Raw genomic sequence first — 57,671 nt, 5'->3', positions numbered from 1 at the left:
CTGATATCAAATATATCCGCATATGATTTCCAGAGCTGAACGCTGAAGCTCTGCTGATACGCTCCTACGCTCATTTCTATCTCCTGAGGGCCCTCCATCGTCAGAACACCGGATATGTGGCCGCCTGCAACTCCTTCGTTCCCTGTTCCCACCACTATGACCGCCTTTCCGTAATTGGATATATCATCAAGAAAGGTCTCAAGAAGGCTGGTGCCGTCATGGGAACCATATGTATTGCCAAAGCTTAAATTGATCGCGATGGGCATCTGCATATCCACGGCTTCTCTTACCACAAAATTAACCGCCCGCATCAGCTCTGTGGTTCTTGGAAATCCAGCCGCCTGGGGGATGCCAAGTTTTACCACAAGCAACGGACTTTGAAAAGCGACTCCACGGTACTGGCCTCTGTTCTCCCTGCCATTGCCGGCGGCTATCGATGCCACCGCCGTTCCATGTCCGCTTATATCCACAGAAGGGACCAAAGCTCTTGCTTCTGCCCGGCTTCCCGTTGCCAGGGCCGCATTGATTTCCTCTCTGGTAAATACCCGGTCCAGAGTCTGATCCCAAAGTTTGACGATTCTTGTGGTTCCGTCGTCATTTCGGAAGTCTGCGTGGTAATAGTCAATTCCCGAATCAATAATCGCCACAAGCACTCCGCGTCCATCTAAACTATTGGTCCCCTGTTGGACCAAATTGACGCAAGAGGCCGCTTTTGCCTGATTTATGGCAAAAAACAGCCTCTTTGGTTTTTCTACGTATTCAATCTGCGGCAGCTGGCTTAAGGTATCTATGAGAGACTCAGGAACTCTCAAGATCGCATATTCATTCACCATAGGTTCCACATGGATTCCCACTGCTTCCAGTCCGCTTATGTCTCCGGAATATTTTACAATCACATCCCAGGATTGTTCTTCCGGATTATACCCCACATTTAGATTTCCTGATTTTGCACGTTCTTCAGGAGTCGCGCTGAGAGCAAGGTTCAGCAGATTTTCCAGTTTCTGATCTTGCATATGACATTCCTGTGCTTTTTCTACATCCTACGCAGCAGACGTCAGTCTCATGACTTTCCTTGATTCGCTTCCTGAACTTCTGCACCATTATAAAAGAATTTCAGAATGTCCTCGTAGCCTTTTCCTTCCTTTGCCATGGCCTGAGCACCATTCTGGCTCATTCCAACTCCATGGCCAAAGCCCCCGCCGTATATATGAAAGGTAGTAATATTTTTATCATCCACGCCTTGATTATCGATTGCAATGTAAGCACTTGGAAGGGATTCAAAGTTTTTCATGACCGTTCCGTCTTTTCTTGTAAGAACCATATATTTATTAGCCATCTTGGCTCTTACCTGACCCTCGCCGCTGATCGTCATGACACCATCAGAGCCTTCCACTCTTAATTTCTTTACAATTCCTCCCACACCTCTTTCTGTGACAGTGATATTCAGGATGGAACCGACCTCCGTAATCTCCTCTTCCAGCTGCCGGTTGGTAACTGTAGTTTCCCAACGGTACATCGGAAACGAAGAATCATAAGATGGATAATCCTTATTCTTTATAAATTCTTCAAAATCTGAATTGGTAGATAAATTCAATACCCCTTTGTTATCCTGTAGCAGGCTGCCATCCAGATAAGGGTACTTAGAAGGATCTCCCCCCCACACGCTTCCGTCCGTCGTATGACCGCAGGAGGTGGAAAAATAAAATGCTTCAATCGGTGCGCCTCCGTAAAACAAAAGCTTTCCGTAGGTTTCCCGTACGGCCTCCTGGGTCTTTGAAGCGGTAGGCAGATTGTTATAAACCTGGAACCGGGTGCTGTCATCGACGTGAGCGCCGTATTTGCTGTAGGTATTGCTCTGTATCTGACGATAGGCATAGGTCCTTGCACAGACGGCCTGAGCCTTTAATGCTTCTTTTTCATAGCTGTCCGGCATCTCGCTCGGCACTACCTTTGTTAAATATTCTTCCAGATAGAGTTCATTGATAAGAAGAAGCCCTTCATTATCCTTCCGTATCTCTATGCTGCCGTCATAGGAAGGAGTCCCATAGGATCTGGATATGGAATTAACGGAAATGGAATCTCCTTTCTCCAAAGGTGATACAACAATCCGTCCATCCTTTAACCGCTCATCGGAAGGGTCGATCACAACCTCTGCTTTTGCAGGCACTTGAACCGTCTCATCGCCATAAGACAGGGTAAGTCCGCTTTCTGCTGAAAGGGTGACGGAAGGATGAAAAATCGACTGAAAATTGGTATTCATCAGCAAAACCCTGATGCTTTTCGCATCAAATTCCCTTACCAGCAATGCCGCACAAAGTTTTCCATGAGCCACGACAAAGTCCTGGATATCGTATCCTACAAGAATATCGGATATGGACCGTTCCTCAAACTGCCCATACAGCCGGTATACTTTAAAATCTTTATCCAGCTTCAGGCTTCCGTAGCCTTCTATTTCAATCGAATCATCCCTGACCGAAAGTACCTTTCCGGATATCTTTTTTTTCTTCATGGTAACCTTCTGCAGCTTTCCTTTTTTTAATGTCAGGTCCGCCAGATTATTGGCAAATTCTTCGGTCTGTCCCATAGAGGCTTCCAAAGGAAAGCTGCGCTGCACGGAACCTAAATTCACAAAAAAAGTATCTTTATCTCCGGTGGTAAGCCAGACGTTCTTATAAGTGACGGAATCGGTTACTGCTTCTCTCATGGCAATGATCTCATTGCCTTTGACAAGGATCTTAAGTTCCCAGTCTATGTATGAATCAAGACTTATTCCTTCAAACTGGTATTCGCCTTCATTTGTATAGGCTGTCCAGGGAGAAGCCGTCTTAATATTGGTAGGTGTGCCATAAAGAAGAACATCAAGTTCCTTGATTTTCCCCTCACCATCCAGAGTCTTTCTAAGCTCTGCATATAAATTCCACCACTCATCTGCCGAAATCTGTTTGTTCTGTTTTTTCTTTCCCACATGAAAGCTTTTTCCTGCTCCCGGAACAAGCGCCTCTGCTAAACGTTCCCCATCTTTATAGGTCAGAAATCCTTCTGCTGTCTCTTTTTTTGCGGGCACTTCCCCGGGGTCCAAATAACCTTCTGCGTATAGATAGCTCATGTACTTCACATACCAGTTATTCTTCTCTGCTTCCGGAAAATATTCCTGCTTTTGTTCTGCCAGCGCTTTCTCACAGCTTTCACGGTCGGTCAGAAGAAGAGCTGCCGACTTATAAGCCAGCCCTCTTGATATCCCTTCCGGTTCCGGTTCATTAACCAGGATGATCACAATGAGAAACAAAACCAAAAGAGGAATTCCCACAACAAATCCAATAAATGTCTTTTTACTCATGCGCTCCTCTTAATTTCTTTTTATTTTCCTCTACTCTACCATACTTTTGAGTAAAGTTAAAGCAGCGATTGCTCGCTGCTTTTTTCTTTAGTAACCCCAAAATGCCGGTTCTTACTTATTGACGCCTAGCGTTGCTAGGTGGGCAACCTCACTCAGACTTCTGCCTTCCACTGCTACGGAGGCCTGACATCCATCTGAAAATATTGGAATCCCAAATGTCATAATGTAGGTTCAAAAAAGGTAAGAGTGTCGCACATTCCAGGAATTACTTCCCGATTGCTTCTATGGGACTTAGTATACACCACTTTGATCTTATTTTCAAGTTCCTTTTCCTGTCAGTTTTCATTTAATATTTACTGCCAAGCAGTCTTCCATGATCTACATACAGTTCCAGATGCTTTAAAAGAGAATCACAGGAATCCTCCTGGATCATTAATTCCACTCCTTCCACCTTTGCCAGAGAAAGTACGGAAAGCAGTGATTTTGCATTCACAGTGCTGTCGCCGCAAACCAGCTGTATCCTCTCTTTAAACTTACTGGCAATCGTGACAAATTCAAGGATAGATTCAACCCCCCAAAAACCGATCTCCACCTTCCTCATCTTAAGTATCCTCCTGAACTATGCTTAAACATTTAAAGCTCGTATACCTGATATTCTTTTTCAAAAATATATCCAAGTTTTTCTGCAAGTCCTGCTGATGGAATATTATCTGCATCCCAGCTTGGATTTATTCCCTGTTCCAGACAGGAAAGAATAAAACTTGCGCTGCAGGCTAATGCAAGTCCTCTGCGCCAGTACTCTTTCCTTGTTGCCACTTTGACCTGAATCATGCCGTCGCTGATTCCGTAAGCGGAACAGCCGGAAACTAAAGCATTGCCATCTAATATGACATAGCCCAGTCCATTCTCCAAAAAATCTTCTGCCGAATCAAAATTGGAACAAAACTCACGGCTCCATTCTTCCTTAAGCGCCAGATGATATAATCTCTTATCCATCTTCTTTATCCTGAGCCCAGGCGATGAGAGTTTTAAAAATCCTCTCAGTACCGTCTCGGAAAAACGGTTTTTGTCCTTTTTCATGGCATATCGGGACAGAACTCTGAATTCACCTGCAAAAGTTTCCTCCAGCCATTCCGCCCAACGCACATCGGAAGGAGTGATAAATCCATGGCTGCACTGCAAAAGCAGCTGTTTTTTCAGTTCCATGGCAGTTTCACCTTTCGGACATATGCCGAACAAGTATGCAAAATTACCCAGTTGAATCAAACAAAACGATGGATTCCCTAATTCCGGTACCCAAACCCGGCCCATTCGGCCTTCTGCCGCACCGCGAGGAAGCACACCGTCCGCCTCGCCGCACATATGTCTGATGATCTGTCTTTTTTCTTTACCCAGTTCTATCATAAGATCCTCCTTCCTGAAACCAAAAGGACTGTCCCTTGTTAGAGACCCAGTATAGCACACTATAAAAGATTCTGCAAATCAAAAATCGTTTCTGCAATCCAATCTGCTCCGGCCTCCTCTAATTCCTGCCTGCTGCCATAGCCGTAAAGCACTCCCACAGAATCAATTCCAACTTCCTTTGCACCCAGAATATCGTGCTTCCGGTCTCCGATCATGACAATCTTTGAAAGGTCCGCCAGCTGGCACTCTTTTAAAACATACCGAATGACATCTGCCTTTTTGTCCCTTGTTCCCTCTAAGTCGCCGCCGCCTGCAAAGACAAAGTAAGAGTCCAGTTCAAAATGCTCTAATATTTTCCTTACAAATACCTCCGGCTTTGAAGATGCCACATAAAGCTTCTTTCCTCTTTGAACCAGGGATTTTAAAAGCTGTTGTACTCCATCATATACTTTATTATCCAGCATCCCTTTTTCCCGGAAATATTCCCGGTAAGAGGCGACTCCCTTTATGGCCTCTTCTTCCGTAAATCCGTAAAACTCCATAAAACTGTCTTTTAACGGCGGTCCAATAAAGCGGCATAACGTTTCCCTGTCCTCTGCCTGAATTCCAAATGCATTCAGTGCATACTGAACAGACTTGGTAATCCCTTCTTTTGGATCTGTCAGCGTTCCATCTAAGTCAAACAGCAAATGCTCTTTTTCCATGATTCCTCCTTCATTCAACAATTCGTGTCGATTTCCTGTCCAGGGAAATTTTTCCCATTATCTCATTCGCATTCTGCAAAGTCAATGTTTTCTATTGCAAAATAAGCCGAAATTAAGTATATTTAGTATATGTTTTGAATTTTATACACAAGTAGAAAGAAGGTTAATTATGATTCACATTTCGCAGGATGGCACCGGGGACTTTAAAAGCATTACGGAAGCACTGAATTCCCTGCCAAAAGACAATACTTCCGAACAGGTTCTCTTTATCCATAAAGGCTTTTACGAGGAACAGATTACCGTAACCGTTCCGTATGTGACCTTTATCGGCGAGGAGGCAGAGAGTACCATTCTTTCCTACGGACTCTACGCCAGAATGCTTATGGACGACGGTATGAAACGCGGAACCTTCCGCACCTATTCCAGTTTGATCGATACTCATGATTTTACTGCAAAAAATATTACCTTTGAAAACAGTGCAGGGCCGGGAACTTTAGTAGGACAGGCTCTGGCTCTTTATGCAGACGGAGACCGGCTGGTTTTTGAAAACTGCCGCCTTTTAGGAAACCAGGACACTTTGTTTACCGGCCCCCTTCCTCCAAAAGAAGTGGAAGTCAACGGATTCATCGGCCCCAAGCAGCATGCGCCCCGTATTAACGGACGCCAGTACTATAAGAACTGCTACATTGAGGGAGACATTGATTTTATCTTTGGAAGCGCTACTGCCTATTTTGAAGACTGCACCTTTTTCTCCAAATACACCGGCAAGGAAATCAGCAGCTATGTAACTGCAGCCAGCACACCACAAGGCCAGGAATATGGTTATGTCATGTCCGGCTGCCGCTTTGAAAGCAACTGCCCGGCTGAGAACGCTTACCTTGGCCGTCCCTGGAGAGAGTATGCAAAAACAGTACTTATCAACTGCTATATGGATGATCACATCTGCAAAGAGGGCTGGCACGACTGGAACAAGGAAGCTGCGCATGAACATGCCTTTTATGCGGAATACGGCAGCTACGGACCCGGAGCCACTATGGACATGCGGCCGGACTGGATCGTTCGTCTGAAGGAAGAGGATTTATATAAATACACCAGAGAAGCCGTTCTTTCCGGCTCAGATCACTGGAGACCATAAGAAGGAAGTCCGAAAACGGGACCCGTCCATATGATTGGACCGGATCCCGTTTTCATTAATTTTCTTTGATTTTAATAATAACCTTTTTAATTGGTGCCGGTTCACCGGCAGCTGCCTTTGGTTTATGACCATCCCAAGGATTGAATATCATATATTCTCCAGCCTTTACAACCACCTTCAAGCCTGGATTTTCATTGTCGTAAAATACAACATCTTTTTCTTCGTTATATGGTACACTTACATTCAGCTCGTCGATCGGTGCATATGACATGGTCTCAGTACCTTTTATCATATACTGGATATCAGAATAATCACGGTGTGTTTCAAACTTTGCTTCTTCCCAAGGAACTGTTGTATATTCTTGCACATTGGCAAAAACATTCTTGCCGTCAATCTCATACTTACCTGGCGCCAGGTTCTCTAAGTCGGTGTTTTTCAGAAAATCAATCGCTTTCGCGTATCTTCCATCCACCCCAAGGTTTCTGTAAAAATCAAGGTTCTTTGCTGAGTCAAAAATCATAATCGTACTCTCCTTTTGTGTATAGTATCATTCGACAGCAGTCCGAAAAGGGAACCGCAGTTAAGTATAGTATACACCCAAAGCAGAATATTTCACAATGCTTTTTTATGTTATTATTTAAAAAATTCGTGGTTTTCATGCCGGAATAAATAAGTCAGCCGTGAATCAAACCAACGGACCGCTCCGCTCTTTGATCCTCTGCGGTTCATAAAATATAATGCTCCTTCCGAATAATCTTCTCCAGCAAGCGCACGGTTGACACATTGTGTGGTATCATCCGTTACTTTTACCGTATTGATCCTTCCGTTTGATACTGGGGAAAACTGGGAGGGCGAATAAACCACACCTCTTACCGTATTCGGGAATTTACCGCTCTTTACCCGGTTTAAAATTACATTTGCTACAAGAATCTTGCCCTTATCATCACAAACTCCTGCTTCTGCCTGAACGATCCGCAACAGGACCTGATAATCATCCTGTGATACACTCATTGCATTGGCCGCCTTCTCTTCTTCGGCCTTCCTGGCTGCTTCTTCTGCTGCTTTTTTCTCTTCTTCTGCTTTTTTAGCTGCTTCTTCCGCTTGCCGCTTCGCCTCTTCTTCCATGGCGATCTGAGTATTAATGAGCTTTATACGGGCCTGGGATTCTTCTTCCAGTTCCTGCTTCTGAATAACCTCTTTAACCAGTAGATTACCGGCTAACTGCTGTGCCTGTATCTTAGCGTCGGTAAGCGCAAGTTGTACTTTTGCCTGTGCAACTGTTTCCTCTTCTTCAACGTTTCCCTCATCAGCAGCATCACTTAATGCCGGCGTTTCTGCAAACGCTGTCAGCGCATTCTTTCCGCTGCTTCCAAATCCTGTTGAGGTAAACGCAACAACAGTAATGACAGCCGCTCCCGTCATAAAAACTGCGGATGAACGGTACATCTTCTTTGTGACCTTAATGGCCATCCCTCTGAAGAATTGACTAATCTGCTGAAGGATAGAGCGTAGTGTAAGCATACATACTCCTCTTCTATTATCTCACTTGCCTTGGCTGTGAACGTATTCCACAACCGTTTCCGGGTGACAGCCGTAATTATAGAAGAAGCATGTTAAAAAAGTCAATGGGGATTTAACATTTTTGTGATATTTTAACTTTTGAATTTTATCTCTTTTTTATTTTTTATTACAATTGTACTACTTTAACCTTGTTTATCCTTTACTTTTTGTATATTTCAATAATTAACCTTTTACAATAATGTTACATTTCTGTTAATTATTTATTTTTCCAGAGGAAGCCAGTCCACTCATTTTTGATTTTATGTAAACTAATCTTGCGTCAATCCTACAACTTTACCCTTTATAAAGTCCACCAGACTCTGAGGAGCCAGAGTGATCTGCTGGCCTCTCAATCCCCCGCTGACCGCGATTTGAGGGTATTTGAGGGCTGATTCATCGATAAATGTTGGATATAGTTTTTTCATGCCGACCGGGGAACAGCCCCCTCGAATATAACCGGTAATGCCCTGTAAGTCTTTCATAGGAATCATCTCCACCTTCTTATCTCCGGCTGCTTTCGCCACTTTTTTCAAATCCAGTTCTCCATCCACCGGAATGCAGCATACCAAATATCCCGTTCTTTCCCCTTTTAACACCAAAGTTTTGAAAACACTTCCATGATCCACGCCCATCTGATCAGCTGCATGGCTGCCGGATAAATCATGCTCGTCCACTTCATACTCCATTGTTTCATAAAGAATGCCCGCTTTATCGAGCATGCGCATTGCATTTGTCTTAACCATATAATTCCTCTCCCTGTATTTTTTTCTAATTATAATACTCCTTTGGCGTAATTTCAATGATTCAAAGGAAAGGGTCCGTTATTATCAGATACAATATCTGACAATTACGGACCCTTTTTCCATAAAATTTACAGCTATTTCTTCTTATTAATATAGGGGAACAGCCCACCTGCGGATATGATCTCCTGCATAAAAGGCGGAAATGCCTGACCTTCAAAGGATTCCCCGGTCGACTGATTGGTAATAATCCCACTGTCAAAATCTACCGTAACCTCGTCACCGGCTTTAATGGCTCTTGCAGCCTCCGGACACTCTATAATAGGAAGTCCGATGTTAATCGCATTGCGGTAAAAGATTCTTGCAAATGTCTCAGCAATCACACAACTGACTCCTGCACACTTGATCACCAAGGGAGCATGCTCCCTGGAAGACCCACAGCCAAAATTCTTATTTGCAACGATGATATCTCCTTTTTTTACCTTGGTAACAAAATCCTTGTCAATATCTTCCATACAGTGCTTTGCCAGTTCATCACCATCCGTAATATTCAAATATCTTGCCGGAATGATAACATCCGTATCTACATTATCCCCATATTTAAAAACAGATCCACGCGCTTTCATATTTGATACCTCCTATAATCCCAATTCTTCCGGTGCCGATATCCGCCCGGTAACTGCACTTGCGGCGGCTACTGCAGGACTTGCCAGATAAACCTCTGACTCTACATGGCCCATGCGCCCTACAAAGTTCCTGTTCGTCGTGGATATACACCGTTCCCCTTTTGCAAGGATTCCCATATATCCGCCCAGACACGGTCCGCAGGTAGGAGTGCTCACAATCGCCCCTGCTTCAATAAAGATTTCCAAAAGCCCTTCCCGCATGGACTGAAGATAGATTTCCTGTGTTGCAGGAATCACGATGCAGCGCACATTTTTAGCAACCTTACGCCCCTTTAACACGGCAGCTGCGATGCGCATATCATCAAGACGGCCGTTGGTACAGGAGCCAATTACTGCCTGATCCACCTTTATCTCGTCAAACATGCCAAAGGTTTTTGTATTCTCCGGAAGGTGAGGGAATGAAATCGTAGGCTCCAGCTTTGATAAATCAATGGTATACACAGTTTCATATTCTGCATCTTCATCGGCTTCAAAGACCTTAAAATCACGTTTGGAATGTTCCTTTATGTACTGGATTGCCAGATCATCCACCGGAAAGATTCCATTCTTACCGCCAGCCTCAATGGCCATATTGCAGATGGTAAAACGGTCATCCATCGTAAGATTTTTGATTCCGTCTCCGGAAAACTCCATGGATTTATAAAGCGCACCATCTACTCCGATCATCCCTATAATATGAAGTATTACGTCTTTTCCGCTGACCCATCGGGATGGTTTCCCAATCAGCTCGAATTTAATGGCAGAAGGCACTTTGAACCAGGCTTTTCCGGTTACCATTCCTGCCGCCATATCAGTACTGCCGACTCCTGTGGAAAATGCTCCCAGTGCACCATAGGTACAGGTATGAGAATCTGCTCCGATGACTGCATCTCCGGCAACTACCAATCCTTTTTCAGGGAGCAGAGCATGCTCGATCCCCATCTGTCCAACGTCAAAATAATTGGTAATTTCGTGGCTGCACGCAAAATCACGGCAGCATTTGCAATTCTCCGCAGATTTTATGTCTTTATTTGGTATAAAATGGTCCATAACAAGGGCAATCTTATCTTTATCAAAAACTGTTTCCTTGTTAAATTTCTCCATTCCCTTAATTGCAACCGGTGATGTAATATCATTTCCCAAAACCAGGTCCAAATCCGCCTCAATCAGCTGTCCTGCTTTTACCTCACTAAGCCCCGCATGAGCTGCCAGAATTTTCTGGGTCATCGTCATTCCCATAGTCCGCGTCCTCCTGTTATTTCCTTGAAATGAACCTCTGTCATTTTACTGCTTTACATTCTAACATACATATTGATATAATAGAAATACATAATATGAATATTTAATATAATAATTGGTTATGAAATGAGAGGATATTTAAACATGGAACAAAACTTATCTCAATATAAGATTTTCTTTGAAGTTGCAAAGGCAGGTAATATTTCCAAAGCGGCAAAAGAGCTGTTTATCAGCCAGCCAGCGATCAGCAAATCCATCAGCAAACTGGAAGGAAGTCTGGGAGTTTCTCTATTTACCAGGAATTCCAGAGGCGTACAGCTTACTGATGAAGGAAAACTTCTGTACGACCATACAAAAACGGCCTTTGAAGCATTGTTTCAGGGAGAACAGGAGTTAAAGCGCATTAAAGATTTTCACATCGGTCACTTGAGAATCGGTGTCAGCAATACTTTGTGCAAATATATTCTTCTCCCCTATTTAAAGGGATTCATTGAGAAGTATCCTCATATTAAGATTACGATAGAAAGCCAGTCCACGGCGCACACGGTCGCCATGCTGGAACAGCAGAAAATCGATCTGGGATTAATTGCTGAGCCCTCCAACCGCCGTCCCCTTTTATTTACACCAATAATGGAAATTCAGGATGTATTCGTCGCTACAAAATCTTATCTCAATAACCTGTATTTAAGAGAAGGCCGTGGGGCTGATCTTTTTGAGACCGGGAACATCCTGCTTTTGGACAAGAAAAATATGACCAGAAAATACATTGATGAATATTTAAGCGAAAATCAAATCGTACCCAAACAGCTTTTAGAAGTGACCACCATGGACCTGCTGATAGAATTTGCTAAAATCGGCATGGGAATCGGATGTGTGATCAAGGACTTTGTGCAGAAAGAGCTGGATCAGGAAGAACTTGTTTTAATTCCTTTGAAAACAGAGATTAAAAAGCGAACCGTAGGGTTTGCTTATAACCCAGGCGGAATATCTACGGCTATGGAGAACTTTTTTGATGCAGTGAAAGTCGGAATGAGCAGTAAATAAGCAAAAAACAGGCCCCGGAAAAGCAATGCCTGTTCCGGAGGCCTGTTTTTTATTTAATCTGCAGAAAGCAGCTTAGTTATCGATTAATTTACCGCCATCATTCCAGCTGTAAAGCTTACGAAGCTCTGCTCCCACCTGTTCTAACTTATGAGATGCTTCTTTGTTTCTCATGGCATGGAAATGAGTGCCGTTTACCTGATTTTCCAACAACCAGTTCTTTGCAAAGGTTCCGTCCTGAATATCAGTAAGTACCTGCTTCATGGCTTTCTTTGTTTCATCTGTGATGATCTTTGGTCCTGTGATATAATCACCGAATTCTGCGGTGTTGGAAATGGAGTATCTCATTCCTGCAAATCCGCTTTCAAAGATAAGATCAACGATCAGCTTCATCTCATGAATACATTCAAAGTATGCATTCTCAGGAGCATATCCGGCTTCAACCAGTGTTTCAAATCCGGCTTTCATAAGAGCACATACGCCGCCGCATAATACAGCCTGCTCGCCGAAAAGATCTGTTTCTGTTTCATCCTTAAAGGTAGTCTCCAAAACGCCTGCTCTTGCACCGCCCAGTGCCAATGCATAGGCAAGAGCCTTGTCCTTTGCCTTGCCGGAATAATCCTGATGAACAGCAATAAGGCATGGAGTTCCTCTTCCTACAAGATACTCACTGCGAACCGTATGTCCGGGAGCCTTTGGTGCAATCATGGTAACATCAACATTCTTTGGAACAACGATCTGACCAAAATGGATTGCAAAACCGTGAGCGAACATCAGCATGTCGCCATCCTTTAAATTAGGCTCGATGGATTCCTTGTAAAGAGCCGCCTGTTTCTCATCGTTGATGAGGATCATGATGATATCAGCTTTCTTTGCAGCTTCTGCTGCGGAATAAACGGTTAATCCCTGTGCCTCCGCCTTTGCCCAGGAACTGCTTCCCTCATAAAGTCCTACAATAACATCACATCCGGACTCCTTTAAATTAAGCGCATGCGCATGGCCCTGGCTGCCGTATCCAATCACTGCAATGGTCTTACCCTCCAGTAAGGATAAATTGCAGTCTTCCTGATAGTAAATCTTTGCCATCTTTTATTTCCTCCTCATAGATTGACTCGTAATATATTTTGTTAAAGGAACCATGCCGGCGACTCTCTGTCCGCCTTTGGCAATACCTCTAGCTAGCAAGTTAAATTATGGCAGATACCGAATGTCGCCGGACCCTCTGGATAAACCGGTCAAGCCAGTCCTGGCAAGTTCTAAAATCTCATAATCTTCAAGCAGGTTAATAAGCGCATCAAGCTTTGACTGGTCACCGGTCAGCATAACGGTCAAAGAATCCTTTCCCACATCAACTATGGTTGCTCTGAAAATATCAGCAATGGCACTTACCGCCTGACGCTCTCCGGAGTTTGCACGCACCTTGACCAAAATAAGTTCTCTGAATACGGAACAGCCCGGTTTCAGTTCTTTAATATCCCTTACATCTTCCAATTTTCTGAGCTGATTTTCAATCTGGTCTAAGATTTCCTGATCCCCGATGGACACCACTGTCATTCTCGAATATCTCTCATCTGCAGTCACACCCACCGTCAAGCTTTCTATATTATAGCCACGGCGGCTGAACAGACCGGCCACACGGCTCAAAACGCCGGAGGTGTTATCAACCAACAATGATAATACGATTCTTTCCATCCTTATCCCTGCCTTTTTGTATAGTGATTTTAATAATAGCAATCTAACTTCTATTTGTCAATTAAATAAAAGGAATGTGTATTATAATTTATAGTTATATCAGAGACAGGCCGGATATTCAATGATGCAATATTCATATCCATTGACAACGGTTGTGCCTCCGTATTGATCAATTCTCTTAAAAGAAGTTCCATAATTGGCATGAACATGCCCATGCAGGAAATACTGGGGGGTATACTTATCCATCAGGTCCCGAAAACAGGAAAATCCCATATGCGGCAGGTCCGGCAGATCATTCAGCTGATAAGCCGGAGCGTGGGTAACTAATATATCAAACCCCTTATTCTTTTTAAGCTTCCACCACATGCGCCGGATTCTTTGTTCCATCTTCCGTTCCGTAAACTGATTCGGAGCATCCGGTATATATTCCATGGAACCTCCCAGTCCCATGATCCGGATTCCTTTATATGTCACAATGTCATCCTCAATGCAGGTACATCCCTCGGGCGGACAATGCATATATTGGCAATCATGGTTTCCACGAACATAAAACACCGGGGCACGGGAAAGCGTAGCAAAAAACGATAAGTATTCTGCTCTTAAGTCTCCGCATGAAATAATCATGTCTATGTCTTTTATTTTTTCCGGTGTATAGAAATCGTAGAGTGACTTTGACTCCTGATCAGCCAATACCAGAATCTTCACGCTCCTGTTCCTCCATATCCGTATTCTCGTAAATTGCCTGGCCCTGGAGCCGTACCAGTGACCTTGCTTCTTCCGTCAGTTCCTCATAGGCCGGGATTCTGCCAGCAACATTCTCTGCCAGCCAGCTCATCGTAGTAATCTCCTCCGGGGTAAGGCTTTCGCCTTCCTCACACTGGGTTTTTCCATCCTGGGAATATATGATGCCCACAAAAGGCTGAAAGCTTCCCGCACGAATCGAATGTTTCAGAAAGTTAAGCAGACGCTGGGTCCCATGGGGAAGGCTCTTGGAACAGATTACATCAATCACATCCGCCGACATTCCCCACCAGTAGTTAATGGCCTGCTTGCCTTTCAGCTCTTTTCTGTCAGAAGCCCCATGACAGGTAATATTAACCATTCTTTCATAGAACTTTCCCCAATGGCAGATTGGGGTCGCCAGATTTCTAAGAGTGCCATCCGGAAGCTTCTGATGCAGTCCGTATTCTCTTGTGGGAGTTTTGGGTGTAATCATATCATCGCCGGAAATAAAGGTGATTCCTTCCTTCTCAAGCTCTGCATGGGCATCCCGTCCAATCACTTTGGACCATTCCAGATGTACCCTTGCATAGGGATTTATCATCCTTGCCCCTAAAGCAAATGCATTGATGTTGGCGATAGTCCCGTAAATGGGATAATCCGCAATATACCCCAGCTTATCATCCTTTGACATGGAAGCGGCCAGTGCCCCCATCAGGAACTTTGATTCATACATTCTTCCATAGTAAGTGCAGACCGAGGAATATGACATATTCACCGAGCAGTTAAAAATCTTCACTTCCGGATGATTGATTGCGGTCTTAACGGACTGGTTGATCATCGGTGAAGCGGTGGTAAATATCATGTTACAGCCGGCCGCCAGTGCATTTTCCAATGCATTGGCCGTCTCTTCCTCTGAATCTGCCTGGAAAAAGGCCATGGTTTCCATGGTGCCGTCAAACGCCTGCTCCAGATACATTCTCCCCAGTTCATGCCCATAGGTCCAGCTTGAGGTCTCAGCGGTCTTTGCATGAATAAAAGCAATTTTTAACATCTGAGGTTCGATCATCTGAATCGGGAGGAGCCAGTTAATGATCTTTAAAGGATTGCTCTCTGCCATATCCTCAACCTCTTCCGGCTGCTCCAATAAAGCAATCTTATTGCCTCTGGACGCAAGAAGAAGCTCGTCCTTTATCTTCACCAGGTCCTTTTTCATCTGTCTCTCCACCCGGTCCTTTACGGTCCGGTAGCCGAACAGTTCCACATAAATAAGGAATGCATCCGAACAGGTCATGTCATAATCATCACCGCCAAATGCATGAAAGGCCATGGAAAACCGGTCATATGCCGATTTAAACACCAGCCGTTCCTCATCGCTCCATTGCTCGCCGGGATTCTTATTCATGGCTTTTAACAGTTTGTCATAGCTTCCTTCTTTGCTGAACCAGATATCACAGTTAAAGGATACCTGATAAAAATCCAGGAATTCATAATACAGCCGGTTGTTCAAATCATCGGTCCTTCTGGGAATCAGACGAGTGACCGAAGCTGCAATGCTGAACGCGCCCACATACTTTAATACGCTGACACGTTTATTTCCCTCCTGTACATAGTATTGGTTCATAAATTCATAAACCACAATGGGATCATGAATGCCTTCCTGGATCTGATGATCATAAAGATAGGCCCACTTGGCTCCAAACTCTGACTTTTCAGACAAGAGCGGCATAAAATTATTGGCAAAAGCGCTGGTACGCCCTTCCGTCTTTGTTCCCACGATCTTTTCCAGAGGAATGTCCATGATTCCCAGATTCACTTCCGAAACGATATCGGTATAAGATAATATATCGTCCAGAACCGGAAGATACGGATACTCCCCTTTCGCTACAGATGCCTGATACTGTTTTCGTCCCCTTCTTAATGCCCCAACATAATCATATAGTGCCATCCGCTTATCCTCCCCTTATTCCCTGCGGTTTGTTGCTAAAGATCTGATAAGACCGCAATTATAGATTCCGCACCTTAAATTCTCTTTCTATCTCTCTTTTCTGATCCTTTTTGGCAATGTCCTCTCTCTTATCATACAGCTTTTTACCTCTGGCAAGTCCAATCTCCACCTTTACCAGGCTCCCCTTAAAATATACCTGGAGAGGCACCAGAGTATAGCCCTTCTGGGCGATCTTGGCATCAAGTTTGACAATCTCTGCCCGGTGAAGCAAAAGCTTCCTGATGCGAAGGGGATCCTTATTGAATATATTCCCCTTTTCATAGGGGCTGATGTTCATTCCATAGACATAAACTTCCCCTTTATCAATCCTTACAAAGGCTTCTTTGATATTGCACTTTCCCATGCGGATAGATTTTACTTCCGTTCCCGCCAGTTCGATACCTGCCTCATATTTTTCATCAATAAAATACTCATGATATGCCTTTTTGTTGTTGGCTATGAGTTTAATTTTTTCTCCCAAATCAACTAACCTCCGTAATTACGTATAATTTATGATACTACATTGTTTATTTTTAGTAAAGGTCTAATGAAGAAATCCTTCCATAATAAAATCCTCCCGGCTCCATGTTTTCTCAAACATAGATCCGGGAGGATTTCTTTCTTATTAATGTTTATCAATATGTAAAATCGTATTCAAAAGAACATTGGCCCCTTTGAGACAATTCTCTACCGGTGTATATTCGATCTCACAATGGCTGTGACCGCCTACACTTGGTACAAATATCATGGTAGTAGGAACCAGATCAATGGCAAACTGGGCGTCATGGCCCGGCCCGCTGTAGATTCTCCGGTTGGAATATCCGCACTCCTGTGCACTCTTTTCCACATAATCCACCAGTTCCGCAGTAAAGCCTACGGTCTTGCGTGACCATGCTTCCTCATAGCTGACTTTACACTGCTCCACAACACCTGGAATCTTCTTTATGACTGCAAGCACCTGTTTAATCACTTCCGGATCCTGATGTCTGGCATCCAGGGTGATCTTCACCTCATCCGGTATTATGGTATGGATATTGGGGTGGGCTGAAATCTTGCCTGTGGTGTAAACCAGTTTACTGTCCAGCTGATCCAGCTCATCATGAAGGTACTGAATGGTTTTTACGGCTGCATAAAGAGCATCCTTCCGGTATTTCATAGGGGTGGTCCCGGCGTGGCCTGCCTGCCCCGTAAAGGTAAACTCATAATTAATCATACCGCAGACGCCTTCTACGACTCCGATATCAATTCCTTCTGCCTCCAGTACCGGTCCCTGTTCAATATGAAGCTCCACCAGTGCCTTTGTTCTTGAAGGATCCAGCCGGTTTTCTTCTTTCCCCTTATAACCGCTTTCCTCCAAAGCCTTACCAAAGGTATATCCGGGAATGTCTTTTGCCTCTGAAGCCAGCATGGCTTCCTTGTCAAATTTCCCGCAGATAACACCGGAAGACATCATTGCCGGTTCAAATCTGGCACCTTCTTCGTTGGTCCATACCATAACTGTAATCGGGTGTTTGTGTGGTATTTTTTCTTTTACAATCGTCTCTGCCACTTCCATTGCAGTCAAAACGCCTAGAATCCCGTCGTAATTACCTCCCTGCCGTACAGAATCCATATGAGAGCCTGAGAGAATGGCTGGCAGATCTTCTGTTCCAGGTATGGTTGCATATATATTTGCCATATCATCTGTAACAACGGAAGCGCCCAGTGCCTCCATACGCGTTACAAATTCTTTTCTTGCAGCCAACGCTTCCTTTGATAAGGAAAACCTTGTTATTCCGCCTTTTCCAGTATCTCCGAACTGGCTGAAGGTTTTGATCTTTTCTTCCATTCTTTTATAATCGCACTGTATCATGCTGTTTACCTCCTGTTATCTTTTCTAGGCCCTTTTCTTTTTTACCCTGGTACCTGCAGAGATAGCCCCTACCGGGCACACCAGGGCACAAAGATGACAGCCCACACATTTTTTAGCGTCCATCACCGGTTTTTGTGTGTCCTCTGCCTGTTTCAGCGCCTGATGCCCTCCGTCGTAGCAGGACAACACGCATCTGCCGCAGCCCACACATTTTTTTCTGTCAAATTTTGGATAACAGATGGAATCCCGTTCCAGTTCATCCGCCGGTATGGTGTGAACCAGTGCCTTACCTACGATCTCACGAACGCTTTTATAACCGTGGGTACTTAGATAATATTTCATTCCTTCTATCATATCCTCGATCACCCGGTAGCCATACTGCATGACCGATGTCGTAACCTGGATATTTTCACAGCCCAGTGCCATGAATTCAAATGCATCTTTCCAGGTTTCGATTCCGCCCATTCCGCTGACGGGAGCACCGGTCAGTTCCGGATGGGTCTTCATGGCATGGATAAACCGGAGAGCAATAGGTTTTACTGCCTTCCCAGAATAACCTCCCACGCTGGTTTTTCCTTTCACAGAAGGCCCGGATACAAAGGTGTCCGGATCCACGTTCATAATACTTTTTATGGTATTGATGGCCGCAAGGCCGTCTGCGCCTGCCTGCATTGCTGCAAGTGCCGGAATTTCCATATGGCCGATATTGGGTGTCATTTTCGCCAGAACAGGAAGATGGGTCCCCTTTTTCACTGCTTTTGTATAAGCTGCAACCAGTTCTGGATTCTGACCCACATCAGAGCCTAACCCATCCCCTGCCATATGAGGACAGGAGAAATTACATTCGATAATGTCTGCACCGGCTTCTGTTACCACTTTCGCAAGATAAGTCCATTCCTCTTCCGTCTGGCCCATAATAGAAGCAACAAATATTTTTGTGGGGTAATCTCTTTTTAAATCTCTGATGAATGCAAGATTCTCTTCCAGGGTATGATCTGAAATCTGCTCAATATTTTTAAATCCTACAAACGGAAGCGCTTCTTTTTTCAGAGCATCGAATCTGGGAGATACCTCATCAGGGACAAAAACACCAATGGTTTTAAAGGCGACGCCAGCCCAGCCCATGTCAAAGGCTTTTGCTACCATTTCGTAATTACTTCCTACCACGGAAGAAGATAAAAAGAATGGATTTTCACATGGAACCCCGCAAAAATCTATGGATAAATCCACATCCTCCTTTTTCGGTTTCGTATAGGAGGATAGTTTTTCAAACATATCAGGAATTGGCACCGGTGAATTGATTTTCCCTTTCAAGCAGGCTGACAAGCAGGGCTTGCCGGTACAGTCATGACAGGGCAAATCCTTTGGCAGACGGTTGATGGCTCCTGACTTATTCTCAAAACGGTAGCAGCGTATTATTTTATCCGTTTCCAGTTCGTAAGGACACGCTTTGGCGCAGGGGGCCTCGCTGCACAATAGACAACCGCCGGCTTCCTCTAAAAGAGATGTTTCTTTGTATAATAATTTATCCATTCTATCACTCCAAACTATATTTTTGAGGCTCTCTCTTTACAAAAGATCCATATCCGGGAGTTCCTACAAATTCCCCCTGATCATATACCAGTGTTCCTCTCACATAAGTCTGTACCGGATATCCGTGTACTTTAATGCCCTCCCATATGGTGTGATCATAATCAGAATGCATGTTGTCAACGGAAATGGTCAAATCCTTATCTTTGTCATAGATCACGATATCCGCATCTTTTCCAACAGTCAGAGAACCCTTCTGGCTGCAGCCGAAGATCTTAGCCGGATTCGTGGCACAGAGTTCCACCGCACGGTTGAAGCTTATTTTTCCTTCATTGGCTTTGGATAACATATATGGATATAGATTTTCGATTCCTGCACAGCCGTTTGGAATCTTGGTAAAATCGTCTTTTCCCCAGTCCTTTTCATGGCTTTGGAACGGACAATGATCGGTTGCCACCGTATCTATGCTTCCATCCATAACTGCCTTCCAGAGCGCATCCTGACTTTCCTGATCCTTCATAGGAGGAGAGCATACAAAGTTTCTGCCGTCTTCTCTTTTATAAACATCACAGGTAAATTCCAGATACTGGGGACAGGTTTCAATGTAAACCGGATAACCGTCCCTCTTTGCGGCAACGGCTGCTTCTAACCCCTCCTTATCTGCCATATGTACGATATAGAGAGGTGCGTTTACCGATTTTGCCCAGTGTACCGCCCGTTTGTCAGCTTCTGCCTCCACATATTCCGGTCTGCTTAAATAGTGATACCAGGCAGAGGTTTTTCCCTCCGCCTTAAACTGCTCGATATTTAAGTCAATGACATCCGGATTTTCCGCATGGATATTGGTGATCGCCCCTGCTTCCTTTGCTTTTTTGAGGATGCGGACCAGAGTTCCGTCATCCACCATCATACCTTCTTTTTTGTAGACCAGGAAACATTTAAAACTGGTAATTCCATAATCCACAGCCGCTTCAAATTCCTCTAAAACAGCACCTTCGTTCAAATCAGTAATACAGCAGTGGAATGCATAATCCACGCAGGCTTCCGGGTCACACATTTCCTTTCTTTCCTGAACGGTTTCTACGATTCCCTTTCCTTTTCTCTGGATCGGATAATCGAATACTGTGGTCACACCGCCGCACGCTGCAGCTCTTGTTCCGGATAAATAACCATCGGCAGAAACCGTACCTCCAAAGGGCATTGCCAGGTGGGTATGTGCATCGATGGCTCCAGGTAAAACCAGCTTACCGGAAGCATCCACCACCTTTTTTGCATCAACCGGCAAATTCGTTCCAATGCATACGATTTTCCCGTCTTTTACCCCTATATCACCGACAAATGTTTCCTCTGCCGAAACAATGGTTCCATTCTTAATTAATAAATCCATGGTTCTTCCTCCTTAACAGATAATCAACAGTGCTTTATTCGTTTACCTTATATACAAGAACCAAACCGGATCTCTGATATACCTGTGACACGGCGATCAAGTTCATTCCTCCGGCATTTGCTGCGATCAGGTTCGCATCCCAGGTCACGCCAAAGTCTACCTGACCGGAATTTACAGCTGTCGTCTCACCGATATCTCCGCCGCCTGGTGTGATGGTCACATTTAAACCGGCATCCTTATAATAGCCTTTTGCTTCTGCCACATAATATCCCATAAACTGTGCCTGCGGAAGCCATTTTAACTGAATGGATACATCTGTTTTTTCCGGTGCTCCCAGTTCTGCACCGCTCATCGCATCCGTCCAGTAAGACGCATCACGGAAATCATCCAGGGTTAATGTCTGTAATTTTTCTGCTGCAGTGCTGTCATCTAACTGAATGTACTGTTTGGCAAGATCAAGCGTCTGCTGCAGCGCCTCATCATCCATTTTTCCAAGGTCTACGACTTTATTGCCCTTTGTATCTGTTTCCACTAATTTTTTTACTTCTTCTGCCATATAAGCCTGATGCTCACTGGATACGGAGGAACCGGCATTGAATACGATTTCAGCGGCTTCTTCCGGATTCGCGCAGGCATATTCCCAGCCTTTCATGGAAGCGCGGACGAATGCTTTTACCGTGTTTGGATTTGCCTCGGCAAATTCCCTTGTGGTAAAGATATTATCCTCAAGCATTGCTACGCCTTCCTCATTCATATCGATGTATTTTACGGAATCCCCATAGGCATAGCCGCCTTTATAACTGTTCTTTACAAGTCCCAGTTCGTTATAGGTCATTGCAGAAGCCAAAAGAATGGAGTCATCATCAAAGCCATCCATATCAAACGCCTGACTCAGGAAATCGGTATTCTGGCCATATTTGGTCAATAGAGCCTGAACCTCGTATTCATTGCCAAGCCCCCAGTTGCCTACCTTTCCTTTGCTTGCTGCATCCACTACAACCTCTTCTGGTGTGGCGCTGGCAGAATAATATTTTCCTGTACTCTCTGCTGCTGCCTGGGTGGTGCCCGTTTCCTTGGCAGTCGTACTCTCTGCTGCTGCTGCCTGAGTTGTTTCTTTCTCCGGGGCACCTGCACAGCCCGATAAGGCGGCGGTGGTAAGCGCAAGGGTCAATGCTGCTGCGGTTAATTTTCCTGTTGTTTTTTTCATAGATGATTCCTCCTCAAATAATAGTTGTTATCTTATAAAGCTCAAGGGATTTTTACTTATTTTCTTCCCTTCAGCAAGGTACCTTCTGCTGCAAGCAATATTCCATACATTATGATTCCGATTGCACAGGCGACTACAATGTAGGCCCAGGCCGTTGCATACTGGGCAAGTACGATGTTTTCCCGGATCTGCCTTCCTACTCCTATGATGAACTCAGCAAAATACTCACTGACTAAAGCACTGATGATGCTGGCAGGTACACTGACTCTTAAGGCTACAAATATGTAGGGCACACTGTTCGGTATCCTCAGCTTTAAAAAGACCGTTGTCTTGCTTGCCGCATAACTTTTCATCAAATCCAGTGAAAATGGTTTTAATTCATTCAACCCTCTGTAAGCATTGATGCTCATGGCTACCGTACAGGTTATTGTTACAACAATGGTCTTTGCCAGCATACTTCTTACATTGGCATCATCGCTAAAATCCTTTGTCAGGTTATTTAAGATAGGGGCGATTGCAATGATCGGAACTGCGCTGACCGCAGATGCAATGCTTAAGCCGCCGGCACCCCATTTGGGAAAGACGGTTGCAATGATTCCCAGAAGGTATCCGATCAGGGAACCGCAGAAAAGTCCTCCGGCTGCTACAAGCACCGTTGCCTTTACATTCTTTAAAATCGCTGGTCCGTTATCCATAATGATTCTAAGGATTCTGCCAGGAAGGGGAAGTGCGAATGTATCTGCTCCGATCATCTTATGCAACAGCTGTGTCTGCCATAGAATCAGCAAAAGGATACCAAAGAGCACCGGATAAAGTACCGTGGCGGCAGACTGTTTATCCCATTTGAAATATCTTTTTTTCTTCATGTCCTCTCCTTTTACTTTTTCTTCTTTTTCTTATAGGGCGATATGGTCTGTTCCAATAAGACCATAAGATAAAAACTTAAAATCCCGACAATTGCACTTAAAAATACAATCTGCCAGAAGATATAGATGGTAGTTGCATGTTTTAAGGATTGGGAAAGGGCGGTTCCCAGTCCGGCACCTCCCTGCAAGGTGTCGACAAGGATTGCGGCTGTGATCGCCATCGGCGCCGATATCTTTAACCCAGTGAAAAAATACGGCAGAGAAGACGGAATCAATAATTTCCGGTATACTTCAAATTTACTTGCTGCCAGGGAATACATCAGCTCATGCTTTTCCCTGGAAACAGATTTAAATCCCGCCAGAGTGTTGGTTGCAACCGGGTAAAAGGTCAGGATCGCGGCAATGATGATCCGGCTTTTATTAATATCCTTTGTTATGGCAAGAACGATTGGAGCCATACCAAGAATGGGAATCATCTGAATCATCATCAGATAGGGGAACAAAATCTTTTCCACCGGTAAAAACAAATTCATTAAAAGTGCAAGTAAAAAGCCAACTCCCGCTCCGATGATAAAGCCGATCCCGGCCCGGAGAAATGTAATTCCCGCATTGCCAAGTACCATTTCAAAGGCAGTCTGGGTCCCGTTTACCTTATTGGTTTCAAACACTGATCCCAGGATCTGATACAGATGGGGCAGCACATTTTCCGGTGACCGTTTGGTTCCTTCGATTACAGTCGCTCCTATCTCCCACAGAATAATAAGACCGACCACCCATACAAACGTTACCGTGTACCTGGAAGAAAGTATTTTTTTGATTGGAATCATACTCATACCCCCTCAAAGCTGTTTCTTACCTTGGATACCAAAGCATTAAATTCCTGGGTTTCCTTCATCTCAATGGGTCTTGGTCTTGGAAGATCAATGTCTACAATGGCTGATACTCTTCCCGGATGAGGGGAAAGCACCACCACCCGGTCAGACAGATACACCGCTTCCTGGATGTTATGGGTAACAAAAAGAATCGTCTTATTGGTCTTCTGCCAAATTCGCAAAAGGTCTTCATGAAGCTTCTCTTTTGTAAATTCATCCAGAGCGGAAAACGGTTCATCCATCAAAAGGATTTCCGGCCGGATCGCCAGGGCTCTTGCAATATTTACTCTTTGCTGCATCCCTCCGCTCAGCTCATGAGGATATTTATCTCCAAACTCCATAAGCCCTACTAATTCAAGCATTTTCGTGACTCTTGCCGTCCGGTCCTTCTTTTGCATGCCAAGAAGCTCCATAGGCATGCAGACATTCCTTCGAACGGTTCTCCATTCGTAAAGCACCGGTGACTGGAATACGATTCCGTATTTTTTCTGGAGGCGGATCTCTCTTGGTGTTAAGCCGCGAACGGAAATCGTTCCTGATGTCTTTTCCTGTAGATCGGCAATGGTCCGGAGTAAGGTGGTCTTTCCGCATCCGGAAGGTCCGAGAAGAGAAATAAATTCTCCCTGCTTAATCTCCAAATTCACATTGGACAGCGCCACAATGGGGTCTCCGCCGTTTTTATCAGGGAATTTGACACTTAAATTTTCAATTTTTATCTCTGTTTCTCTCGGAAGTGATCCATCTCTTTCTTTAAATTCTTCGTCTATGATCTCTACGTTCACCATTTAATTCCTCCTGTTCTGCAAACAAGGGCGTAAAGCTTTCGCCTTACGCCCTTGTAAGTTTCTTTCTGTTTGTAGGAAGTTTCATGATTTAAAACAATCTACTATAAATTTTCAATAAATCTTCTTTTGAAATCTCTTTTCTCGTATTGGAAGGACTTCCGCTGGCCATGGCATCTTCCGCCATCTTTTGGGAAACTCTTTCAAATTCTTCTTTCTGTATTCCATATTCTTCCAGTGTAGGTATCTCACATTGGCTGCAAAGGCTTTTTAATGCCTTTAAAAAGGCTTCACTGGCTTCTTTTTCTTCCGTTTCCTCCGTGGCTGCACCGATGGCTCTTGCCATATCGGCAAATCTGCCGTAGCAGCCATCTGCCACATAAGAAAGGCATTCCGTAATCAGCATGGCATTTGAGATGCCATGGGGAACATGAAACAAGGCTCCGATCGGTCTGCTCATTCCGTGGACGAGGGTGACCGATGCATTATTGATACAGACACCCGCTTCAAATGCCGCTATGGACATCTCCTCTCTTGCTTTTCGGTCGGTTCCATCCGCATAGGCGAGAGGCAGATATTGAAAGATCCGTTTGATTGCAGATAATGCATAAAGATCCGTCAGGACATTTGCCTTTTTGGAGATATAAGACTCTACTGCATGAGTCAATGCATCCATTCCGGTTGCTGCCGTAATGCTTTTTGGTGCTGTCACCGTAAGCTCCGGATCAATGACAGCTACCTCCGGAAGTAAGTCATCGCCTTTTAAAAGCATCTTTACCCCTTTTTTTGTATCCGTTATGACCGTAAATTTGGTTGTCTCTGAGCCGGTTCCGGCAGTGGTCGGTATGAGAACCAGAGGGGGGAAATCACCTGTCAGCTCAACCCCCATATAATCTGCAATACTTCCTTCTAACGTCGTCATTGCCCCGATGGCTTTGGCACTGTCTAAGGGACTTCCTCCCCCGATCCCGATCAAGAAATCACATCCGGATTCTTCATAGGCCTTTACTCCTGCAAGAATCATTTCATCGGTAGGCTCTCCTGCGATCTCGTTAAATACCGTATAATCTATGTTCCATCTTTCAAGATAACCGGTAAGCTTCGATACGGTTCCCATCTTTGTCACTATCTTTCCGGTGACGATAAACGCTTTTTTCCCTAAGCCTTTTATTGCATGTTCACTGCCCGCTAATGCATCAGCGCCTAAAACAGTCCGTCCCGGTAACGTAAATTGAGTTGCCATAGTTCACCTCATTTTCTGTATATTATAAAAACTCGCGGTCAACAATTGTAAGCACTTCCTCTACCTTCAAAAGTTCTTCTTCCAGCTGCTCCGTGGTAATGATCAGAGGCGGTGCGATCAATATCATATTTTCATGGGTGTAAGTCATGAACTTCCGCTGTTTTAAAAGTCCTGCGATTTTCCCCATAATTCCTTCCGGATCTTTCCCATATGGAACCAGGGCTTCCTTTGTCTCTTTGCTTTTTACAAGTTCAATGGCTGAAAATAAACCAATATAGCGTACATCGCCTACACATGGATGGTTTTCTTTCATTTCTTCCAGCTTTTCTCCCAGAACCTTGCCGACCTTATTTACATTGCTTAAAATATCCGCTTCTTCATAGTAGTTGACACAGGCAACACCTGCGGCACAGGATAATGGGTGGCCGCTGTATGTAAGTCCGCAGGATAATAAGTGATCATCAAAATATGCGGCAATCTCTTTGTTTACTACCACTCCGCCGAGAGGAACGTAACCGCAGGTAACGCCTTTGGCAAAGGTTACAATATCCGGCTTAATATCAAAATGTTCAAATGCAAACATCTTTCCGGTGCGGCACCATCCGGTCATAACTTCATCGCATATCATCAAAATTCCATATTTATCGCAGAGTGCGCGAACTCCCGGCATATATCCTTTTGGCGGAATCAGGATTCCGTTAGAGCCTGTTATGGTCTCCATGACAATGGCTGCAATGCTGTCTGATCCTTCGTACTGAATCTGTTCTTCCAGCTTTGCCAGGTAATATCTGGAGGCTGCTTCCTCTGACTCAAAATCAATGGCTTCTCTGTAGACATAAGGATCAAAAAATTTCACAAAACCAGGAACTCCCGGTTCCAAAGTATATCTTCTTGGCTCTCCTGTCAGGTTTCCGGCGCCAAAGGAGGAACCGTGGTAGCTTCTGTAACGGCTGAAGATCTTATTCTTTCCGGTAAACATTCTGGCGATTTTTACGGCATTTTCATTGGATTCCGCTCCTGCATTGGTAAAGAATACTTTTCCCATGGTATCAGGCATTAAATCAATGATTTTTTTTGCCAGAAGCGCCCTTGACTCTGCTCCATAAGAAGGTCCCACAAAACAGAACTTATCCACCTGATCCTTAATGGCCTGGCTGATGGCCGGATTGCCGAAACCAAGATTCATATTAACAAGCTGGGAGGACATATCACTGTACCGTGTGCCATCGTAATCCCAAAAGTAAATACCCTCGGCCTTTTCCACCGGAATCGGATTAATGTTTTTCTGCTTGCTCCAGGATTGTAAGTTATATTCCATTAATGTGCTTTTGATCTCTTCGCCCTTCATGTGCTTTTCCTCCTACAAAAAAAGCAGCGGACCGATGGCTATGTGAGCATCGTCGCTGCATTCGTTATTTGATAAAACGGAATACGGTACTGATCTTGCCGGTATTCCCTTCTGTCTTTGACATGGTAGTATTATAAGCATAGTCAAACCGGGATTGCAACCAGCAATTGAACAAAGATATTTGTGCACATGCACAACACCCCCTGAAAAAGTGCTTTTAAAAAAGGCATTTTCTGGCATCAAAAAGGCATATTGCCTTGAGATCATAGAATGTCCCGAATATAAAACCCCAGATATAATTTCACCTTATCCTCCAGCTCCATGGGATTGAAGCCGGTAACTGACTCAATTTTCTTTAACTGATTTGTCACCGTATTTCGGTGAATAAACATTTTTTCCGATACCAGCTGAAGACTTCCGTTGTTTTCCAAATACGTCTTAAGCAAAGAAACCAGACCGGTATTATTCTCTCTGTCATAGGTTTCCAATAATCCGATGGTATCATTGTAAAAACTTCTTAATACCGATTTTTCTTTTACCGAGTACAGGATTTTGTAAACGCTTAAATGATCATAATAAAGAACCATTTCTTTCTGCTTTTCTGCCATTTCCATGGCAGATATGGACCGTTCAAAATTCTGTTCCTGATTATAGATTCCCGGCTGGTTGGAACTGATTCCCAGATGCACCAGAGATTCACATTTCTCTTTTTTCACATATTCCAAAAAGTCTTTTACAAAACTTTCTATTTCCTCATCAGCGTAATCCACCAATACGAATACAATATTTTCTTTATAGGTAAAGGAAATAAACAGCTCGTGGATTTTTCTGGCTGTTTTTTCTGCATATATGGCGAATTTGTCCATATATTCTTCATTATCAGAGCGCTCATTTCCCTCCACCTTCAAACTGATAAAGCAAAAGGTATCACTTCTTTTATAGCCGTTGCGCTCCATCTGCAGAATCTGGGATTCCAGGTCCCCCACTTTAAAGATAATATTCTTAATGGTAGTTGCCATACTGTTTTCTACGTTGTCATTTACCATGATCCGGCGGCAGAAATCTCTGGTCATATCCACCATCCGGGTCTCCCAGGGTATGGTAAACAAAGGCATATTGACTTGATCGCAGTACTCTGCAACTTCCTTTGGAATTTCTTTTGTATGAGGTCCTAAATTAACGACAAAGGCACTGACACCGGAGAGATTCAGCTTCTTAGCGAAATCCAGAAGCCAGTGTTCGGATTTATTTAGTATTCCCGCTGTAAATACCAGTTCATAACCATGCAAAAAGGGACTGACCGCATCATCTTCAATGATGTGGACCCATTGCACAAGGTTATTCAGTCCATTTCTGCCGGCAACCAATTCCATCTTATATAAGAAATATGCATTCTTTACTAACTTTTTTACGACAATTGCCATAGAAATTATTCCTTCGGAGTTTATTTTATTTTGTGGTTACTCAAAATCCCTGGCCGGAACAAAGTCAATCGTACGCAATAGCTTATCCGTATTTTCAACGATGACCCGGATCGGCTGCCCCAGCTTATAGGTCTTTCTCGTCATCTCTCCTACCAGCTCATAGTGTTCTTCGTCAAAACGATAATAATCATCCTGCAGCTGATTGACATGAATCAGGCCTTCCACCGTATTGGGCAGTTCCACATAAAGCCCCCAGTTTGTCACGCCGGAAATCACTCCATCAAAGGCTTCTCCGATGTATTTTGACATATATTCGCATTTTTTAAGTTTAATTGTTTCCCGTTCTGCCTCATCGGCTCTTCTTTCCATGGCAGAACACTGAACGGATACCTGACCTAATATCTTATCATAGTGGCTGATTCTCTTATCGCTTAAACCAGACCTTAAATTCTCCTTAATGATCCGGTGAATCTGTAGATCCGGATATCTTCGGATGGGAGAAGTAAAATGAGTATAATACTTCGCCGCCAGACCAAAATGTCCGGTATTTGTCACAGTATATTTTGCCTGCTTCATGGAACGGAGTGCCAACCGGCTGATCAATGCTTCTTCCGGGGTATCCTCTGCATTGGCAAGCAGCTTTTGGACCTCTTTCGGATAGACATCACCGTTGCGGAACCGGATGGAATAGCCAAAATTATTGATCAGAGTTGCCAGGCTCTTCATCTTTTCCGGGTCCGGATTATCATGAGTCCGGTAAAGGAACGGAATCTCCTGCCAGAAATAGTCTTCCGCCACAGTTTCATTGGCCATCAGCATAAAATCTTCAATGATCTTTGTTGCGGCATTGCGGTCATATGGTCTGATTTCCAGCGGCTTCCCCCGTTCATCAAGAATGACCTTTGTCTCTGGAAAATCAAAATCAATAGACCCTCTTTTCTTTCTTTTTTCCCGAAGAATATCCGCCAGTTCCTTCATCTGCATAAACATGGGAACAAATGCTTCATATTCCTTCATTACCGCTTCATCCTGATCCGTTACAATTGCATTTACCGCCGTATAGGTCATTCTCCGGTCCACATTGATCACAGTTTCTGCGATTCTGTGGCTAACCACATCTCCGGTCTCATCGATATCCATAATACAACTGAGCGCCAGACGGTCTTCTCCCTGATTCAACGAACAGATTCCGTTTGACAGCTTATGAGGCAGCATGGGAATAACACGGTCTACCAGATACACACTGGTTCCACGCTTTAGGGCTTCTTCATCAAGGGCACTGTGTTCCGTCACATAATTGGTTACATCCGCAATATGGACTCCAAGTGTATATATGCTGCCTTTCTTTGTAATGGTTATGGCATCGTCAAGATCCTTGGCATCCTCCCCGTCAATGGTAACGGTCTGCAGATCACGCAGATCCAGGCGTCCCTGCATGTCCTTGCCATCCACATGGTCAGGTACGGCTGCCACCTGCTTCATTACGCTGTCCGGGAATTCTTCCGCAAGTCCGTAAGCGCGGACAATGGATAAAATATCGGTTCCCGGGTCATTGACGTGGCCCAGTATTTCTGTAATGATTCCCTCCGGCTTACGGCCCGGTCCTCCGAAATCAGTGACCCTTACTACAACCTTGTGGCCGTTTACTGCTCCCATATCTTTTCCCTGGGGTACGAACACGTCTTTTGAAATCTTCTGGTTGTCCGGAATCACAAATCCAAAATTCTTACTCTTTTGATAAAAGCCGATGATCTCTTCGTTGGCATGTACCAGTACCTTGACCACATGACCTTCCGCTTTTTTCCCATTATCCGGTTTTGATTCTGTGGATATCAGCACCGTGTCTCCGTGAAGAGCACCTCCTGTTTTTTCTTCCGGAATAAATACATCCTGATCCATTCCTTCTACCGCAACAAAACCAAAGCCCTTGGGATGCCCGGAAAATATGCCTGCCACGGATCCAAGATCCGGTTTTCCGTATTTGCCCTTTTGTGATATGCCGATCTTTCCTTCTGAAAGCAGAGTATCAAGCACTTCTTTTAAGTCTTCTCTCTGTTCCTTTGGAATGTTAAGGAGTATGGCTATCTCCTTTAATTTCATCGGCACATAGGCAGGGTCTTCAAACAGCCTTAAAAGCAGGTCTTTCCGCTGTGTTAATTGTTCTCCTGTCATTGTATCCCTCTCTTTACCTTCTATTATTTTAGTCTTTTTTCTCATTTTTCTCTTTTCTCATTACTTTATCCCATAATGTGAAAAAAACACCCTTGTTATCATGCCACAAGAGTGTTTAATCTTTACAGTATATTCAGATTCAGTACCAATGATAAAATGAAAAAAAGGACTGCTCCGTACTTTGTAAATTTTTCAAGATTTCCTTCCATGGAACGACCCTTGTTCTTCCCCCAGTAGGTATCTGCCATACCACCGATGGCACCCAGGCCCTGACTCTTTCCTTCCTGCAACAGGATAATCGCAGATAAAGCGATGCATATAATAACAAAAATGATTGATAATATAATCCTGATCATGTTTCCACCTCCTATAGTCAAACAAAAGTTATCATACCATAATTTTTCAGCAAATACAAGCCACTTTTGCATTTTTATAGGAGGCAACCCTTAGCCCATAGACTGTTTTCTTTTATAATAAAATTCTTCAATCCTAAGCAGTTCGTTATATTTTGCCGTACACTCTCCGTTGCATGGCGGGCCGCATTTTACATAATCTGCCCGGACGGCTGCCGCTAAATCTGCCGAAAAGGGCTCTTCCGTGTCAATGAAGTCACTGGCTATTATAACCTTATGGCCTGCCTGCCTTGCGTCCCTTACCATATTAAGCACTGCCGTAACCGTACCGGCCTCTTTCATCTCGATCACATCGGCATTTGCTTCATCCACATTTGGAAATGCCATCAATATCCGGTGCCCAAGCATTCCCATAAGCTGTTTCCTGCCTTCGGCATCACCTTTCCACAAGCCATTGACAATCGATGCTACCGGAAATCCATCTGCCAGCCTTAAATAATAATCCATCATATCCTTCTGGTCCCTGCGGATTAACAGTCCGTTATTTTTACTTTCCTTTTCAAAACAGTACATCCCGTCTTCCTTTTGATATAACAGATCCGCACCTGCCCAGATACCAATTCCTGCGTCAACTCCCGGAGTATACCCTGCAAGCTCTATGGCATCCTGAATGGAATGAAGGGCCTCTTCCGTATGTTTCACATCTGCCGCAAAGCCGCCGCCATAACCTGTGGATATATGAAAGCCATTATGTGACAGCAATTCTTTTAAAGCCTGAAAGATCTCCGCCCCCATCCTGAGTCTCTCCCCATAGGAACCGGCATTATGAGGAATGATCATGAGTTCCTGAAAATCAATGCCTTTTTCCCTATCTCCCTTGCATATCATGCTCATCATGGGTACAGGCATGACCGGCGCTGTAGTTCCGCCAAGGTAACGGTATAAAGGAAGACCAAATCCTGCCCCGGCCGCTCTTGCGGCAGCCATGGACAAGGCCAGAACTCCCGGACTTTTCTTCCCTTTTCCTTCTCTGCTTTCATATTCTTTTAAGAGTCTTCCGTCAATTTCCGCCTGGTCTGCAGCATTTTCAAATAAAATAGCCTCTGAAAGAAATTCCCTGATGAGAGTTTCTTCGGCTTCTGCGGTCTGTATTCCACTGACAGGAACCATTGCTCTTCCGTGTGCATCATTATCAAGGATCACTTCTGCCTCTATGGCAGGATTTCCCCGCGAATCCAATACGGTTCTTTCTGTAACTTCTATTATATCAAATTCCCCTGACATCCGTTTGCCTCCCTGCATATTCACGTTTCTAACGTAAGGATTGACCAGATTATCTGCATCCATACAAATGGGGCTATAAAGAGTATGACACCTTTTTATATAAGAATTTTCCTGTAAAAAAAAGATGCCAATCATTGGATTCCCAACCTGGCATCTTTTTCTTTATATAACTGATCTATGCACGAAGTTCGATCCCCAGCCCCTGCAATCCATTAAGAATCTTTTTCATAACGGCAGAAACTTCCTGATCTTCCAGTGTATGATCAACGGCGCGGAATGTGATCGAGTAAGCAACGGATTTAAAACCAGCTAAAATCTGGGCGCCCTCATAGATATCAAAGAGCTGATAGCTTTCCAGTATCTTTCCTCCCCGCTGTTCAATGACTTCTTCGATCTGGCCGACTAAAACTTCTTTTGGTACTACCATGCTGATATCTCTGGTAACAGCCGGATATTTTGCAATACCAACGTATTTGCGGTCAAAACTTGTAAACGGAATCATTGACGGCATATCAATAACGGCTACATAGGTCCGGTCACCGATCTTGTAATTATCGGCCACCTCCGGATGAACCTCGCCAAGATAGCCCATAGTCACTCCATCATAAATAATATCAGCACATCTTCCAGGGTGAAGGAACGGCTTATCACCTGACGGCTTGTAATGAGGCTTTTTATGCATTCCCGTCTTATCAAATAATTCTTCCACAACTCCCTTCATGTCAAAGAAATCACCGTCTCCGTAAAATCCAAGCGTCAGCTGCATTCTTTCGTCCGGCAGTTCTGTCAGCGGAAGTGCCTTTGGAAGATAGATGTTAGCCAGCTCATAAAGACGGACATTTTTATTCCGGCGGTTATAGTTGGTAGAAAGAGAGCTTAACATTCCGTGGAGAGGAGAGGTCCTCATGACACTGAAATCTTCTCCCAACGGATTTAAGACATTGACCGTCACACGGAGAGGGCTGTCTTTTGGTAACAGAAGTTTGTCAAATACCTTCGGACTTTCAAAGGAATAGGTCATTCCCTGGGAAAATCCGCAGAACTCTGCAACCTCTCTGGCAACTGCTTCTACCCGTAACTTATAGGAAAGCTTACCGGTTGTCGCCTCCCCGTTGGGAAGAGATACCGGAATCTTATCATATCCAAAGAATCTTGCCACTTCCTCTGCCAAATCAGCCATACATTCCAGATCCTGACGGAACGTAGGGATGAGAAGCTCAGAGGTGTTCTCATCGTATTTTAACTCCAGCATCTTATAGTACTCCAGCATGGTATCTGCCGGGATATCGGTTCCTAATAAACGGTTCATCTTATCCGGCTCAAAGGGAATTCTTTTTTCCTCTCTTTTTTCCGGATAAATATCAATCATTCCGCCCACTACTTCTCCGGCTCCCAGCTCCTCAATCAGCTGGCAGGCACGGTTAATGGCTTCCTCTGCATTGTTTGGATCAAGACCCTTTTCAAATTTTCCAGATGCATCCGTTCTCAATCCTACCTTCTTTGCGGAAAGGCGGATATTGGTTCCGTCAAAGCAGGCGGATTCAAATACCATGGTTTTCACTTCGTCCGTGATTTTGGTATTTTCTCCCCCCATGATGCCGGCGATGCCTACCGCCTTTTCCCCATCCTTGATCATCAGAATGGTACTGTCTAATCTGCGTTCCTGTCCGTCCAGGGTCTGGAACGTATCCCCATCCGCTGCGCATTCCACAACGAGCTCATGACCTGCTAAAAGATCATAATCATACGCATGCATGGGCTGGCCATATTCTTCCATTACATAGTTGGTAATATCCACAATATTATTGATGGGACGGATGCCGCATGCAGCCAAACGCCTCCGCAGCCAGACCGGTGAAGGCGCAAGCTTAATGTTCTTCACCATTCTCGCGCAGTAACGGGGGCAGAGTCTGCTGTCCTTAACCGTCACCTTTAAATAATCCTGAACCTTCTCGCTGTTACCGGTAGCAGTCACCACCGGCGGCTGAAAGGCTTTGCGGAATGTGGCTGCTGCTTCTCTGGCAATTCCGATTACGCTGTAGCAATCCACCCGGTTCGATGTGATCTCGTATTCAAAAACCGTATCATGAAATCCAAGAAGCTCCACCGCATCTGCACCTGGCTCTGAATCCTCCGGTAAAATGTAGATTCCGCTTTCCGGAGCATCCGGATACAGCTCATTGGTGCTTCCAAGTTCCTCGATGGAGCACATCATACCGCAGGATTCAATTCCTCTTAATTTTCCTTTTTTAATCTTAATTCCGTTTTCAGGAAGAGGACCGCCGTCATGGCCTCCTGCCACTTTTCCGCCGTCTAAAACTACAGGAACCTTATCTCCAACCTTTACGTTAGAAGCGCCTGTTACGATCTGAACGGTCTCCGTGCCCACGTTGACCTGGCAGACAATCAGCTTATCCGCATCGGGATGACGCTCAATGGATAAGATATGACCAACCACGATCTTCTCCAGATTTTTATCCAGACGTTCAAATCCCTCGACCTTTGTTCCGGTAAGTGTCATGGCATCCGTATACTCCTGAGGTGCCACATCCAGATCCGGGACATATGCTTTAATCCATGATAATGGTGTATTCATTGACTTTTCTCCCTTTCTGTTCCTAGAACTGCTTTAAAAATCTGATATCGTTCTCATATAATAATCTCATATCATCAATTTCATATTTCAGCAAAGCGATTCGCTCCAGACCAACGCCGAAAGCAAATCCGGAATATTCATCCGGGTCGATTCCGCTCATTTTAAGTACATTCGGATGAACCATGCCGCATCCTAAAATCTCGATCCAGCCAGAACCCTTACAGAAACGACAGCCCTTGCCGCCGCATTTGAAACAGGTCACATCCACCTCTGCACTAGGTTCTGTAAACGGGAAATGATGGGGACGGAACTTAACCTTTGTTTCCGGTCCAAACAGCTCTTTTGCGAACTCTGCTAACGTTCCCTTTAAATCTGCAAAGGTTATGTTTTTATCGATAACAAGCCCTTCGATCTGATGGAAGGAAGGAGAATGAGTTGCATCCACTTCATCTGACCGGAAAACACGTCCGGGAGCCAGCATACGAATCGGAAGTTTTCCTTCCTCCATGGCACGGACCTGAACCGGAGAAGTCTGGCTTCTTAATACAATGCTGTCACTGATGTAAAAGGTATCCTGTTCATCTCTTGCCGGATGGTTCTTAGGAATGTTCAGCTTCTCAAAGTTATAGGCATCGTACTCCACTTCCGGTCCTTCCATGACCTCATAGCCCATTCCTACAAAGATTCGTTCCACTTCTTCCAGTGCAATGGTATTCGGATGGGCGTGGCCCACTTTCCCGCGTTTTGCAGGAAGTGTCACATCAATGACTTCTTTCTTTAACTGTTCTTCTCTCGCTTTCTTTTGCAGCGCAGCCATTGTTTCTTCTAATTTACCTTCAATCAGGGCACGGGCATCATTCACCATCTGTCCCACCTTAGGCCTGTCTTCCGGAGCAACGTCTTTCATACTCTTTAAAACATTAGTCAGCTCACCTTTTTTTCCAAGATAAGCGACCTTAATATCATTCAGTTTTTCCAAGGCGTCTGATGCTTCTATCTGTTTTAACGCTTCCTGTTTGATCTTCTCCAATTGGTCTTTCATCATGCTCTCCTTCTTTTCATAGTTGAATTTTGCCATAACCTGAAAGGCCAGGACAAATAAAAAAAGTCCGCCCCAAAAAAGGGACGAACTATATTCGCGGTACCACCCTGCTTCCTGTGTAAGCCACAGGCACTCGGCATACGTAACGTGTATAAGACGTCATGACCTACCCGCCAGAAAACTGCAATACGAATCCACTGGTTTCAATCATGCTGCTTCGGTGAGAAATTCGAACTCTTATCTGAACTTAAAAGGGCTTACAGCCGGTGACCCTTTCTCTCTGAAAGAAAATAAGCATCTACTTACACCTTCATTGCATTTGCTTTTTAATATAACATTTTCTACCATTGTAATAACAGAAGCCAGAAATGTCAAGGACTATTTCTTAATTTATTTTAACTTAAATCCTGATACTACCGTATTCAGTTCTTCTGCAATCCGTTCCTGTTTTTCAGACATCTTTGACATATCGGATACCACCACGTAAGCATTTTCTACTGTGGTAAGTACCATACTGCTGTTGCCTGCCGTAGTCTGAACAGACTCGGAAACGTTCTGAATTGCATCCCGGACTTCCTGCATGACCTGACTGATATTATCCGCCATCTCTGCAATCTCATTGGAAATCTCTTCGATGGAAACTGCATCACGGCCATACTGCTGTCCTACATCCACGAAATTATTATAATCAGGAGTTACGGTTTCCTTTAAGAATTTCAGCATGGATTCTGACCCGTTCATCATCAGGCCGAATGCCTTCTGGACCTCCGTAATCGTATCTTCAATCTCTTTGACGATCTCTGAGGTATCTTTTGCAAGACGGCCGATTTCCCGTGCCACAACAGCAAAGCCTCTGCCCTGTTCCCCGGCTCTGACCGCTTCAATAGAAGCATTTAAGGATAATAAATTGATCTGGGAGGCAGTATTGGAGATAACTCTTGCCATATCTCCGATTTTTTCCACTACCTTCGCATTCTCCACGGCCATCATCAGTTCCTGCTCCCGCTCTTTGGAGATTTCAGATGCACTTTCATAGGCTTCACGGCTATTCTTTTCAATGACTCTGGCCCGTTCCATGATCTCACCGGCCATCCGGCTGCTCTTACTGGTCTCCTCGGCAAGAACGCTTACAGAGGAATTTACCTCAGCCATGGAAGCATTCACTTCTTCGGTCGCTGCACTGGAAGACATCATGGCTTTATCCACGTCTCCCATATACACCTTGATCTCGCTGAACTGCTGAAGCAGGTCTCCGGATACAGAATTCAGACGGATACTGGCATCGGTAATGTCGCCAGCCTGTTCCGAAATCTGTTCAATTACGGCTTTGTTGCTGTGAAACATGTTATTCAAGGAACTGCTCATCTGACCCAGTTCATCTCTGCTTCTGGATTTAAGCGGCTGGACTGTAAAATCGCCTTCTGCCAGAGACCCTGCAAACTTTTTCACTTTCTTTAAGCCAGAGGCAATGCTTCCCACTTGGAGTAAAACAGCCAATATACAGCAGACGAGGGCGATTCCGCTTACCTGCATCAGCTTTTCATTCAGTCTTAATATAGGCTCTTCCAGTTCTGACTGAGGCATCTTAATCATGATGATCCAGCCGATATCCGGTACTTTATCGTAATACAGGTTATAGGTTTCTTTCCCCTCTTTATATGTAACTTTTCCCTTTTCACTGGATATCATGGAAGCGCCTGCCGCCGCAAGAGATCCATTCTCATCCTGTGAAATATTGACACCATTCGTCACCTTTTCCTGGTCTGCTCCGCAAAGATATACACCATCTGCCGAAGTCAGCATTGCAGTTCCATTCTTTCCGACCTTAATGGACTGGATAAGCGCATTGATATCACTAAGCTGCATATCCACAGTTACAGCACCGATAAACTTTCCACTTGGGTCATAAATGGGTGCTGTACAGGAAGCCATTGTGATATTCAAAGTAGGGTCAAAATAGGGATCCGTAATAATCGCCTTCTTGGTTCCGTTTGCTGCAAGTTTATAGTATTCCTGATTAAAATAGTCATAGCCCGCATCGCTATACTCATAAGTCAGTTCTGTCTTGTCCCCGTCTTTATGCCAATAAGGTCCCATATACTTTTTCTGGCTGTCATAAACATTCGGTTCAAACCAGATACCACTTCCCAGAATCAGATTATTCCCTTTAATTATATCTGTAATTGCAGTGCCATAGGTGTCAATCTGCGTCGTCTGATAAGAAGCTCCCACCATATGGGCAATATTCATTGCCGTTGTTTCCACCACATTCAGATAATCATTAATGCTGTTGACATTGGCTTTCAGTTCTGACTCCATCGTGGAATTGCTTTGCTGAGTAATTAAGTCCCGGCTTGTGGATTCACTGATCCTTGTTAATAACGCCAATGCCAACACCACTACAGGCAAAATTCCAAGCAGCATCTTAATCCCAATACTTTTTATTCCTATTTTTTTCTCCATGCTTTTTCTCTCCTGTGTTTCGGATTTTAGACCCTACGCTACTTGTTTCGACAATCTTTATCAACAATATAATACTTTTGTAAGGTAAAATTTTCTCTTTTTATGTGTAAATTTTAGAACAAATCCGATTATTAACAGCAATTAATCTGTAATTTGATGTAAAACAAACCTATTCCATATTGACTTTTGTTAAAATAATATCAGGAAGAAAATGCATGATTTTCCCTGTCTTTTCAAATGCTTCCTGACCGGGATCATCCGGGGAGCAGCATCCATTCTGATTTACCAAACGGAATCAACTGATTTTTTTACTCAAAAAATGTATAATAATAATCGTCATACATTATACTATTCATATTTAAAATATGCAATATATTTATTTTACATATTTCAATCGTGTATTATGACATTTTAATTATCTTACAATATAAAACGGGAGGTGAAAAACATGGAGCATGACTATATAAATAAGCGGATCACGGAACTACGGATCAAAAAAGGAATTGCGGAGCATAAGATGAGTATTGAGCTTGGACACAGCAGAAGTTACGTTCAAAGCATATCCAGCGGAAGGAGCCTTCCCTCCATGACGGAGTTCCTTGCAATCTGTGATTATCTTGGTGTGACTCCCCGGGACTTTTTTGATGATGATGTTTCAAACCCGCCTTTAATCAGAGAAGCAATTGATAAGCTCAAAACACTTTCCGATGGTGATCTTTTATTGATCCTTACCATGATCAACCGTCTGCAATCGTAAAGAAGTTACAACTTCCAGTAATTAAAAAGGCCCCTGCCACCGCAGGGGAATCTCCCAAATGCTCCCAAAAGTTAATGAAAGAGATTATCCGACATATTGGTCCCAGATGGATTTAAGAGAGTAATGCTCCCCTTTATCGAACCTAAATCCGGTACGGCACCCAGAATCCGTCCATACAGTTCATCGATATCTCCTCTGGTAAGCATACCGCAAAAATATCCGTATAAATCCTGAAAGTTCTGCTTTTTCGTATTCTTTCCGTCCATAATGACCTCCTGATATTATTTACATACAATGGATTAGATTTATTGATCTGTATCATGCTCAGCTAATATCCCTTTTTTTCTTGTTGTTGCATAAAATTACACTTTTTCTGATCTGAGACAGGCAGTTTACCCACTTGGTCCGTTTATCAAACGGACAGTTAAACATAGCCATCAACAGCTTCTCTCCTACCGGATATATGGTCAGTGCGTTATAGATATTTTCATTAAGTGCGTTGCTGATAAATTCCATCCATGCACTGGGAGTCTCATTCTCTGGATCTGATCCAGTGTCCAGGCACACGCTCATTGGCTGAAACCGCTTTAAGACGCGATAAAAATCCTGAATCACTGCATCAAGCTGCTCTGCCATCACACATTTGTCTATCATGTTAAAACAAAAGTTTACTGATCCATCCTCATTTGTCTTTATAATGACAGGCCGCTGTTCGGAAAAGTATTTCTTTCTTGCTTCTTCTGGTTTCATATCCTTAAACGTAACTGGAAGCGAAACGCTGAGTTCATCATCAAATAACATCGTATCGTGAAAATGAATTAGTTCTCCATCAACATAGATTCCGGTTTCAATGCTTGTATAGCGGTTAATCCTTTCAAGATGTTTGGCAGCAACTACTTTTTCTTCATCTAACATTGTTTTTCCTCCGTGAACATTTCATCATTCTTCCTCAATCAGCACTTGCTTTTCTGCTTCTATTCTGTTTTCAGGAAAGATATTTTTATCTGGTTTCTTTGCAAGAATTCCATTCTCTCCTGAAACAACGGTAGCTTTCGTCGTGTTTAGAAGAAGAAGAATAAGCATTTCTATTATCAGCAGAACTTTTTTTAAAAGTTTTCCTATTCCGCTTTTTTGATGATCTGATTCATAAGTATACCTTGGAATGAGAACCAGATTTTCCTGTATGATCTTGCATTTCACATTTCTGGTATCCTGGGCTGCTATATTATAAAGCATATTCTGACTTTTTTTCAAATGATAAAAACGATTCCAAAAATAAAGATCCCCATAGAGGATATCCGTATCCAGTTGATATTTAGCAATCTTTTCCGTTCCATCTTCTCTGCGAATACAACAGCTGGCTCTATATTGATAATAACTTTCATTTAATCTTTTTGTCCGCACCTTCTGGTCATCCTTTCATTTCAGCCGCTCTCTTTATTGCACATAAATATATTCTACATGTATAAAATATTTTTTCAACACAAGTGCCAAAATTGTACACGGTAGGTTCCGAAATTTGCACGGCTTTTATGAAAAATCTCATTGTATCGTTCAATTGCAATCCCTGTCTCTATTATACCATCAAAAAAGGGACCTTCCGGTATATAGAAAGATCCCTTACGTCTATGGTGCTGTGCATAGTTGGTGGTTGATATTTAAAATTTGTGCCTGACGTTGTCTTTCAGACGAGTAAGGCATTTGACAATTGATTTTTTGAAGAAATATAAGATTAACGGTATTATAAAAACCAACGGCTGGGAATAATTCAATACAATTTTATATAGCAGGTTTAAATTGGAAGTATAAAAAGAGTTATCAAAATAACTTAGTATTTTATCAAAATAAACTATTCCTAAATACTGTGTACTAATAAAGGTTCCTCCCAGAGCAAGGTATTTCTGACAGGTAATCTTCTTTCCAAATAAACGAATGCCCAACACACCGTTGATTCCGAATAACAAAAAATAATAAAAGAAATCAATATAAGTATTTATCAATACTAATAGGTTCATAACATTTTCAGCTATTTTGGCCTTTTCGGAATAACGCATATGTTCATCAAAGATTATTCGTGATATTAAACTTATCCGATTACTCTGCAATCCTTCAACGACAGATTTATATATAAATAGATTTATACTTCGTATAATCGGTAACAATAACATCAATAGTAACATTGCTGTATTCCCTTTAGTCAAACCATATTCCGCTTTTTCATTCTTTCCATTTATTATATAATACAATAAAAAAATCGTATATGGAACTGCAAATGCATAACTCAACATGATATCATGAAACAAAACATTATTTAATTCTAAATTATAATATTTCATTAATAGTTCAAATTGATATACACCTGCAAATTGAAATAAGATAAAAATCCCTGAAAACAGCCATATCTTTTCAAGAACATATTCTCTTTTTATCAATTTATAAATTCCATATCCCACGCCAATCAAAAGCAGTATACAAAATAACCATTCTAATCCTGTAACCGTCTTATTTAATAAAATCGATTTTTCAGCATCATTCATTACTAAAAGCTTTCCGACTAATACGGATATAATAAAAAACGGAAGAAAAAACAGCCATTCATTGTTTTTTATACAACCTTTTTCATAATCCATGAACTACCTCTTTTTATAATTAATATAATATATTATTCATTAAATCCTGAATCATCACCATATATAGTGGATGTTATTTTTCCCATGTTTTTATACCAAATAATACCACCATATTCATAATTACCATGAACAGTCATAAAAGCCAAAAGTATTAATAAATAAATTTGTGTAAAATATTTTCAGATTAACAAAATACACATATTCAACTTTTTTACAGCAGGATTACATGCACTAATAATTTGGCTAGAATTAAGATTATATAAGTAATTGCCCCCCTACCGCTGGTTTTACGTTTCCGTCCGTAGACCTAGCATTTTGCTACACCTCTTCCTCCACCCGTAACATTACTGGTAGCACATAACAGGACAACCTCCAAAGCAAAAGCCTTGGAGGTTGTCCTGTTACTAAAAAGTAACTCACATATTAATCACAAACTTTTCTATTCTTAAACACCCCATAAACCAACATAAGAGACAAGATAACATGACTGATAGCAATCACGACACATGCTCTTATTCCGAAATACCATAATAACATCCCAATTACAGCTTCTATTAACCATACAGCCCTACTTCTTACACGATAATGATTGGTTTCAACCTCGTCTAAAGGCTTATTCTTATCCGGAGCAGGAGCAAACAAAAAAATCAATGCTCCCGAAATCACCAGACCTAATGGTGTCAATATGATGGCTAACTCCCCAGTTAGCACACTTTCCACCAAGCAAACCAACACAATCAAAAGAGCCGACACAATGGTGCAACCACCATTTGTTCTTGCATGATATCCACCGCAATAAGACCTTAAAGGTATGTAGCTGATAAGAAACACAAAAACCGGCATAGGCGCTTTCAATGCAACGGCTATCAGCACTGCAATAAACACGTTGACTGTCTGATTCAGCATCACTTCATATGCGTAAAGATATAAAGAACGCTGCTCATCAGTCAAAAAATTTTTCTTGATTTGCCAACTGACTATGCTTTTTGATATACGCTGAATCATTAAAACTTCCTAAACTTTTTAGCTTCTTCCGGTACCTTAGGCTGATGATGTGCCCAGAAACAAGCAACATTGAAAGAATAAACTGCAACTGCCAAAGCACATAGATTCATTACATTTACCACTGATAACTTACCTCTTAGAGTATCCATCAACTTTTTCATTATTAATCCACTCCTTTTTTTTCTTCATAATATACTGAAATATGCATTTTTTCAAGTGATATGCCAAAATTATACACGTTGAGTTCCAAAATTTGCATTTTAGCTTTCAGCAAATGCAGAAATAGTAAGTGTTGTTATAAATAATCCATTCTTTTCTTCAAGATTTAAGGAACCTCCATATTTTTCAGCCAGCGTTGTTACAATCCCAAGTCCCAAACCATGATGCTTAGGATCAGCTTTTGTAGATAAAAGGTTCGCTCCCTCTCTTCTCGCAGAAACAGCAAAAGTATTCTCGATATAAAATATCAGAAAATAACTTGTTCCCATAAACACTTTTACATTTACTTTTCTATTATCAGGTTCACATCTAGCTGCAGCCTCCAGAGCATTATCCAATAAATTGCCAAACATTGATATCAAATCTGCATCAGAAATAAAATCCACCTTTAAAAATTTTTCAACGAAAAGAGTAAATTCTATTCCCTGTTCTTTTGCCCTGGAAACACGTTCTGTTAGAACAGCATTTAAAACAGGACTTCCGCTATAAATTACACTACTTGTCTCTTTTTGTATCTTACCTTTTAACTCATCTATGATTTCAACGATCTTCTTATTCTCTCCGTCCATTGCCAACATGCGAAAGCTATTAAAATATGCATTTATATCATGCATAAAGCAACGATAATGATCATTGATTTTTAAGATGTTTTGAAAATGTTCATTTTCCATATCCTTTTTAACAGTTATAAGTTCTGCATACTTTACCTTATTCATTACATCTGTATACTTCTCTAGAATAATGAATATAGCTGCATTACTAAAATAAAGTAAAAATGCGCAGGCACACATTAATATTTGTATAAAAGTTTCTTCTGGAAAATCCATATATAAAAAGCTACTAGAAATCGTTAAAGATAATATAGGCACAATAAGCAAATACCACGATATAATATTGTTATTACTAACATTTAATTTCTTAATATACTTTTCAATATATAGAAGGAATAAGAATCCTGCAACATATTCGATAAATAAAAAATAAATTCCGCCTGAAGTGAACCAAGGTGGTATGTAAAATGGTAGGATTTTTGATAAAAACCGATACATTAGTTCAAATAAAACTTCTCTTCCACCAACAAAGGTAAAATATATAATCGTATATGCAATACCATTAGTTAGTGATATTTTAAATGATGAAACTATATAAGTATAACAAAATAGAGGTACTGTCAAAAAATTCAAGGTTACACTTCCAACTGCGTTTTCAAAGAAAATCAAAAGCACCGTAATAATGCTAGAAATTATTCGTTTTTTCCCACTCCATTTCTGTTTAAAAATAGCTGCAAAGAAGCGATACAACATATACACATCAGCCCCACAGAAAAACAGTCTGCTGACCGATAATAAATCATTTTCCATTATAACTCGCCTTCCTTGTATTTTGATAGCATAAACTCTTCCTTTAAGCGGTTAAATTCCTGTGCTTTGCTTCGGGCGATCTGGAAGGTATTATCTACATTCTTTAGTTTCAGTATTTTGCTTGTGCAGTAAACCAGATATTTTAAATTAACAATATAACTGTCATGAGGATAGCCAAATCCATAACCTTTCAGCTTTTCATAGATTTTATCCAGTTTTTCCGGAATACGAATATCTGGCAGTTCTCCATTTTCATTAGGTTTTACCCCATATATACGGTATGAAGTTTCTGAAATGTGAACCCTGGTATTTTTCTTATACTTTTCAATATAAACAATATCATCAGCCCGTAAGAACAGCCTTTCTCTGTTCATATTTGCGGTAAGAAACGGGGCCTGACCAAATTCAACCATTTTATTCAGAGAATCTTTTATGTAGCGGTCCATGACCTGATCTGACATATTTTTCATGATATAACGATATGGCTGTACCTCAAAACTGCGAGGGGACGGTTCCACAAATCCGGTGTAAAATACCAAAATCACATTACTATCCAGTTCACGGATACGGATCGCTGTTTCCTCACCATCAATCCCTTTCATCTGAACATCCAGAAATACAATAGAGAACCGGATACTCTTAATTGCTTCTAACAGCGACATTCCAGAATCGTATTCATGAATCCTGATTTTTTCAATTTCAGACATATTTTTGGCAATTCGCTCAGATAGCCTTTTCCGGTCTTCTGAATTATCATCACATATAGCAATCTCGAACATAACCTCTACCCCTTTGTAAAAAATTCATTTTTATTTAATTTATCGGGTTATTCCCCGGGTTTCATAAGAAAAAATGAAGAAAGATGCCAGAAAACCAAATTTCTTCCAGTTTTCTGGCACCCTGATCAATTATACTGCAAACTGGCTATTATATAGCTGTGCATAAAATCCGTTCTGAGACAGAAGATTTTCATGGGTTCCCTGCTCAATGATATGACCATCCTTCATAACAAGAATCACATCAGCTTCCTTAATGGTAGACAGGCGGTGTGCGACGATAAAGCTGGTTCTGCCTTCCATCATTTTGGAAAATGCCTTTTGTATCTTGATTTCCGTTCTGGTATCAATGGAGGAAGTAGCTTCATCAAGAATCAGCATAGGAGGCAGACACAGCATGACTCTGGCAATGCAAAGAAGCTGCTTCTGACCCTGGGATAAGTTCCCTCCATCCTCTGAGATTACCGTATCATAGCCATTTGGCATACGCTCGATAAAACTGTGCGCATGAGCTTCTTTTGCTGCCAATACGACTTCTTCTTCTGTTGCATCCGGCTTTCCATATGCAATGTTCTCCCTGATGGTACCGGATTTCAGCCATGTCTCCTGTAACACCATGCCATAATTGGACCGCAGGCTCTCTCTTGTTATGTGCCGGATATCGGTTCCATCTACCTGTATGGAACCGGAATCAACGTCATAAAAGCGCATAAGCAGATTAATGACCGTACTTTTTCCGCATCCGGTAGGGCCTACGATTGCAACTCTCTGCCCCGGTTTCACCAAAAGATTCATATTCTCAATCAAGGAAACATTAGGATTATAGGAGAAATCCACATGTTCTAAATGTACCTCTCCTTTGGCTTCTGAAAGAATGAAAGCATCCGGTTCATCGGGAATCTGAGGTTCTTCATCAATCAGCTCAAATACTCTTGCCGCTGAAGCCAGCGCATTCTGAAGCTCTGTAACCACTCCCGAAATTTCATTAAACGGTTTGGTATACTGATTGGCATAATTCAAAAAGCTGGTCAGCTGTCCAACGGTCAAAAGACCGTTGATTGCGGCAAATGCACCTGCAATCCCTACACATGCATATACAAAACTGTTTACGAACCGGGTAGAAGGATTGGTAATGGAAGAAAAAAAGGTGGCTTTTAATCCCCAAACCCGAAGTTCTTCATTGATTATCTCAAACTTTTCCTGTGCTTCTTTTTCATGGCCAAAGGCCTGAACAACCTTTTGATTCCCAAGCATTTCTTCAATCAAAGAAGTCAGCTCTCCCCTTGTTCTTGACTGCATCTGAAACAAGCGGTAGGTCTTTTTTGCAATAAAGCTGGCGACAAACAGGGAAACAGGGGTTATCACCACAACCACTGCCGCAATTACCGGATTAATATAGAACATAAAGAACAAGGTTCCAAAAATAGTAAGAACTCCGGTAAAGAGCTGAGTAAATCCCATTAAAAGCCCATCAGAAAACTGGTCAATATCCGCGATGATCCTGCTTATAATATCTCCATGGGAATGAGAATCTACATATTTTAGCGGAAGAATTTCCAGTTTGTTAAATGCCTGCGTCCTTATGTCTTTTACTACCTTATACGTCATCCAGTTGTTGATATGGCTCATGAGCCACTGGGAAACTGCCGTTAAGAATACTACCAATCCCATCTGCTTTAATATGACCCACATACCTGCAAAATCAACATTGCCTTCACTCACAACACAGTCAATGGCACGGCCAATGAGGATTGGCACATAAAGGGTCAGCAATACGGTAATAAACGCACAGATTAAAGATGCCGTAACTGCTAATTTATACCGGCTGATGCAGCCAAGTACACGTTTGATGGTGGATTTGTGTTTATCAATAGCCATTTTACTGCACCTCCTTTTCTGATAACTGGGACAGACAAATTTCCCGGTACACTTCACAGGTCTGCAATAATTCTTTATGGTTTCCGCAGCCTGCCATCTTTCCATCATCAAGAACCACGATCTGATCCGCATTCTTTATGGTGGAAGCTCTTTGAGAAACGATAAATACGGTCATGTCTTTCGTGCCCTCTTTGATTGCCTTCCGAAGTCTTGCATCCGTCGCAAAATCCAATGCAGAGGCGCTGTCATCCATAATCAGTATCTGCGGCTCCTTGACCAGCGCTCTTGCAATGGTAAGTCTTTGTCTTTGACCCCCTGATAAGTTTTGGCCGCCTGCCTGTATGGTAAAATCAAGACCTTCTCCCTTTTCTTCCACAAACTCTTTTGCCTGCGCAATTTCAAGTGCCTTATAAATCTCTTCATCCGTGGCATCCTTTTTGCCCCACTGCATGTTTTCACGCAGAGTCCCCTTAAACAGTACGGATTTCTGGGGAACAATTCCCACCAGTTCCCGAAGCTGGCCCAGGGGATACTCTCTGACATCGATGCCGCCTACGTTTACAGAACCGTCTGTCACATCATAAAATCTTGGAATGAGATTCACCAACGTGGACTTACCGGAACCAGTACCTCCGATGATACCGATTGTCTCTCCTTTTTTCGCCTGAAAGGAAATATTGCTGAGTGCCGGGGCTTTTGCTCCCGCATAGTAAAAATTCATGCGGTCAAAGGCAACTTTCGGAGCATCAGGCACTTCTGTCACCTCTGTATGAACCGATTCCACGATCCCCGGTTCCCGGCTGAATACAGAATTGATCCGGTTTGCACAAGCCAGTGCTTTTGACATGGTAATGATTAAATTGGCCAGTTTTACGAGTTCTACCAGAATCTGAGACATGTAGTTTACCAAAGCAACGACCTGGCCCTGGCTGATGATTCCCTGATTCACTCTTCCTGCACCGGTATTTATCAAAACAATGATGGCAAGGTTAATGATTACATAAGTAAGAGGATTCATTAATGCTGATATTTTTCCGACGAATACCTGGAATCTGACAAAAAGACCGTTTTCCTCATCAAATTTCCGTATCTCATCCTCCTGGCGGTTAAAGGCACGGATGACACGGACACCCATCAGATTTTCTCTGGCAGTTAAAAGGACCTGATCCAGCTGCTTTTGAACTTTCCGGTACAAAGGCATGCTGATCATCATAATTCCGAATATAACTGCAGATAATATAGGGATAGTCACAACAAAAACCAGGGCCGCCCGAAAGTTGATGGTAAATGCCATGATCATCGCCCCGAATACAACGAACGGGGAACGCAAAAACAGGCGAAGGAACATGTTTACTCCGGACTGTACCTGATTGGCGTCACTGGTCATTCTGGTAATGAGTGTGGCCGTTCCAACGGTATCGATCTCCCGATAGGAAAGCCTGTTGATATGGGCAAATAAATCATTCCTCAAAGAGGTTCCAAAACCGGCCGCTGCTTTTGCCGCAAAATACTGTGCAGTTACAGAGCTTGCAAGTCCAATGATCCCAAGAAGAACCAGCAGACCTCCCATCTTTAGGATATAAGGATTATCCTGCGACTTGATGCCCACATCAATGACCTTGGCCATGACCAGCGGCACCATAAGTTCAAAGCTGGCTTCCAGAAGCTTAAACAACGGTCCCAGGACACTTTCCAGCTTATAATTTTTCAGATATTTCAGGAGTCCCTTCATTCTAAAATCCTCCGCTTTCGATATTAATAGTTTTTTGGAATATTACATTGTAATATTATATCATTCTGTTATAATATTACAAGTATAAATAACAAAACAATATGAAATAAAGGATGTGCCAAATGAATCCAATTAATTCAAAACAGCTATATTATTTTTTAACGATATCAGAAACCGGTAGTTTTACCGCTGCATCAAAAAAGCTCGGACTGTCACAGCCTCCCTTGAGCAAACAAATTATGCTTCTGGAAGAAGAACTGGGAGTCAAACTGTTAGAGAGAGGTTCCAGAAAGACAGAGCTGACGGAAGCCGGTGCATTTCTATATTCCCGGGCCAGGGATATCCTTTCCATGATGGAGGCCGTCAAAGAAGAACTGCATTATTTTCCTTCCTCTGCAAAAGGTATCTTAAAGCTTGGTACGATCTCTTCATCAGGAAATCTTATAAACCGTTTCATAAAGGCATTCTGCATGTCCCATCCCAATGTGCGGTTTGAAATTACAGAAGGCAATACTTATGAGCTTATGGAGAAAATGAAAAACGGGATCATTGAATGTGCCGTGATCCGCACCCCTTTTTATGAAAAAGGCTTTGAATGCGTCTATGGTCAGGAAGAACCGCTGATGGCGGTGGGGGACCCTTCCTTTTTTTCTGAAATACCCACTGATACAATCAAACTGACGGAGCTTTCCGGCAAGCCGCTGATCTATTACCGCCGTTTTGACGCCATCATATCCACTGCCTTTCAAAACATTGGCCTTGAACCTTATATCTTCTGCCGCAATGATGATGCAAGGACATGTCTGCAATGGGCAAAATCCGGTCTTGGAATCGCCCTGGTTCCAAAGTCCATCAGTGAGATGGAAAACAGCTCCGGACTGGTGTTCCGCAAGATCGATTCAGACGATACCGTTACACGGATTGCTGCCGTATATAAAAAGAACGGCTACGTATCAAATATCGCCAAGGAATTCGTATCTTGTTTTGCCAAAGAGTACGCTTCACTTAATCAAACAGACTCAACTGAGTGAACTGGTAATTCTTCTTATAAGAATGGATGATATCAGGCATACGGTATAAAATACCGTAACGCTCGCATTCTTTAGAAAATACATGCCATAGCTTTTTACTTTTGGGAGACGGGCACTGGTAACTGTTTTTGTAATGCTTCATATACTCCGACACCAGATCACGCTCCGGAAACTGCTCCCGCAGACGGTCAAAGTACCATTCCCTTTGATTGTTGCGCAGCGTTACACCAAAAGACGGATAGATAAAATCAGCGTCTACTTCATGGGCCGCCTTTATAATAGATAGAATGCTGTCTTCACTGTCCTCCAGAAAGGGAAGAACAGGCATCATTAGAATGCCTGCAAATATGCCTTTTTCTCTCAAAGTCTGGATAAGCTCAAGCCGTTGTGAGGGCAAAGACACACGAGGTTCAACCTTTTTGGCCAGACCGTCATCGGCTGTAGTCACCGTCACTTTACAGATAACCGGCGAATGTTCCTTTATCCCCAAAAGCACATCCAGATCCCGTTTCAGCAATGCACTTTTGGTTGCTATGGCTGCGCCAAAGCCAAAGGCATCGATTAATTCCAATGCATGTCTTGTAAGCTCCATTTCTTTTTCAAAAGGATTGTAGGGGTCGCTCATGGCACCGGTGCCAACAACGCCTGTTTTTACCTTACGTCTGAGATCGTCCCGAATGATTGGAAGCGCATCTTCTTTCACCCTTACGGTATCAAAACGGTCGATCCGATAGCAGTCGGAGCGGCTGTCGCAGTAAATACAGCCATGGCAGCACCCTCTGTAAATATTCATATTATAATCGATTCCAAACCAACTGCCGGGACTGTTTGTCTTTGTCACTATGTTTTTTGCAGGAATATATTCCACCGTCTCCTCCTTTTCAGATCGAAAAATCTCATTTTTTTGATTCAAAATTTATCCTTTGCAACGTCCTTGATATTTTTTTTGTCCTATGATAATATGCTTATAGCAGTAAGCCTGATTGCTCTGCCACACATACAATTGCAGAGTAAAATACGAAAAGGGAGACATTATGATTCAATTCTTATTGCGATGTAAACAGATCTATGATAAATATGGCAAGGATGAAATGACTGTTTACGCTGCCCAGGCCTCATTTTTTTCAATTATTGCAGCATTTCCTTTTATGATGGTCTTGCTTGCACTGGTTCAGTTTATTCCGCCTATTACAAAAGCCAATCTTTTACAGCTTGTGATTACGGTCGTACCCAATACCATGGAGATGAACAGCGTAATCGTAACTGTTATCGACAATCTTTATACCAACACTCCTGTAGCCGTTCTTTCCGTCAGTGCTGTGGCAGCCATCTGGTCTTCCTCCCGGGGAATGTTAAGCATTGAACGGGGATTAAACCGGGTCTTTGACCAGCCGAAAAAAAGAAGCTATCTGATGACCAGAATCATCTGCACCGGATATACTGTGGTTTTTATGATCATATGCATTTTGACACTTGTGCTTTTGGTATTGGGAGGCAGCTTACAGAATCTGCTGAACCGCCACTTTCCCCTTCTCGGTGAGATCACCCAATATGTAATTACCTTTCGGACCATGCTTATCTTCATATTAACCATCTGCTTTGCAGTTCTTTATACGTATGTGCCCATTAAAAAGCAGCAGTTCTTAAAGCAGTTTCCGGGTGCTGTTTTTTCCACCGTTGGCTGGATTTCTTTCTCCTTTATATTTTCCATCTATTTTAATAATTTCGGAAATTATTCGGTAATGTACGGCAGCCTTACTGCCATTGTGCTGTTGATGCTCTGGCTCTATACCTGTATCTGCATCCTGTTCTTCGGAGCTGAGATCAATTACTTCTATGCGAAATATCACAAAGGACAAAAGCGCTCATAACAAGGCCCCAGAAGTGAAGTTCCATTTGCTTCTGGGGTCTTATTATAATCATATTTTCTGGTTCACTTACGGCAATTCATACAGCTTGCGGTATTTCTCCTTTAAGTACTGAATGAAATAATCAGGGTTAAAGTCCTCTCCAGTCACATCCTTTAATATCTCACGGCTGGTTTTCATTTTTCCGAACTTGTGCACATGCTCCCGTAAATACTCCCGGATCACGCTGATCTTTCCTGTCCGCAAAAGTCCGTCAAAATCCATTTCCTTTTTCATGTGATAATACAGCTGTGCTCCAAAGGCATTCCCCAAGGCATAGGATGGAAAATAACCAAAAGAGCTCTGGGACCAGTGAATGTCCTGAAGAATCCCTTCGGAAAACTTTTCGGGGCGGACACCCAGATATTCTTCGTATTTGTCTGCCCAGATGCCGGGAAGTTCTTTTAAATCAATGTCTTCCTCTATGATCATCTTTTCTATCTCATACCGGATCATGATATGAAGGCTGTAAGTAAGCTCATCTGCTTCCGTTCGAATCAGGTTCGGCTCCACCTTGTTGATCGCTTCTACAAAGGTTTTCAATGGTATGTCTTTTAACCGGTCCGGATAAAGCTCTGTCAATTTTCCATATATCGGTTCCCAGAACGCTTCATTTCTTCCAATGATGTTCTCAAAGAAGCGGGACTGGGATTCATGCATACCCATGGAGGTTCCCTGTCCTACCGGCGTCTGAGTGATCTCATCGCTGATGCCGAGTTCGTAAAGACCATGTCCTGCTTCGTGGATAACAGAGAACATGGAACTGTCCATCTTATCATGGTAGCTGGTAGTGATCCTCACGTCATGGTTATGGAGATTGGTGGTAAAAGGATGGGCACTTACCGATAGAACACCTTTTTTAAAGTCAAATCCCACATATTCTGCAAGGAATTGTGCCATCTTCCTCTGCTTTTCTACCGGATAACCGCCAGTCAGGAAAGAATCATCAATGGTCTTTTTGCTCTCCATGATTTCCTTTAACAAGGGAACGATCTCCTTCTTCAACTGGCCGAAAAATTCATCAAGAAGTTCCTCATTAAAATCTTTCTCAAACTCGTTCAGCATGGTATCGTAGAGTTTCTGGCCTTCTTTTTTACGATAAGAAGCAAATTTCTTTCTAAAACTGATAACTTTCTCAAGAGTCGGTGCAAAGGAATCAAAATCTTCGTCTTTCTTAGCTTTCGACCAGACCTTTGCGGCCTCTGCCACCAACTGGGCATTTTCTCTATATTCTTTCACCGGAATACAGATCAGTTCTTCCCTGGCCTCCCTGGCGGCTTTCACCACAGCCCGCTCCACCTTTTGAAGACTTTCCTCTTTCTCACAGGCTTCGATTGCTTTCCCCATCTCATCTCCTGTTATATTCCTGTAATACTCTTCGGAAAGCGCACCGATCACTTTTGCCGTATAAGAACCGGCCTCTTCCGGTGCAAGGGTTTCGTTGTCCCACTCAAAAAGGACAAGAGATGTCTGTAATGCCATTGTTCTTTCCAATAACGAGGTCAATGCTTCATAAGTTTTATTCATATTCAGTCTCTCCTTTATTAAAATAAGGCGTATCCTTTATGAGTGTCTCCAAAGGGTATGAAAAAATACTTTTCTTTGCATCACATTCCTGTTCCAAATATGGAAGCCTCCTTAATATCAAGCTTTAAAAGCCATTCCCGGACCTTTTCCTCCTGATAGGATTCAGCAGTAAATGCGGAAAGTTCCAGGTCAATCGGAATATCCATCTTCATGGTTGCAAGTTCCTTGGATATCATGGCGGCTTTTTCTCCGCAAAGCTCTTCCTCACTGGTTTTTGTCAGTGCTTTATATGGAGAACGGGAAATCCCCAGTTCAATTTTCCAAAAATCCTGTAATTCTTTTAAACGTTTTTTATCTTCTTCCGCTTCATGTATGGCACGGTAAATCTCTTCCACGGTACCATATTCGCGAAGCAGCAAAGGAGCAGCACTGCTCACGCCTTTTACACCGGGAATATTATCTGAGGCATCGCCCTGAATCGCCTTTAGGTCTGCAATCTGTTCCGGCCTTACTCCTTCTTCATAAAACACGGTATCCGATGTATATTCAAATACCTTTTCAGGCAAATTGACTTCTTGTTTTGTAATTCCGTAGAAAGAATAGTATTTCTTATACAGCTCATCCGCTTTTTCCTGTCGGGACTGGACCATCCATGCACGAACATTGAATTCATCATTCACCAGCTGGAGGTAATCGTGGTCCTTTGTCATAAGAATCATGGGAATCTCCTTCCGAAACTTCATAACAAGGCTCCCCGCATAGTCATCGGCTTCATACCGGTCGCTGTAAAGCACCTGAAAACCAACTTCTTCCAGAATCTGTTCCATAAGTACAAACTGGCTTTTTAAGGGTTCCGGGGTCACACCCCTTGTTCCTTTATAATCGGCATATAATTCTCTGCGGAAGGTGTCCCTGGTTTTATCAAAAACAAAAGCCACATGATCCGGCTGCTGCTTTTTCATCAGAGAAACCACCATCTTTAGCATACCGAATATGGCATTGGTATAAGTTCCATCCTTTGCGTGAAGGATCTTATCATAATGCCTTTGCTTTTCCTCTTCTGTCTTGGCGAACATAATTTCTCTGGGCAAAACCGCATAATAGCATGTCGACAGCATAGAAGATCCGTCAACTACTACAAATTTTCTTTCTGACATGTAATTCTCCATTCTTCCCCTGACCCGTTATGGAATCAAGTGAAATAATTCAGCAATTCTGTTTCATTTTTAGCCCCTAAGCGCTTCATAATCTCCCGGCGCTCCTGAGCGGATAATCCCTTCCAAAGCTTTTGAACCCGCGGATCTGAAAATCCAATATACGCAATTCCATTCCTATCACATTCATAGGATGATAAGTAGTGGTTAAGTGCACTCCATTCCACGTAAAATGTATTGATACTGCGGCTCAATGAGCTTACCTTTGCCATGTTCATTCCTCCTGGACACAACGGTTATTTCACCTTTTCATGATTCCAAATCTGAACTTCCCCTTGATACCCTTTAAAAACTCTCTCCAGAATATCTTTCACAATCTCCCAATCGCCTCCGGCATTGCCGCAGCCTATTTTATAAGGAAATGCGATCTTTTCCTGCTTATTCCTGACATCTACAAAATCCCGTATCTCCTGAACGGCTTTTTCCAAAGCCTTATAATCGGTATAGAGACCGTTTTTTCCATAATTATCCTGACCGTATAAGTTGGCAATTAAAAACCACCGGTCATCCTTCTTTACCGGCTGGGCAGAAACCCTTCCAAGCAATTCAGAGGTCTTTCCACCGGCCTGATCCTGCCATTGTTTTGTTAATATCTTATAAGTCTTTTCTACTTCGGGGAACATTTTCTTAATTTGACCGTTAAGTCCCCGTTCAAAGACGCCCTGGCAATTCACCTGATGGCATATGATATCTGCATCAGAAGAAAAGATATCGCCGTCATAGTACTTTATCATTTTTTTCCCTCCAAATAAATCAAATCCGATATCCAGTATCATTATACCCTGATTTTCCAGTTATTCATAGTCTTATCATAAAGTTTTAAAACATATTTTTCCTCAAAAGCCGTTGAACTATATTAAAATAAGTTCTATAATATCAAGTAAAATACGAAGGAAAAAGGTAAGGTATCAATAAAAATGGAAAACGAAATCAAATGTCCATACATAATATTCAAACTCAATAATTCCCTTTACTGCATCAACAGCAAACACGTATCGACCATTGTGCAGATTCCGGAATACAGCACCATCCCAGCCGCCCCTGCCAATGTGACAGGCATGTTCAAATACCGGGACCAGGTCATTCAGATGCTGGATCTGCGTATTACTTTCGGGCTGAAATCCATTGCCAGCGAATGCAGTGATTTTGAAGCGATGATTGACGCCAGAAAGCAGGATCACATAAACTGGGTAAAAGAATTGGAACGCTATATAACAGAAGGTGGAACCTTTTCCCTGGCAAAGGATTCTCACCAGTGTGCCCTTGGAAAGTGGTACGACAGATACACCACCGACAACCAGGCGGTAAGTTCTCATCTTCGTAAAATGGAAGAACCTCATGAAAAGCTGCATCAGTCTGCCGCTTTAGCAGAATACTGTATGAGGAATAAGGACGATGAGGAACAACAGGCACGTTTATCAGAGATTTTAAGACTGGCAAAGGAAGAATATATGCCCACCATCTTAACCCTTCTGGACCAGACGAAAGAAATATTCCGTTCCTCAATCTTTAAGGAAATGGTTCTTATCTTAGATGGTCTTACCTGGGGAATTGTGGTTGACGAAATCGTTTCGGTAGAAGATCTTGAAGTGATTGCCGAACGCCAGCAGGAACCTATAGTCAACCGTTCTTCCTTTATTGGCAATGTCATGGAAAGCAGCCGGCAGGAGAGTCTTATTTTTGAATTGGATATACAGAATCTTATAATGAAATTAGCAGAGCTTGAGTCTGCCTTTTAACTTGCAGATTAACTCTTTTTGCAGGCAAGAGCCGGAAAAGTGATATATCACTTTTCCGGCTCTTGCTGTTATCCGTTCAGAAATACTTCTTATTACCCCAAAGGTTGCTCTTCTTTAAATCCAGATATTCATTATATGCTTTTTCTAAAATCTGTTTTTCATTGGAAAATTTAAGAAGATGATACGCTTCATGGAACTTGTAATATCCTGAATCAATAAAATATTCTTCCCGCTGTGGTTTACTGTAATAGCTGTCGGCCATCATTAGATACCAGTGTACATCCTTTTCCACCATATCCTGGGGCGTGTTAAAAGAGTACTGGCTCTTGCCGATGTACTTGATAATGGACGCACTGACCCCTGTTTCTTCCTTTACTTCCCGGAGCGCCGTCTCTTTATACTCTTCACCCGCTTCTACTGTTCCCTTCGGCAAAACCCAACCTTCATATTTGTTCTTGTAATTCTTATACAAAACCAGAATTTTACCTCGAAAAATAACCACACCGCCACAACTCGTTGCTTCTATCATTGCAATTCCTCCAGAGTGAACCGGACATCTCTTGAAAATTCCGATTTTGGTGTGTCTCATAGACTGGCTATAGTATACCTCTTTTTAGCCTTATATGCAAGTCTGTAATCACGGAAAGCAATATCATATCTTTCATCATCTGGAAAAGTATAAATCAAAAAGTGCTCTGGCTATGGGAGCTGCGGTCTGTCCGCCGGACCCTCCCTCCTCTACAATCACGCTGACAACCACCCTTGGATGCTCGGCAGGTGCAAATCCGATAAACCATGCATGGGTATCTTTTCCCGTTTCAAACTCTGCAGAACCGGTTTTTCCTGCCACCGTATAGGCATCTGTCCGAAGGGCAGAGCCAGTGCCATCTGTAACCACCGATCTCATAAATTCCGTCAATGCCGAGGACTCCTCTGCGGTCATTAAATTCCCGTAGGACTGGGGCATGAATTTTTTGATCATATCTCCGCCCGCATTTTCCACATGATCGATGAGATACGGTTTCATAAGCGTACCGCCGTTTGCGATGGCCGCTGTCATCATGGCATTATGAATGGGGGTAATCTGGGTTTGTCCCTGTCCGATGGAGGTTTGCAGTATCTGCCACGTATCTGCACCTGCACTCATGGAATAGGAGCTTTTATTGTAAGCGACCGGAAGTGCCAGATCTGAATTAAACAGAAGCTGGTTCGCCGTATTTTTTAAACCGTTTAAATCCAGAGAAAGTCCC

The 57,671-nt window shown here is 42.8% G+C and carries 54 protein-coding genes, 1 other RNA gene and 1 other annotated feature (2 of these 56 cut by a window edge); of the genes, 6 read left to right on the top strand and 49 right to left on the bottom strand.

Annotated elements, in window-relative coordinates; genetic code table 11:
- The 6 genes from ACLTWA_RS00560 to ACLTWA_RS00535 all read right to left on the bottom strand — a co-directional run.
- On the bottom strand, nt 1-1,013 hold the 5' portion of the coding sequence (locus ACLTWA_RS00560; protein ID WP_412325613.1) for a S8 family peptidase. The gene continues 691 nt to the left of window position 1, outside the view; 1,013 of the gene's 1,704 nt are visible here — the first part of the coding sequence; its start codon is at nt 1,011-1,013; its stop codon lies off the left edge, out of view.
- A gap of 47 nt (nt 1,014-1,060) precedes the next feature.
- Entirely contained in the window at nt 1,061-3,337 is a 2,277-nt protein-coding gene (locus ACLTWA_RS00555) for a SpoIID/LytB domain-containing protein (protein WP_412325612.1), read from the bottom strand.
- A gap of 89 nt (nt 3,338-3,426) precedes the next feature.
- Nucleotides 3,427-3,605: non-coding RNA, 6S RNA (gene ssrS / locus ACLTWA_RS00550), on the bottom strand.
- A gap of 78 nt (nt 3,606-3,683) precedes the next feature.
- A complete protein-coding gene (locus tag ACLTWA_RS00545; protein ID WP_412325611.1) occupies nt 3,684-3,938 on the bottom strand; it encodes an HPr family phosphocarrier protein in 255 nt (84 codons plus the stop codon).
- Nucleotides 3,939-3,970: 32 nt separating this feature from the next.
- On the bottom strand, nt 3,971-4,741 hold the full coding sequence (locus ACLTWA_RS00540) for a GNAT family N-acetyltransferase (protein ID WP_412325610.1): 771 nt from the start codon (nt 4,739-4,741) through the stop codon (nt 3,971-3,973).
- A gap of 59 nt (nt 4,742-4,800) precedes the next feature.
- The gene (locus tag ACLTWA_RS00535; protein WP_412325609.1) at nt 4,801-5,445 is read right to left on the bottom strand and encodes an HAD family hydrolase; all 645 of its coding nucleotides are present in this window, start codon (nt 5,443-5,445) and stop codon (nt 4,801-4,803) included.
- A 169-nt stretch (nt 5,446-5,614) separates the two neighbouring features.
- Between ACLTWA_RS00535 and ACLTWA_RS00530 the strand changes: the two genes are divergently transcribed.
- On the top strand, nt 5,615-6,580 hold the full coding sequence (locus ACLTWA_RS00530; RefSeq protein ID WP_412325608.1) for a pectinesterase family protein: 966 nt from the start codon (nt 5,615-5,617) through the stop codon (nt 6,578-6,580).
- 55 nt (nt 6,581-6,635) lie between these two features.
- Here the strand turns inward: ACLTWA_RS00530 and ACLTWA_RS00525 are convergent, their stop codons facing one another.
- The 5 genes from ACLTWA_RS00525 to leuC form a co-directional block, all read right to left on the bottom strand.
- Nucleotides 6,636-7,100, bottom strand: coding sequence for a YhcH/YjgK/YiaL family protein (locus ACLTWA_RS00525; RefSeq protein WP_412325607.1), 465 nt, complete (start codon nt 7,098-7,100; stop codon nt 6,636-6,638).
- Between the two features lie 113 nt (nt 7,101-7,213).
- Nucleotides 7,214-8,101 (bottom strand): cell wall hydrolase, encoded by an 888-nt coding sequence (locus ACLTWA_RS00520; RefSeq protein ID WP_412325606.1) that lies wholly within the window; start codon nt 8,099-8,101, stop codon nt 7,214-7,216.
- A gap of 308 nt (nt 8,102-8,409) precedes the next feature.
- Entirely contained in the window at nt 8,410-8,883 is a 474-nt protein-coding gene (gene ybaK, locus ACLTWA_RS00515; RefSeq protein WP_412325605.1) for a Cys-tRNA(Pro) deacylase, read from the bottom strand.
- Nucleotides 8,884-9,017: 134 nt separating this feature from the next.
- Nucleotides 9,018-9,506 (bottom strand): 3-isopropylmalate dehydratase small subunit, encoded by a 489-nt coding sequence (gene leuD, locus ACLTWA_RS00510; RefSeq protein WP_412325604.1) that lies wholly within the window; start codon nt 9,504-9,506, stop codon nt 9,018-9,020.
- 12 nt (nt 9,507-9,518) lie between these two features.
- Complete coding sequence (leuC, locus tag ACLTWA_RS00505) at nt 9,519-10,784, bottom strand: 3-isopropylmalate dehydratase large subunit (protein ID WP_412325603.1); 1,266 nt, start codon at nt 10,782-10,784, stop codon at nt 9,519-9,521.
- Nucleotides 10,785-10,928: 144 nt separating this feature from the next.
- On the opposite strand from leuC, the gene ACLTWA_RS00500 reads away from it, so the two are divergent.
- The gene (locus ACLTWA_RS00500; protein ID WP_412325602.1) at nt 10,929-11,828 is read left to right on the top strand and encodes a LysR family transcriptional regulator; all 900 of its coding nucleotides are present in this window, start codon (nt 10,929-10,931) and stop codon (nt 11,826-11,828) included.
- Nucleotides 11,829-11,900: 72 nt separating this feature from the next.
- Here ACLTWA_RS00500 and ilvC read toward each other — a convergent pair whose 3' ends face one another.
- The 21 genes from ilvC to ACLTWA_RS00395 all read right to left on the bottom strand — a co-directional run bounded on the left by ilvC (nt 11,901) and on the right by ACLTWA_RS00395 (nt 38,645).
- Complete coding sequence (gene ilvC / locus ACLTWA_RS00495) at nt 11,901-12,911, bottom strand: ketol-acid reductoisomerase (RefSeq protein ID WP_412325601.1); 1,011 nt, start codon at nt 12,909-12,911, stop codon at nt 11,901-11,903.
- A 105-nt stretch (nt 12,912-13,016) separates the two neighbouring features.
- The gene (gene ilvN, locus ACLTWA_RS00490; RefSeq protein WP_394522272.1) at nt 13,017-13,517 is read right to left on the bottom strand and encodes an acetolactate synthase small subunit; all 501 of its coding nucleotides are present in this window, start codon (nt 13,515-13,517) and stop codon (nt 13,017-13,019) included.
- A 99-nt stretch (nt 13,518-13,616) separates the two neighbouring features.
- Nucleotides 13,617-14,222 carry a metallophosphoesterase family protein gene (locus tag ACLTWA_RS00485; protein WP_412325600.1) on the bottom strand — a complete coding sequence of 202 codons (606 nt, stop codon included), beginning with the start codon at nt 14,220-14,222 and terminating at the stop codon, nt 13,617-13,619.
- Nucleotides 14,200-16,185, bottom strand: coding sequence for a BMP family ABC transporter substrate-binding protein (locus tag ACLTWA_RS00480; RefSeq protein ID WP_412325599.1), 1,986 nt, complete (start codon nt 16,183-16,185; stop codon nt 14,200-14,202). The genes ACLTWA_RS00485 and ACLTWA_RS00480 overlap by 23 nt, the downstream gene beginning before the upstream one ends.
- 58 nt (nt 16,186-16,243) lie before the next feature.
- Complete coding sequence (gene smpB / locus ACLTWA_RS00475) at nt 16,244-16,705, bottom strand: SsrA-binding protein SmpB (protein ID WP_412325598.1); 462 nt, start codon at nt 16,703-16,705, stop codon at nt 16,244-16,246.
- Between the two features lie 144 nt (nt 16,706-16,849).
- Nucleotides 16,850-18,076, bottom strand: a complete 1,227-nt coding sequence (locus ACLTWA_RS00470) for a Zn-dependent hydrolase (RefSeq protein WP_412325597.1) — start codon at nt 18,074-18,076, stop codon at nt 16,850-16,852.
- Nucleotides 18,077-18,100: 24 nt separating this feature from the next.
- Nucleotides 18,101-19,609: an NAD-dependent dihydropyrimidine dehydrogenase subunit PreA gene (gene preA, locus ACLTWA_RS00465; protein WP_412325596.1), complete on the bottom strand. Its 1,509-nt coding sequence runs from the start codon at nt 19,607-19,609 to the stop codon at nt 18,101-18,103.
- A gap of 4 nt (nt 19,610-19,613) precedes the next feature.
- Entirely contained in the window at nt 19,614-20,993 is a 1,380-nt protein-coding gene (gene hydA / locus ACLTWA_RS00460) for a dihydropyrimidinase (RefSeq protein WP_412325595.1), read from the bottom strand.
- 34 nt (nt 20,994-21,027) lie between these two features.
- A complete protein-coding gene (locus ACLTWA_RS00455; RefSeq protein WP_412325594.1) occupies nt 21,028-22,200 on the bottom strand; it encodes an ABC transporter substrate-binding protein in 1,173 nt (390 codons plus the stop codon).
- A 56-nt stretch (nt 22,201-22,256) separates the two neighbouring features.
- Nucleotides 22,257-23,066 (bottom strand): ABC transporter permease, encoded by an 810-nt coding sequence (locus ACLTWA_RS00450; RefSeq protein WP_412325593.1) that lies wholly within the window; start codon nt 23,064-23,066, stop codon nt 22,257-22,259.
- An 11-nt stretch (nt 23,067-23,077) separates the two neighbouring features.
- Complete coding sequence (locus tag ACLTWA_RS00445; protein WP_412325592.1) at nt 23,078-23,893, bottom strand: ABC transporter permease; 816 nt, start codon at nt 23,891-23,893, stop codon at nt 23,078-23,080.
- Between the two features lie 2 nt (nt 23,894-23,895).
- Nucleotides 23,896-24,723 carry an ABC transporter ATP-binding protein gene (locus tag ACLTWA_RS00440; RefSeq protein ID WP_412325591.1) on the bottom strand — a complete coding sequence of 276 codons (828 nt, stop codon included), beginning with the start codon at nt 24,721-24,723 and terminating at the stop codon, nt 23,896-23,898.
- Nucleotides 24,724-24,811: 88 nt separating this feature from the next.
- On the bottom strand, nt 24,812-25,963 hold the full coding sequence (locus ACLTWA_RS00435) for an iron-containing alcohol dehydrogenase (protein WP_412325590.1): 1,152 nt from the start codon (nt 25,961-25,963) through the stop codon (nt 24,812-24,814).
- A 22-nt stretch (nt 25,964-25,985) separates the two neighbouring features.
- Complete coding sequence (locus ACLTWA_RS00430) at nt 25,986-27,311, bottom strand: aminotransferase class III-fold pyridoxal phosphate-dependent enzyme (RefSeq protein WP_412325589.1); 1,326 nt, start codon at nt 27,309-27,311, stop codon at nt 25,986-25,988.
- A 263-nt stretch (nt 27,312-27,574) separates the two neighbouring features.
- A complete protein-coding gene (locus tag ACLTWA_RS00425) occupies nt 27,575-28,735 on the bottom strand; it encodes a PucR family transcriptional regulator (RefSeq protein WP_412325588.1) in 1,161 nt (386 codons plus the stop codon).
- Nucleotides 28,736-28,771: 36 nt separating this feature from the next.
- The gene (gene rnr, locus ACLTWA_RS00420; protein WP_412327143.1) at nt 28,772-30,874 is read right to left on the bottom strand and encodes a ribonuclease R; all 2,103 of its coding nucleotides are present in this window, start codon (nt 30,872-30,874) and stop codon (nt 28,772-28,774) included.
- Between the two features lie 155 nt (nt 30,875-31,029).
- Nucleotides 31,030-31,263 carry a preprotein translocase subunit SecG gene (gene secG, locus ACLTWA_RS00415; RefSeq protein WP_412325587.1) on the bottom strand — a complete coding sequence of 78 codons (234 nt, stop codon included), beginning with the start codon at nt 31,261-31,263 and terminating at the stop codon, nt 31,030-31,032.
- 90 nt (nt 31,264-31,353) lie between these two features.
- Nucleotides 31,354-32,544: a phosphopyruvate hydratase gene (eno, locus tag ACLTWA_RS00410; protein WP_412325586.1), complete on the bottom strand. Its 1,191-nt coding sequence runs from the start codon at nt 32,542-32,544 to the stop codon at nt 31,354-31,356.
- 175 nt (nt 32,545-32,719) lie between these two features.
- Nucleotides 32,720-35,140 (bottom strand): phenylalanine--tRNA ligase subunit beta, encoded by a 2,421-nt coding sequence (gene pheT / locus ACLTWA_RS00405; RefSeq protein WP_412325585.1) that lies wholly within the window; start codon nt 35,138-35,140, stop codon nt 32,720-32,722.
- A 22-nt stretch (nt 35,141-35,162) separates the two neighbouring features.
- Entirely contained in the window at nt 35,163-36,182 is a 1,020-nt protein-coding gene (pheS, locus tag ACLTWA_RS00400; protein ID WP_412327142.1) for a phenylalanine--tRNA ligase subunit alpha, read from the bottom strand.
- Nucleotides 36,183-36,258: 76 nt separating this feature from the next.
- Nucleotides 36,259-36,505 (bottom strand) — a binding site (T-box leader).
- 67 nt (nt 36,506-36,572) lie between these two features.
- Nucleotides 36,573-38,645, bottom strand: coding sequence for a methyl-accepting chemotaxis protein (locus ACLTWA_RS00395; protein WP_412325584.1), 2,073 nt, complete (start codon nt 38,643-38,645; stop codon nt 36,573-36,575).
- 448 nt (nt 38,646-39,093) lie between these two features.
- Here ACLTWA_RS00395 and ACLTWA_RS00390 point away from each other — a divergent pair, with 448 nt between their 5' ends.
- The gene (locus ACLTWA_RS00390) at nt 39,094-39,402 is read left to right on the top strand and encodes a helix-turn-helix domain-containing protein (protein WP_412325583.1); all 309 of its coding nucleotides are present in this window, start codon (nt 39,094-39,096) and stop codon (nt 39,400-39,402) included.
- Between the two features lie 71 nt (nt 39,403-39,473).
- Here ACLTWA_RS00390 and ACLTWA_RS00385 read toward each other — a convergent pair whose 3' ends face one another.
- The 10 genes from ACLTWA_RS00385 to ACLTWA_RS00340 all read right to left on the bottom strand — a co-directional run bounded on the left by ACLTWA_RS00385 (nt 39,474) and on the right by ACLTWA_RS00340 (nt 49,003).
- A complete protein-coding gene (locus ACLTWA_RS00385; RefSeq protein ID WP_412325582.1) occupies nt 39,474-39,668 on the bottom strand; it encodes a hypothetical protein in 195 nt (64 codons plus the stop codon).
- 58 nt (nt 39,669-39,726) lie between these two features.
- A complete protein-coding gene (locus ACLTWA_RS00380; RefSeq protein WP_412325581.1) occupies nt 39,727-40,317 on the bottom strand; it encodes a hypothetical protein in 591 nt (196 codons plus the stop codon).
- A gap of 24 nt (nt 40,318-40,341) precedes the next feature.
- Nucleotides 40,342-40,806, bottom strand: a complete 465-nt coding sequence (locus tag ACLTWA_RS00375; RefSeq protein ID WP_412325580.1) for a hypothetical protein — start codon at nt 40,804-40,806, stop codon at nt 40,342-40,344.
- 254 nt (nt 40,807-41,060) lie between these two features.
- A complete protein-coding gene (locus tag ACLTWA_RS00370) occupies nt 41,061-42,032 on the bottom strand; it encodes a hypothetical protein (protein WP_412325579.1) in 972 nt (323 codons plus the stop codon).
- A gap of 423 nt (nt 42,033-42,455) precedes the next feature.
- Nucleotides 42,456-43,037: an accessory gene regulator ArgB-like protein gene (locus tag ACLTWA_RS00365; protein WP_412325578.1), complete on the bottom strand. Its 582-nt coding sequence runs from the start codon at nt 43,035-43,037 to the stop codon at nt 42,456-42,458.
- Nucleotides 43,037-43,198: a cyclic lactone autoinducer peptide gene (locus tag ACLTWA_RS00360; RefSeq protein ID WP_412325577.1), complete on the bottom strand. Its 162-nt coding sequence runs from the start codon at nt 43,196-43,198 to the stop codon at nt 43,037-43,039. Before ACLTWA_RS00360 ends, ACLTWA_RS00365 begins: the two co-directional genes overlap by 1 nt.
- A 99-nt stretch (nt 43,199-43,297) precedes the next feature.
- Nucleotides 43,298-44,617: a sensor histidine kinase gene (locus ACLTWA_RS00355; RefSeq protein WP_412325576.1), complete on the bottom strand. Its 1,320-nt coding sequence runs from the start codon at nt 44,615-44,617 to the stop codon at nt 43,298-43,300.
- Complete coding sequence (locus ACLTWA_RS00350) at nt 44,617-45,396, bottom strand: LytR/AlgR family response regulator transcription factor (protein WP_412325575.1); 780 nt, start codon at nt 45,394-45,396, stop codon at nt 44,617-44,619. The genes ACLTWA_RS00355 and ACLTWA_RS00350 overlap by 1 nt, the downstream gene beginning before the upstream one ends.
- A 129-nt stretch (nt 45,397-45,525) precedes the next feature.
- Nucleotides 45,526-47,271: an ABC transporter ATP-binding protein gene (locus tag ACLTWA_RS00345; protein WP_412325574.1), complete on the bottom strand. Its 1,746-nt coding sequence runs from the start codon at nt 47,269-47,271 to the stop codon at nt 45,526-45,528.
- A 1-nt stretch (nt 47,272) separates the two neighbouring features.
- A complete protein-coding gene (locus tag ACLTWA_RS00340; protein WP_412325573.1) occupies nt 47,273-49,003 on the bottom strand; it encodes an ABC transporter ATP-binding protein in 1,731 nt (576 codons plus the stop codon).
- Nucleotides 49,004-49,125: 122 nt separating this feature from the next.
- Here ACLTWA_RS00340 and ACLTWA_RS00335 point away from each other — a divergent pair, with 122 nt between their 5' ends.
- On the top strand, nt 49,126-50,034 hold the full coding sequence (locus ACLTWA_RS00335; RefSeq protein ID WP_412325572.1) for a LysR family transcriptional regulator: 909 nt from the start codon (nt 49,126-49,128) through the stop codon (nt 50,032-50,034).
- On the opposite strand, the gene ACLTWA_RS00330 is transcribed toward ACLTWA_RS00335, so the two are convergent.
- On the bottom strand, nt 50,009-50,902 hold the full coding sequence (locus ACLTWA_RS00330) for an SPL family radical SAM protein (RefSeq protein WP_412325571.1): 894 nt from the start codon (nt 50,900-50,902) through the stop codon (nt 50,009-50,011). The genes ACLTWA_RS00335 and ACLTWA_RS00330 overlap by 26 nt on opposite strands.
- A 166-nt stretch (nt 50,903-51,068) precedes the next feature.
- On the opposite strand from ACLTWA_RS00330, the gene ACLTWA_RS00325 reads away from it, so the two are divergent.
- The gene (locus ACLTWA_RS00325; RefSeq protein WP_412325570.1) at nt 51,069-51,905 is read left to right on the top strand and encodes a YihY/virulence factor BrkB family protein; all 837 of its coding nucleotides are present in this window, start codon (nt 51,069-51,071) and stop codon (nt 51,903-51,905) included.
- A gap of 66 nt (nt 51,906-51,971) precedes the next feature.
- Here the strand turns inward: ACLTWA_RS00325 and ACLTWA_RS00320 are convergent, their stop codons facing one another.
- The 4 genes from ACLTWA_RS00320 to ACLTWA_RS00305 form a co-directional block, all read right to left on the bottom strand.
- The gene (locus tag ACLTWA_RS00320; RefSeq protein ID WP_412325569.1) at nt 51,972-53,468 is read right to left on the bottom strand and encodes a carboxypeptidase M32; all 1,497 of its coding nucleotides are present in this window, start codon (nt 53,466-53,468) and stop codon (nt 51,972-51,974) included.
- 80 nt (nt 53,469-53,548) lie between these two features.
- The gene (locus ACLTWA_RS00315) at nt 53,549-54,625 is read right to left on the bottom strand and encodes a 5'-3' exonuclease (protein WP_412325568.1); all 1,077 of its coding nucleotides are present in this window, start codon (nt 54,623-54,625) and stop codon (nt 53,549-53,551) included.
- A 35-nt stretch (nt 54,626-54,660) separates the two neighbouring features.
- Nucleotides 54,661-54,894, bottom strand: a complete 234-nt coding sequence (locus tag ACLTWA_RS00310) for a hypothetical protein (protein ID WP_412325567.1) — start codon at nt 54,892-54,894, stop codon at nt 54,661-54,663.
- A gap of 24 nt (nt 54,895-54,918) precedes the next feature.
- The gene (locus tag ACLTWA_RS00305) at nt 54,919-55,416 is read right to left on the bottom strand and encodes an appr-1-p processing (RefSeq protein ID WP_412325566.1); all 498 of its coding nucleotides are present in this window, start codon (nt 55,414-55,416) and stop codon (nt 54,919-54,921) included.
- Between the two features lie 183 nt (nt 55,417-55,599).
- Between ACLTWA_RS00305 and ACLTWA_RS00300 the strand changes: the two genes are divergently transcribed.
- Complete coding sequence (locus tag ACLTWA_RS00300; protein ID WP_412325565.1) at nt 55,600-56,421, top strand: CZB domain-containing protein; 822 nt, start codon at nt 55,600-55,602, stop codon at nt 56,419-56,421.
- Between the two features lie 76 nt (nt 56,422-56,497).
- Here ACLTWA_RS00300 and ACLTWA_RS00295 read toward each other — a convergent pair whose 3' ends face one another.
- Together ACLTWA_RS00295 and ACLTWA_RS00290 are read right to left on the bottom strand one after the other, a co-directional pair.
- Nucleotides 56,498-56,950 (bottom strand): NUDIX hydrolase, encoded by a 453-nt coding sequence (locus ACLTWA_RS00295; protein ID WP_002603763.1) that lies wholly within the window; start codon nt 56,948-56,950, stop codon nt 56,498-56,500.
- Nucleotides 56,951-57,085: 135 nt separating this feature from the next.
- A protein-coding gene (locus tag ACLTWA_RS00290; RefSeq protein WP_412325564.1) for a peptidoglycan D,D-transpeptidase FtsI family protein crosses the window boundary here: on the bottom strand, nt 57,086-57,671 show its end. Its footprint extends 839 nt past the window's final position; 586 of the gene's 1,425 nt are visible here — the last part of the coding sequence; its start codon lies beyond the right edge, outside the window — the gene reads right to left on this strand; the stop codon is at nt 57,086-57,088.

Source organism: Lacrimispora sp. (assembly GCF_046972725.1).
In the GTDB taxonomy this organism is placed as follows: Bacteria; Bacillota; Clostridia; order Lachnospirales; family Lachnospiraceae; genus Lacrimispora.
This window is presented reverse-complemented; position numbering and strand designations above follow the sequence as displayed.

What these genes read in the sequence shown, in the direction of transcription:
- leuC (WP_412325603.1), bottom strand. Translation starts at nt 10,784, where the DNA reads ATGGGAATGACGATGACCCAGAAAATTCTGGCAGCTCATGCGGGGCTT.
- eno (WP_412325586.1), bottom strand. Translation starts at nt 32,544, where the DNA reads ATGTCAGGGGAATTTGATATAATAGAAGTTACAGAAAGAACCGTATTG.
- ACLTWA_RS00345 (WP_412325574.1), bottom strand. Translation starts at nt 47,271, where the DNA reads ATGGCTATTGATAAACACAAATCCACCATCAAACGTGTACTTGGCTGC.
- ACLTWA_RS00385 (WP_412325582.1), bottom strand. Translation starts at nt 39,668, where the DNA reads ATGGACGGAAAGAATACGAAAAAGCAGAACTTTCAGGATTTATACGGA.
- ACLTWA_RS00450 (WP_412325593.1), bottom strand. Translation starts at nt 23,066, where the DNA reads ATGAAGAAAAAAAGATATTTCAAATGGGATAAACAGTCTGCCGCCACG.
- ACLTWA_RS00540 (WP_412325610.1), bottom strand. Translation starts at nt 4,741, where the DNA reads ATGATAGAACTGGGTAAAGAAAAAAGACAGATCATCAGACATATGTGC.
- ACLTWA_RS00390 (WP_412325583.1), top strand. Translation starts at nt 39,094, where the DNA reads ATGGAGCATGACTATATAAATAAGCGGATCACGGAACTACGGATCAAA.
- ACLTWA_RS00535 (WP_412325609.1), bottom strand. Translation starts at nt 5,445, where the DNA reads ATGGAAAAAGAGCATTTGCTGTTTGACTTAGATGGAACGCTGACAGAT.
- ACLTWA_RS00370 (WP_412325579.1), bottom strand. Translation starts at nt 42,032, where the DNA reads ATGGATTATGAAAAAGGTTGTATAAAAAACAATGAATGGCTGTTTTTT.
- ybaK (WP_412325605.1), bottom strand. Translation starts at nt 8,883, where the DNA reads ATGGTTAAGACAAATGCAATGCGCATGCTCGATAAAGCGGGCATTCTT.
- ACLTWA_RS00395 (WP_412325584.1), bottom strand. Translation starts at nt 38,645, where the DNA reads ATGGAGAAAAAAATAGGAATAAAAAGTATTGGGATTAAGATGCTGCTT.
- ACLTWA_RS00430 (WP_412325589.1), bottom strand. Translation starts at nt 27,311, where the DNA reads ATGAAGGGCGAAGAGATCAAAAGCACATTAATGGAATATAACTTACAA.
- ACLTWA_RS00295 (WP_002603763.1), bottom strand. Translation starts at nt 56,950, where the DNA reads ATGATAGAAGCAACGAGTTGTGGCGGTGTGGTTATTTTTCGAGGTAAA.
- ACLTWA_RS00315 (WP_412325568.1), bottom strand. Translation starts at nt 54,625, where the DNA reads ATGTCAGAAAGAAAATTTGTAGTAGTTGACGGATCTTCTATGCTGTCG.
- ACLTWA_RS00310 (WP_412325567.1), bottom strand. Translation starts at nt 54,894, where the DNA reads ATGGCAAAGGTAAGCTCATTGAGCCGCAGTATCAATACATTTTACGTG.
- ACLTWA_RS00305 (WP_412325566.1), bottom strand. Translation starts at nt 55,416, where the DNA reads ATGATAAAGTACTATGACGGCGATATCTTTTCTTCTGATGCAGATATC.
- ACLTWA_RS00500 (WP_412325602.1), top strand. Translation starts at nt 10,929, where the DNA reads ATGGAACAAAACTTATCTCAATATAAGATTTTCTTTGAAGTTGCAAAG.
- ACLTWA_RS00380 (WP_412325581.1), bottom strand. Translation starts at nt 40,317, where the DNA reads ATGTTAGATGAAGAAAAAGTAGTTGCTGCCAAACATCTTGAAAGGATT.
- ACLTWA_RS00425 (WP_412325588.1), bottom strand. Translation starts at nt 28,735, where the DNA reads ATGGCAATTGTCGTAAAAAAGTTAGTAAAGAATGCATATTTCTTATAT.
- ACLTWA_RS00480 (WP_412325599.1), bottom strand. Translation starts at nt 16,185, where the DNA reads ATGGCACTATATGATTATGTTGGGGCATTAAGAAGGGGACGAAAACAG.
- ACLTWA_RS00520 (WP_412325606.1), bottom strand. Translation starts at nt 8,101, where the DNA reads ATGCTTACACTACGCTCTATCCTTCAGCAGATTAGTCAATTCTTCAGA.
- ACLTWA_RS00335 (WP_412325572.1), top strand. Translation starts at nt 49,126, where the DNA reads ATGAATCCAATTAATTCAAAACAGCTATATTATTTTTTAACGATATCA.
- leuD (WP_412325604.1), bottom strand. Translation starts at nt 9,506, where the DNA reads ATGAAAGCGCGTGGATCTGTTTTTAAATATGGGGATAATGTAGATACG.
- ACLTWA_RS00440 (WP_412325591.1), bottom strand. Translation starts at nt 24,723, where the DNA reads ATGGTGAACGTAGAGATCATAGACGAAGAATTTAAAGAAAGAGATGGA.
- ACLTWA_RS00355 (WP_412325576.1), bottom strand. Translation starts at nt 44,617, where the DNA reads ATGGAAAATGATTTATTATCGGTCAGCAGACTGTTTTTCTGTGGGGCT.
- ACLTWA_RS00545 (WP_412325611.1), bottom strand. Translation starts at nt 3,938, where the DNA reads ATGAGGAAGGTGGAGATCGGTTTTTGGGGGGTTGAATCTATCCTTGAA.
- ACLTWA_RS00555 (WP_412325612.1), bottom strand. Translation starts at nt 3,337, where the DNA reads ATGAGTAAAAAGACATTTATTGGATTTGTTGTGGGAATTCCTCTTTTG.
- ACLTWA_RS00435 (WP_412325590.1), bottom strand. Translation starts at nt 25,963, where the DNA reads ATGGCAACTCAATTTACGTTACCGGGACGGACTGTTTTAGGCGCTGAT.
- preA (WP_412325596.1), bottom strand. Translation starts at nt 19,609, where the DNA reads ATGGATAAATTATTATACAAAGAAACATCTCTTTTAGAGGAAGCCGGC.
- ACLTWA_RS00320 (WP_412325569.1), bottom strand. Translation starts at nt 53,468, where the DNA reads ATGAATAAAACTTATGAAGCATTGACCTCGTTATTGGAAAGAACAATG.
- pheT (WP_412325585.1), bottom strand. Translation starts at nt 35,140, where the DNA reads ATGAATACACCATTATCATGGATTAAAGCATATGTCCCGGATCTGGAT.
- ACLTWA_RS00350 (WP_412325575.1), bottom strand. Translation starts at nt 45,396, where the DNA reads ATGTTCGAGATTGCTATATGTGATGATAATTCAGAAGACCGGAAAAGG.
- ACLTWA_RS00325 (WP_412325570.1), top strand. Translation starts at nt 51,069, where the DNA reads ATGATTCAATTCTTATTGCGATGTAAACAGATCTATGATAAATATGGC.
- ACLTWA_RS00455 (WP_412325594.1), bottom strand. Translation starts at nt 22,200, where the DNA reads ATGAAAAAAACAACAGGAAAATTAACCGCAGCAGCATTGACCCTTGCG.
- ilvN (WP_394522272.1), bottom strand. Translation starts at nt 13,517, where the DNA reads ATGGAAAGAATCGTATTATCATTGTTGGTTGATAACACCTCCGGCGTT.
- ACLTWA_RS00365 (WP_412325578.1), bottom strand. Translation starts at nt 43,037, where the DNA reads ATGATTCAGCGTATATCAAAAAGCATAGTCAGTTGGCAAATCAAGAAA.
- secG (WP_412325587.1), bottom strand. Translation starts at nt 31,263, where the DNA reads ATGATCAGGATTATATTATCAATCATTTTTGTTATTATATGCATCGCT.
- ACLTWA_RS00530 (WP_412325608.1), top strand. Translation starts at nt 5,615, where the DNA reads ATGATTCACATTTCGCAGGATGGCACCGGGGACTTTAAAAGCATTACG.
- ACLTWA_RS00360 (WP_412325577.1), bottom strand. Translation starts at nt 43,198, where the DNA reads ATGAAAAAGTTGATGGATACTCTAAGAGGTAAGTTATCAGTGGTAAAT.
- ACLTWA_RS00525 (WP_412325607.1), bottom strand. Translation starts at nt 7,100, where the DNA reads ATGATTTTTGACTCAGCAAAGAACCTTGATTTTTACAGAAACCTTGGG.
- ACLTWA_RS00300 (WP_412325565.1), top strand. Translation starts at nt 55,600, where the DNA reads ATGGAAAACGAAATCAAATGTCCATACATAATATTCAAACTCAATAAT.
- pheS (WP_412327142.1), bottom strand. Translation starts at nt 36,182, where the DNA reads ATGAAAGACCAATTGGAGAAGATCAAACAGGAAGCGTTAAAACAGATA.
- ilvC (WP_412325601.1), bottom strand. Translation starts at nt 12,911, where the DNA reads ATGGCAAAGATTTACTATCAGGAAGACTGCAATTTATCCTTACTGGAG.
- ACLTWA_RS00340 (WP_412325573.1), bottom strand. Translation starts at nt 49,003, where the DNA reads ATGAAGGGACTCCTGAAATATCTGAAAAATTATAAGCTGGAAAGTGTC.
- hydA (WP_412325595.1), bottom strand. Translation starts at nt 20,993, where the DNA reads ATGGATTTATTAATTAAGAATGGAACCATTGTTTCGGCAGAGGAAACA.
- ACLTWA_RS00470 (WP_412325597.1), bottom strand. Translation starts at nt 18,076, where the DNA reads ATGATACAGTGCGATTATAAAAGAATGGAAGAAAAGATCAAAACCTTC.
- ACLTWA_RS00445 (WP_412325592.1), bottom strand. Translation starts at nt 23,893, where the DNA reads ATGATTCCAATCAAAAAAATACTTTCTTCCAGGTACACGGTAACGTTT.